Origin of the sequence: Bradyrhizobium guangxiense (assembly GCF_004114915.1) — a bacterium.
Classification (GTDB): domain Bacteria; phylum Pseudomonadota; class Alphaproteobacteria; order Rhizobiales; family Xanthobacteraceae; genus Bradyrhizobium; species Bradyrhizobium guangxiense.
Genome location: NZ_CP022219.1, coordinates 6,364,176 through 6,420,474, shown reverse-complemented (window position 1 = coordinate 6,420,474; position 56,299 = coordinate 6,364,176). Strand labels below are relative to the sequence as shown.

53 protein-coding genes (2 of these 53 only partly in view) are annotated in these 56,299 nt (G+C 65.3%); 24 read left to right on the top strand and 29 right to left on the bottom strand.

Going from position 1 to position 56,299, the window contains the following annotated elements; all coding sequences use genetic code 11:
• Positions 1–1,214, top strand: the 3' portion of a protein-coding gene (locus X268_RS30835) for an MFS transporter (protein WP_128928428.1). The gene continues 25 nt to the left of window position 1, outside the view; only the last 1,214 of its 1,239 coding nucleotides appear in the window; its start codon lies beyond the left edge, outside the window; its stop codon occupies positions 1,212–1,214.
• A 79-nt stretch (positions 1,215–1,293) separates the two neighbouring features.
• Here the strand turns inward: X268_RS30835 and X268_RS30830 are convergent, their stop codons facing one another.
• Positions 1,294–1,785 carry a VOC family protein gene (locus X268_RS30830; protein ID WP_128928427.1) on the bottom strand — a complete coding sequence of 164 codons (492 nt, stop codon included), beginning with the start codon at positions 1,783–1,785 and terminating at the stop codon, positions 1,294–1,296.
• An 89-nt stretch (positions 1,786–1,874) separates the two neighbouring features.
• Positions 1,875–2,420 carry a carboxymuconolactone decarboxylase family protein gene (locus tag X268_RS30825; RefSeq protein WP_128928426.1) on the bottom strand — a complete coding sequence of 182 codons (546 nt, stop codon included), beginning with the start codon at positions 2,418–2,420 and terminating at the stop codon, positions 1,875–1,877.
• A 139-nt stretch (positions 2,421–2,559) separates the two neighbouring features.
• Between X268_RS30825 and X268_RS30820 the strand changes: the two genes are divergently transcribed.
• Both X268_RS30820 and X268_RS30815 read left to right on the top strand, forming a co-directional pair.
• Positions 2,560–3,759: an acyl-CoA dehydrogenase family protein gene (locus tag X268_RS30820; RefSeq protein ID WP_164938018.1), complete on the top strand. Its 1,200-nt coding sequence runs from the start codon at positions 2,560–2,562 to the stop codon at positions 3,757–3,759.
• Between the two features lie 140 nt (positions 3,760–3,899).
• Positions 3,900–5,039: an acyl-CoA dehydrogenase family protein gene (locus X268_RS30815; protein ID WP_128928424.1), complete on the top strand. Its 1,140-nt coding sequence runs from the start codon at positions 3,900–3,902 to the stop codon at positions 5,037–5,039.
• Between the two features lie 165 nt (positions 5,040–5,204).
• On the opposite strand, the gene X268_RS30805 is transcribed toward X268_RS30815, so the two are convergent.
• The 10 genes from X268_RS30805 to X268_RS30760 form a co-directional block, all read right to left on the bottom strand.
• Positions 5,205–6,242, bottom strand: a complete 1,038-nt coding sequence (locus tag X268_RS30805) for an amino acid ABC transporter substrate-binding protein (RefSeq protein ID WP_128929444.1) — start codon at positions 6,240–6,242, stop codon at positions 5,205–5,207.
• 86 nt (positions 6,243–6,328) lie between these two features.
• On the bottom strand, positions 6,329–6,922 hold the full coding sequence (locus X268_RS30800) for a L,D-transpeptidase (protein ID WP_128928422.1): 594 nt from the start codon (positions 6,920–6,922) through the stop codon (positions 6,329–6,331).
• A gap of 398 nt (positions 6,923–7,320) precedes the next feature.
• Positions 7,321–8,295, bottom strand: a complete 975-nt coding sequence (locus tag X268_RS30795) for a hypothetical protein (RefSeq protein ID WP_164938017.1) — start codon at positions 8,293–8,295, stop codon at positions 7,321–7,323.
• An 89-nt stretch (positions 8,296–8,384) separates the two neighbouring features.
• The gene (locus X268_RS30790; RefSeq protein WP_128928420.1) at positions 8,385–8,948 is read right to left on the bottom strand and encodes a thioredoxin family protein; all 564 of its coding nucleotides are present in this window, start codon (positions 8,946–8,948) and stop codon (positions 8,385–8,387) included.
• Positions 8,949–8,979: 31 nt separating this feature from the next.
• The gene (locus tag X268_RS30785; RefSeq protein ID WP_128928419.1) at positions 8,980–9,678 is read right to left on the bottom strand and encodes a cytochrome c biogenesis CcdA family protein; all 699 of its coding nucleotides are present in this window, start codon (positions 9,676–9,678) and stop codon (positions 8,980–8,982) included.
• 354 nt (positions 9,679–10,032) lie between these two features.
• Complete coding sequence (locus X268_RS30780; protein WP_128928418.1) at positions 10,033–10,644, bottom strand: sigma-70 family RNA polymerase sigma factor; 612 nt, start codon at positions 10,642–10,644, stop codon at positions 10,033–10,035.
• Positions 10,645–10,962: 318 nt separating this feature from the next.
• Positions 10,963–11,700, bottom strand: coding sequence for a response regulator (locus X268_RS30775; protein ID WP_024337038.1), 738 nt, complete (start codon positions 11,698–11,700; stop codon positions 10,963–10,965).
• A gap of 10 nt (positions 11,701–11,710) precedes the next feature.
• Entirely contained in the window at positions 11,711–13,456 is a 1,746-nt protein-coding gene (locus X268_RS30770) for an ATP-binding response regulator (protein ID WP_128928417.1), read from the bottom strand.
• Positions 13,426–15,447 (bottom strand): sensor histidine kinase, encoded by a 2,022-nt coding sequence (locus X268_RS30765; protein ID WP_164938205.1) that lies wholly within the window; start codon positions 15,445–15,447, stop codon positions 13,426–13,428. Before X268_RS30765 ends, X268_RS30770 begins: the two co-directional genes overlap by 31 nt.
• A 63-nt stretch (positions 15,448–15,510) precedes the next feature.
• The gene (locus X268_RS30760) at positions 15,511–16,521 is read right to left on the bottom strand and encodes a TRAP transporter substrate-binding protein (protein WP_128928416.1); all 1,011 of its coding nucleotides are present in this window, start codon (positions 16,519–16,521) and stop codon (positions 15,511–15,513) included.
• Positions 16,522–16,712: 191 nt separating this feature from the next.
• Here X268_RS30760 and ugpB point away from each other — a divergent pair, with 191 nt between their 5' ends.
• The 10 genes from ugpB to X268_RS30705 all read left to right on the top strand — a co-directional run bounded on the left by ugpB (position 16,713) and on the right by X268_RS30705 (position 28,009).
• Positions 16,713–18,038 carry a sn-glycerol-3-phosphate ABC transporter substrate-binding protein UgpB gene (gene ugpB / locus X268_RS30755; protein ID WP_164938016.1) on the top strand — a complete coding sequence of 442 codons (1,326 nt, stop codon included), beginning with the start codon at positions 16,713–16,715 and terminating at the stop codon, positions 18,036–18,038.
• A gap of 82 nt (positions 18,039–18,120) precedes the next feature.
• A complete protein-coding gene (locus X268_RS30750; RefSeq protein WP_128928414.1) occupies positions 18,121–19,068 on the top strand; it encodes an aminoglycoside phosphotransferase family protein in 948 nt (315 codons plus the stop codon).
• A gap of 364 nt (positions 19,069–19,432) precedes the next feature.
• Positions 19,433–21,055 carry an ABC transporter substrate-binding protein gene (locus tag X268_RS30745; RefSeq protein ID WP_128928413.1) on the top strand — a complete coding sequence of 541 codons (1,623 nt, stop codon included), beginning with the start codon at positions 19,433–19,435 and terminating at the stop codon, positions 21,053–21,055.
• Between the two features lie 227 nt (positions 21,056–21,282).
• Positions 21,283–22,296 carry an ABC transporter permease gene (locus X268_RS30740; protein ID WP_128928412.1) on the top strand — a complete coding sequence of 338 codons (1,014 nt, stop codon included), beginning with the start codon at positions 21,283–21,285 and terminating at the stop codon, positions 22,294–22,296.
• Positions 22,297–22,299: 3 nt separating this feature from the next.
• The gene (locus tag X268_RS30735; RefSeq protein WP_128928411.1) at positions 22,300–23,199 is read left to right on the top strand and encodes an ABC transporter permease; all 900 of its coding nucleotides are present in this window, start codon (positions 22,300–22,302) and stop codon (positions 23,197–23,199) included.
• 250 nt (positions 23,200–23,449) lie between these two features.
• Positions 23,450–25,258, top strand: a complete 1,809-nt coding sequence (locus X268_RS30725; protein WP_128928410.1) for a dipeptide ABC transporter ATP-binding protein — start codon at positions 23,450–23,452, stop codon at positions 25,256–25,258.
• A gap of 26 nt (positions 25,259–25,284) precedes the next feature.
• Positions 25,285–25,464, top strand: coding sequence for a DUF4089 domain-containing protein (locus tag X268_RS30720; RefSeq protein WP_164938015.1), 180 nt, complete (start codon positions 25,285–25,287; stop codon positions 25,462–25,464).
• Positions 25,465–25,471: 7 nt separating this feature from the next.
• A complete protein-coding gene (locus tag X268_RS30715) occupies positions 25,472–26,866 on the top strand; it encodes an AtzE family amidohydrolase (RefSeq protein ID WP_164938014.1) in 1,395 nt (464 codons plus the stop codon).
• 23 nt (positions 26,867–26,889) lie between these two features.
• Entirely contained in the window at positions 26,890–27,282 is a 393-nt protein-coding gene (hpxZ, locus tag X268_RS30710; RefSeq protein ID WP_128928409.1) for an oxalurate catabolism protein HpxZ, read from the top strand.
• A gap of 4 nt (positions 27,283–27,286) precedes the next feature.
• Positions 27,287–28,009 (top strand): GntR family transcriptional regulator, encoded by a 723-nt coding sequence (locus tag X268_RS30705; protein ID WP_164938013.1) that lies wholly within the window; start codon positions 27,287–27,289, stop codon positions 28,007–28,009.
• Positions 28,010–28,118: 109 nt separating this feature from the next.
• Here the strand turns inward: X268_RS30705 and atzF are convergent, their stop codons facing one another.
• Complete coding sequence (gene atzF, locus X268_RS30700; protein ID WP_128928407.1) at positions 28,119–29,924, bottom strand: allophanate hydrolase; 1,806 nt, start codon at positions 29,922–29,924, stop codon at positions 28,119–28,121.
• Positions 29,925–30,117: 193 nt separating this feature from the next.
• Entirely contained in the window at positions 30,118–30,618 is a 501-nt protein-coding gene (locus X268_RS30695; protein ID WP_128928406.1) for a MarR family winged helix-turn-helix transcriptional regulator, read from the bottom strand.
• A gap of 150 nt (positions 30,619–30,768) precedes the next feature.
• On the opposite strand from X268_RS30695, the gene X268_RS30690 reads away from it, so the two are divergent.
• Entirely contained in the window at positions 30,769–32,619 is a 1,851-nt protein-coding gene (locus tag X268_RS30690) for a feruloyl-CoA synthase (RefSeq protein ID WP_128928405.1), read from the top strand.
• 44 nt (positions 32,620–32,663) lie between these two features.
• Here the strand turns inward: X268_RS30690 and X268_RS30685 are convergent, their stop codons facing one another.
• Positions 32,664–33,926, bottom strand: coding sequence for an NAD(P)/FAD-dependent oxidoreductase (locus tag X268_RS30685; RefSeq protein ID WP_164938012.1), 1,263 nt, complete (start codon positions 33,924–33,926; stop codon positions 32,664–32,666).
• 298 nt (positions 33,927–34,224) lie between these two features.
• Between X268_RS30685 and X268_RS30680 the strand changes: the two genes are divergently transcribed.
• Positions 34,225–35,397 carry an ABC transporter substrate-binding protein gene (locus tag X268_RS30680; protein ID WP_128928403.1) on the top strand — a complete coding sequence of 391 codons (1,173 nt, stop codon included), beginning with the start codon at positions 34,225–34,227 and terminating at the stop codon, positions 35,395–35,397.
• A 43-nt stretch (positions 35,398–35,440) separates the two neighbouring features.
• On the opposite strand, the gene X268_RS30675 is transcribed toward X268_RS30680, so the two are convergent.
• The 10 genes from X268_RS30675 to X268_RS30630 all read right to left on the bottom strand — a co-directional run bounded on the left by X268_RS30675 (position 35,441) and on the right by X268_RS30630 (position 45,424).
• Positions 35,441–37,312 (bottom strand): bifunctional sugar phosphate isomerase/epimerase/4-hydroxyphenylpyruvate dioxygenase family protein, encoded by a 1,872-nt coding sequence (locus X268_RS30675; RefSeq protein WP_128928402.1) that lies wholly within the window; start codon positions 37,310–37,312, stop codon positions 35,441–35,443.
• Entirely contained in the window at positions 37,309–38,367 is a 1,059-nt protein-coding gene (locus X268_RS30670) for a Gfo/Idh/MocA family protein (protein ID WP_128928401.1), read from the bottom strand. Before X268_RS30670 ends, X268_RS30675 begins: the two co-directional genes overlap by 4 nt.
• Positions 38,364–39,101, bottom strand: a complete 738-nt coding sequence (locus X268_RS30665) for an ABC transporter ATP-binding protein (RefSeq protein WP_128928400.1) — start codon at positions 39,099–39,101, stop codon at positions 38,364–38,366. The genes X268_RS30670 and X268_RS30665 overlap by 4 nt, the downstream gene beginning before the upstream one ends.
• Positions 39,102–39,113: 12 nt before the next feature.
• A complete protein-coding gene (locus tag X268_RS30660) occupies positions 39,114–39,857 on the bottom strand; it encodes an ABC transporter ATP-binding protein (RefSeq protein ID WP_128928399.1) in 744 nt (247 codons plus the stop codon).
• Positions 39,854–40,852 carry a branched-chain amino acid ABC transporter permease gene (locus X268_RS30655; protein WP_128928398.1) on the bottom strand — a complete coding sequence of 333 codons (999 nt, stop codon included), beginning with the start codon at positions 40,850–40,852 and terminating at the stop codon, positions 39,854–39,856. Before X268_RS30655 ends, X268_RS30660 begins: the two co-directional genes overlap by 4 nt.
• A complete protein-coding gene (locus tag X268_RS30650) occupies positions 40,849–41,724 on the bottom strand; it encodes a branched-chain amino acid ABC transporter permease (RefSeq protein ID WP_128928397.1) in 876 nt (291 codons plus the stop codon). The genes X268_RS30655 and X268_RS30650 overlap by 4 nt, the downstream gene beginning before the upstream one ends.
• A gap of 88 nt (positions 41,725–41,812) precedes the next feature.
• A complete protein-coding gene (locus X268_RS30645) occupies positions 41,813–42,943 on the bottom strand; it encodes an ABC transporter substrate-binding protein (RefSeq protein ID WP_128928396.1) in 1,131 nt (376 codons plus the stop codon).
• A 57-nt stretch (positions 42,944–43,000) separates the two neighbouring features.
• Positions 43,001–43,879, bottom strand: coding sequence for a shikimate dehydrogenase (locus X268_RS30640; protein ID WP_128928395.1), 879 nt, complete (start codon positions 43,877–43,879; stop codon positions 43,001–43,003).
• Positions 43,880–44,011: 132 nt separating this feature from the next.
• Positions 44,012–44,950 carry a LysR family transcriptional regulator gene (locus tag X268_RS30635; protein WP_128928394.1) on the bottom strand — a complete coding sequence of 313 codons (939 nt, stop codon included), beginning with the start codon at positions 44,948–44,950 and terminating at the stop codon, positions 44,012–44,014.
• A 297-nt stretch (positions 44,951–45,247) separates the two neighbouring features.
• A complete protein-coding gene (locus X268_RS30630) occupies positions 45,248–45,424 on the bottom strand; it encodes a hypothetical protein (protein WP_128928393.1) in 177 nt (58 codons plus the stop codon).
• Between the two features lie 168 nt (positions 45,425–45,592).
• Here X268_RS30630 and X268_RS30625 point away from each other — a divergent pair, with 168 nt between their 5' ends.
• From X268_RS30625 to X268_RS30595, 7 genes are all read left to right on the top strand, one after another.
• A complete protein-coding gene (locus tag X268_RS30625) occupies positions 45,593–46,321 on the top strand; it encodes a helix-turn-helix transcriptional regulator (protein WP_128928392.1) in 729 nt (242 codons plus the stop codon).
• 82 nt (positions 46,322–46,403) lie between these two features.
• Positions 46,404–47,063 carry an acyl-homoserine-lactone synthase gene (locus X268_RS30620; RefSeq protein ID WP_164938011.1) on the top strand — a complete coding sequence of 220 codons (660 nt, stop codon included), beginning with the start codon at positions 46,404–46,406 and terminating at the stop codon, positions 47,061–47,063.
• Between the two features lies 1 nt (position 47,064).
• Positions 47,065–47,283 carry a hypothetical protein gene (locus X268_RS30615; RefSeq protein ID WP_128928390.1) on the top strand — a complete coding sequence of 73 codons (219 nt, stop codon included), beginning with the start codon at positions 47,065–47,067 and terminating at the stop codon, positions 47,281–47,283.
• A 291-nt stretch (positions 47,284–47,574) separates the two neighbouring features.
• Complete coding sequence (locus tag X268_RS30610) at positions 47,575–48,492, top strand: branched-chain amino acid ABC transporter permease (RefSeq protein WP_128928389.1); 918 nt, start codon at positions 47,575–47,577, stop codon at positions 48,490–48,492.
• Positions 48,489–49,433, top strand: a complete 945-nt coding sequence (locus X268_RS30605; RefSeq protein ID WP_128928388.1) for a branched-chain amino acid ABC transporter permease — start codon at positions 48,489–48,491, stop codon at positions 49,431–49,433. Before X268_RS30610 ends, X268_RS30605 begins: the two co-directional genes overlap by 4 nt.
• Complete coding sequence (locus X268_RS30600) at positions 49,426–50,193, top strand: ABC transporter ATP-binding protein (RefSeq protein ID WP_128928387.1); 768 nt, start codon at positions 49,426–49,428, stop codon at positions 50,191–50,193. Before X268_RS30605 ends, X268_RS30600 begins: the two co-directional genes overlap by 8 nt.
• Entirely contained in the window at positions 50,186–50,899 is a 714-nt protein-coding gene (locus tag X268_RS30595) for an ABC transporter ATP-binding protein (RefSeq protein ID WP_128928386.1), read from the top strand. The genes X268_RS30600 and X268_RS30595 overlap by 8 nt, the downstream gene beginning before the upstream one ends.
• Before the next feature lie 146 nt (positions 50,900–51,045).
• Here X268_RS30595 and X268_RS30590 read toward each other — a convergent pair whose 3' ends face one another.
• A complete protein-coding gene (locus X268_RS30590) occupies positions 51,046–52,494 on the bottom strand; it encodes a glutamine synthetase family protein (RefSeq protein WP_128928385.1) in 1,449 nt (482 codons plus the stop codon).
• Between the two features lie 114 nt (positions 52,495–52,608).
• Complete coding sequence (locus X268_RS30585; protein WP_128928384.1) at positions 52,609–53,967, bottom strand: aromatic ring-hydroxylating dioxygenase subunit alpha; 1,359 nt, start codon at positions 53,965–53,967, stop codon at positions 52,609–52,611.
• 111 nt (positions 53,968–54,078) lie between these two features.
• On the opposite strand from X268_RS30585, the gene X268_RS30580 reads away from it, so the two are divergent.
• Together X268_RS30580 and X268_RS30575 are read left to right on the top strand one after the other, a co-directional pair.
• Positions 54,079–54,864 carry an IclR family transcriptional regulator domain-containing protein gene (locus X268_RS30580; protein ID WP_128928383.1) on the top strand — a complete coding sequence of 262 codons (786 nt, stop codon included), beginning with the start codon at positions 54,079–54,081 and terminating at the stop codon, positions 54,862–54,864.
• Positions 54,865–54,978: 114 nt separating this feature from the next.
• A complete protein-coding gene (locus tag X268_RS30575; RefSeq protein WP_164938010.1) occupies positions 54,979–55,311 on the top strand; it encodes a PRC-barrel domain-containing protein in 333 nt (110 codons plus the stop codon).
• Between the two features lie 104 nt (positions 55,312–55,415).
• Here the strand turns inward: X268_RS30575 and X268_RS30570 are convergent, their stop codons facing one another.
• A complete protein-coding gene (locus tag X268_RS30570) occupies positions 55,416–55,811 on the bottom strand; it encodes a group II truncated hemoglobin (protein WP_164938009.1) in 396 nt (131 codons plus the stop codon).
• A gap of 261 nt (positions 55,812–56,072) precedes the next feature.
• Positions 56,073–56,299, bottom strand: the 3' end of a protein-coding gene (locus X268_RS30565; RefSeq protein WP_128928381.1) for a helix-turn-helix transcriptional regulator. 682 nt of this gene lie beyond the right edge of the window; 227 of the gene's 909 nt are visible here — the last part of the coding sequence; its start codon lies off the right edge, out of view; the stop codon is at positions 56,073–56,075.

The following is a 56,299-nucleotide window of genomic DNA, read 5'->3' as shown; positions in this document are numbered from 1 at the left end:
CCCCGATCGACGAATCCTCCTTCCGCTATGAAGGCTGGCGCATCGTTGCGGTCTGTTTCCTGCTTGCGACCTTCGGCTGGGGGCTCGGCTTCTACGGCCAAAGCGTCTATGTCGCCGAGCTTCAGCGTGCCCGCGGCTGGCCGACCACGCTGATCTCATCAGGCACGACGTTCTTCTATCTGTTCGGCGCGCTGCTCGTCGTCTTCGTCGGCGAAGCCGTGCGGAAATACGGCCCCCGCCTCAGCCTGATCGCCGGAACGCTGGCGATGGCGGCAGCTGGCGTTGCGATCGGCACGGTGCGCGAGCCCTGGCAGCTCTATCTCGCCGATGCCGTGCTCGCCTTCGGCTGGGCCGGCACCAGTCTCGCCATGATCACCAACACGATCAGCCTGTGGTTCGACCACAAGCGCGGCATGGCGATCAGCCTCGCGCTCAACGGCGCCAGCTTTGGCGGCATCGCCGGCGTGCCGCTGCTGGTGACGCTGATCGGCCATGTCGGCTTTGCCAGCGCGATGTACATCGCCGCCGGCGCCATGCTGGTGCTGCTGCTGCCGGTGATCCTTCTCGTTGTCGGCCGGCCGCCCGAACACCATGGCTGGCACGCGGCGGCGAAGGCGAAGCCGCAATCATCGACGGAGATCCGCAGCCATGCGCTGCGCGATGTCGGCTTCCTCACGGTGACCATTGCTTTTGCCTTGGTGCTGTTCGCGCAGGTCGGCTTCATCGTGCACCTGATCTCGTTCCTCGATCCCGTGATCGGCCGCGAACGCGCCGCGGTCGCCGTCGCGGTGCTGACCGCCATGGCGGTTGTCGGCCGCGTGCTGTTCTCGCTGGTGATCGACCGTCTCAATCAGCGGCTGGCCTCCGCGCTGTCGTTCCTCAGCCAGGCCGCGGCGCTGCTGGTCGTCGTCAACCTGCACAATGATTACGTGCTGATCGCGGCCTGCGCGGGGTTCGGCTTCTCGGTCGGCAACCTCATCACACTGCCGTCGCTGATCGTGCAGCAGGAATTCGACAGTGCCGCGTTCGGCGTGCTGATCAGCCTCAACACCGCGATCAACCAGGTCACCTACGCCTTCGGCCCCGGTGTGGTCGGGGCCTTGCGCGATTGGTCCGGCGGCTATTCGCTGCCGTTCTATCTCTGCATCGCGCTGGAGGTGGCGGCGGCTGCGTTGATCATGGTGCGTGGGAAAAGGCTTCGTAGGGCGGATTAGCGAAGCGTAATCCGCCAACTTCGCCCCGTTCTTGCGGAGACATGGTGGGTTACGGCTTCGCCTAACTCACCCTACGGCCTTACGTTTCCCGATCCCTCAGCAGCGCCTCGACATCCAGTCGCTTCGTCATCATCGCAAGCTTGCCATCCGGCCCGAACGGCCATTGCTCCCTGGGCTTATCCCAATACAGCTCCACGCCGTTCTGGTCGGGATCGCGCAAATACAGCGCCTCGCTGACGCCGTGATCGCTGGCGCCATCCAGCGCAATGCCGGCCGTGAGCACGCGATGCAGCGCATCGGCCAGCGCGGCCCGCGTCGGATAGAGAATGGCGGTGTGATAGAGCCCCGTGGTGCCCGGCGGGGGCGGCGAGCCGCCCTTGCTCTCCCAGGTGTTGAGCCCGATGTGATGGTGATAGCCGCCGGCCGAGATGAAGGCCGCGCCCGAGCCCATCTTCTGCATCAGCTCGAAGCCGAGCACGCCACAATAGAAGCCGAGCGCGCGATCGAGATCGGCGACCTTGAGGTGAACGTGGCCGATCCGGGTGCCGGCATGAACGGGGCTCTGCGACATGTGAATGCTCCTGCGAAACCACGCACATAAGGCGGGCCCCGGGGCGGCGCTACCGCCGATCCCGAAACCCAGCGTTTCCGGATGGGAAACTAAGCCAGCTCCGACACCTCGCCCTCGGGCAGGCCGAACTCGAACGTGTTCAGCGTCATCGACACCAGCGTGTAATAGCCGCACAGGCCGATCACCTCGACCACGCCGCGCTCGCCGAGCAGCTTCACGGCCTCGTCGTAGAGGCCCTTCTCGACGCCGTGGCCCTCGTGCAGCGACTTCGCGAGGTCGTAGATCATCCGGCCCCTGGGATCGTCGAACTCGGGCGTGCGGCGGTCGCGGATGGCGTCGATCACTTTCGGGTCCATGCCGCCGGCGAGCGCGAGGCGCTTATGCGCGTACCATTCGTAATGCGCGGTCCAGTGCCGTGCCGTCACCAGGATCGCGATCTCCGACAGCTTTGCCGGGAAGATCGTGTCATAGCGCAGCACCTCGCCGAGCCGCGTGGCGTGACGGGCCATGTCGGGGCTGTTGAGCCAGGCCATCATCGGCGCCGGCGGCTTGCCGCGCTTGCCGGCAATCGACTCGTCATAGGTCTGCCGCTGGCTCTCGTTCATTTCGCCAGGCGAAAGAAGCTTCAGGCGCATTGTCGTTTCCTCTTTGTTTTCAAGCACCGCCACGAGGGCGACTATAGCCGAATGCGGCCCCGCGGAAGTGGTTGAATTCCGCGGAAGCTTGGCCCAGAGTCGCCGCCAACAAGTCGATTTTTGTTTGATGGAAACGACCATGAGTGAAACCGAAAGCGCCGAGCTCGAAACATTCCGCAGCGAGACGCGCGCCTGGCTGGAAGCCAATTGCCCGCCGGAGATGCGCAAGCCCGCGACGTCCGATGGCGACGTGTTCTGGGGCGGGCGCAACGCCAAATTCTCCTCCGAGCCGCAACGCATCTGGTTCGAGCGCATGCGCGACAAGGGCTGGACCGTGCCGGATTGGCCGAGGGAATATGGCGGTGGGGGCCTCAGCGCGGCCGAGCACAAGGTGCTGCGCGCCGAGATGGCCAGGATGGGCGCGCGCCCGCCGCTGTCGAGCTTCGGCATCTGGATGCTCGGGCCGGCACTGCTGAAATACGGCAACGACGCGCAGAAGAAGGAGCATCTGCCGAAGATCGCCGCGGGCGAGATCCGCTGGTGCCAGGGTTATTCCGAACCGAACGCCGGCTCCGATCTCGCCTCGCTCCAGACCCGCGCCGAGAGTGATGGCGACGACTTCATCATCAACGGCCAGAAGATCTGGACGTCCTACGCCAACTACGCCGACTGGATCTTCTGCCTGGTGCGCACCGATCCCACTGCCAAGAAGCACGACGGCATCAGCTTCATCCTGTTCGACATGACCTCGAAGGGCGTCTCGACCAAGCCGATCCTCCTGATCTCGGGCTATTCTCCGTTCTGCGAGACCTTCTTCGACAACGTCCGGGTGCCGAAGTCGCATGTGGTCGGCACCATCAACCGCGGCTGGGACGTCGCAAAATACCTGCTCCAGCACGAGCGCGCGATGATCTCGGGCATGGGTGAGCGCGGCGTCGGCCGTCCGCTCGGCCAGATCGCGGCGGACTCCGTCGGCACCGATGCGCTGGGGCGGCTCGACGATGCCATGCTGCGCGGCAAGATCGCGAACTTCGACGTCGACGAGGCCGCGCTCGCGGCCTGCGCCGAGCGTGCGGTCGATCTCGCCAAGGCCGGACAGGCGCATCCGGCGTTCTCCTCGGCGATGAAATATTACGGCACCGAGCTCAACAAGCGCCGCTACGAGATCCTGATGTCGGCCGGCGGCGTCGATGCGCTGGAATGGGAGAGCGAGCGCTCCAAACAGGGCGCCCGTCCGCGCGCCTGGCTGCGCACCAAGGCCAACTCGATCGAAGGCGGCACGTCCGAGGTCATGCTCGGCATCGTCGCCAAGCGCATCCTGGATCTGCCGGGGGCTTAGCTGTCATTCCGGGGCGCGCGTAGCGCGAACCCGGAATCCATCAGGCCGCATTCTCTGCTGTGAAATGGATTCCGGGCCTGCGCCTGCGGCGCATCCCGGAATGACGAACCAAACAGACTTTGACATTCGGAAACACCACCATGGCCCTCGTCCTCACCGAAGAACAATCGATGCTCCGCGACAGCGCGCGCGGGCTGATCAGCGACAAGGCGCCGGTGTCGCACCTGCGGCACTTGCGCGACAGCAAGGATCCCACCGGCTTCTCCAAGGAGCTTTGGCACGCCTTCGCGGAGATGGGCTTTGCCGGCTTGCTCGTGCCGGAAGAGTTCGGCGGCAGCGGGCTCGGCTATGTCGAGGCCGGTGTCGTGATGGAGGAGATCGGCCGCACCCTGATGCCGTCGCCCTTTCTTGCCACCTCGGTGGTCGCGGCTTCGGCGCTGAGCCGCGGTGGCAATGCCGCGCAGAAGTCGGAATATCTGCCGAAAGTGTCCAATGGCTCGCTGCTCGCGACGCTGGCGATCGACGAAGGCGCCAAGCATCGCCCGCTGCAGACCAGCCTGCAGGCCGTGCGCGCCGGCAATGGCTTCAAGCTCTCCGGTGCCAAGGCGCTAGTGGTCGATGGCCACGTTGCCGATCTCCTGATCGTCGCCGCCCGCACCGCAGGCTCACCCGGCGAGCGCGAGGGCCTGACGCTGTTCCTGGTCAGCCCCAGGGCCAAGGGCGTCGCGATCGAGCGCACCATCATGGTCGACGCCCACAATGCGGCCCGGATCGAGTTCGCCAATGTCGAGGTCAATGCCGACAGCGTGCTTGGTGAGGTCGATCAGGGCGGCGCGCTGCTCGACGGCGTGCTCGACATCGGCCGCGGCGCGGTCGCCGCCGAGATGGTCGGCCTCAGCGACGAGGTCTTCAATCGCACGGTCGAGTACCTCAAGAGCCGCAAGCAGTTCGGCAAGCTGATCGGCGAATTCCAGGCGCTGCAGCACCGCGCCGCCGAGCTCTATGTCGACATCGAGATCACCCGCGCCGCCACCATGAAGGCGCTGCAGGCGCTGGACGCCGACGTCGCCAAGGCCGCGCTGGGCGTCGCGGTCGCCAAGGCGCGCGCCGGCACCACCGCCACGCGCGCGGTGCAGGAAGGCGTGCAGATGCATGGCGGCATGGGCATGACCGATCAGTTCGACATTGGCTTCTTCATGAAGCGCGCGCGGGTCTGCGAGGAGCTGTTCGGCGATGCGAACTACCACACCGAGCAGCTGGCGCGCGCACGGGAGTATTGAGACGGCGGTTGGGGCGCGAGGGCGCACCTCCCCCTCGGTGTCGTCGCCCGGCTTGACCGGGCGACCCAGTACGCCGCGGCCTCTCCGCAAACGTTTGACGTCTCTGGAATACTGGATCGCCCGGGCAAGCCGGGCGATGACAGTTGAGAGGGTGGCGAGACCGCCTTACCTCATCGGCGGTGCGTACTGCACGCCGCCGGCGTTCCACAGCTGGTTCATGCCGCGCGGAATCTTCAGCTTCGACTTCTCGCCGATGTTGCGGTCATACATCTCGCCGTAATTGCCGACATGGCGGATGATGCGGACGACCCAGTCCTTGGTCAGGCCGAGCTGCTCGCCGTAATTGCCTTCGGTGCCGACGAGGCGCATCACTTCCGGCTTCTTCGACTTCAGCGCTTCGTCGATGTTCTCCGAGGTGACGCCGAGCTCCTCGGCGTTGATCATGGCATACAGCGTCCACTTCACGATCATCATCCAGTCGTCGTCGCGCTGGCGCACGACGGGGGCGAGCGGCTCCTTGGAGATCATGTCCGGCAGGATCATGTGGTCGCCGGGCTTGGCGAGGTTCAGCCTGAGCGCATAGAGCTGGGAGACGTCGGCCGAGAGCGTGTCGCACTTGCCGGTGTCGTAGGCCTTCACCACGTCATCCAGCTTGTCGAACTTCACCTCGTCATACTTCATGTTGTTGGCTTTGAAGTAATCGGCGACGTTGAGTGCCGTGGTGGTGCCGGCCTGCACGCAGACCTTGCTGCCGGTCAGGTCCAGCGAGGTCTCCTTGTTGCGCGAACGCGGCAGCATGAAGCCGGCGCCGTCGTAATAGGCGACCGCGGGGAAATAGAGGTCGTAGTCCAGCTCGCGCGCCATGCTCCAGGTCGAGTTGCGCGAGAGGATGTCCACCTTGCGGCTCTGCAATTCCTTGAAGCGTTCGCTGGCATCGAGCGGGACGAATTTGGCCTTGCTCGGGTCGTTGAAGATGGCGGCTGCCACCGCGCGGCAGAAGTCGACATCGAAGCCGGTCCAGTTGCCCTTGTCGTCGGGAATCGAGAAGCCCGGCAGACCCCGGTTGACACCACACAGCACCTCGCCGCGGCGCACGGTGCGCTTCAGCGTGCGGGTGTCGTAGAATTCATAGATGATGGCCAGGACGGCGACCAGCACGGCGACCGCGAGCCCGATCAGCAGGCCGCCACGAAAACTGCGCATCATGTTGCTCTCTCGAAAAATCGGGAAAAGGAATCGGAGGGGAAGGCGACGAGCATGATCCGGAGGACCATGCTCGCATCAAAGCCTCAGAGCTCGGGCTTCTGCCGGATCACCACCTTGGTGCCGACAGGGACGCGATCGTAGAGATCGGCGACGTCGTTGTTGACGAGACGGAAGCAGCCCGAGGAGACCTTGGTGCCGATCGTGTCGGGCCGGTTGGTGCCGTGGATGCGGTAGACGGTGGTGCCGAGATACATCGCGCGGGCCCCGAGCGGATTGCCGGGGCCGCCGGCCATGAAGCGCGGCAGATAGGGCTGGCGCTGGATCATCTCCGGCGGCGGCGTCCAGTCCGGCCATTCCTTCTTGTTGGTGATGGTCACGAGGCCCTGCCACTGGAAGCCGTCACGGCCGACGCCGATGCCGTAGCGGATCGCGCGCCCGCCGGGCTGCACCAGATAGAGGTGCCGCTCCGCGGTCGAGACGATGATGGTGCCCGGCGCTTCGGTGGTGCGGAAGTACACCACCTGCTTCTGCCATTCCGGCTCGAGCTCGTAGCCGTCGTCGGCGATCAGGCCCGGTTCGTCGCCGCGGTCAGGCTGCTGGGCGAAGGCTTGCGGCGCGGACAGGATAAGCCCCACCGCAGCCATGAACATGCCGGTCAGGCGACGAAAATTGGTCATGTGATGCTCTCCCCGCTGCCACAGCGCAAATCATTCAAAGCCATCAAATCTCAGGGGCAGGTTCATGGCAAGTTGATGGCCGGCCGCCCTGATATGTCACGAGAATGCTTTGGTTTTTTGACGCGCTCCACGCAATGCCACAAACAGGGGATGGCGCGAAAAGCAGTGATTGTCGCGGCTGGGCTCGCTGCGCTCCCTGCTCGCCCGCAGGCAGGGCTACTTGGCGGGGGTCTGAGCGCGCCTCGTCCTTCGAGACGATCGCTGCGCGGTCTCCTCAGGATGAGGCTGAGAAACAGCGGTGCTCATCGAAATTGTCCCGCACACTCTGCCCTCATCCTGAGGGCCCGCCGCAGGCGGGCGTCTCGAAGGATGGCCGCAGGCAAGCTGCCGGCTCACAGTCAGATCTTGTTGCTCTCCGCCGCGATCCCCAGCCGCCGCACGATCTCCGTTCCGACGGCGCGGGCCTCGACCCGGGAGCCGATCCGCGGGCTGCGAAACCGTCGTCCCGAGCGCAGGCGGATCGTCACGATGCAATGTTCGTCCTCGGATCGCCCGCGGCGGTCCAGGGTGATCGTCTTCACCTCATGCCCCTCGATATGGTCCGCACGCGGCGTGCCGTCACCCCACAGGCGTTCGACGCGGATGTCGCCCTCGCGGATGATCCAGAATGCGCCAGTCACGAGGTTGGCGTAGCGATGCACGGCGAACGCCGCAATCACGCCGAGCGGCAGCAGCAGGATGTCGACATGGGTGGGCGGCCATCCGCGCCAGAGCTTGTAGGCGTAGGGCACGGCGGATAGAGCGACGGCGACCAACGACACGATCCTGATGTCGCGTGCGGAAAACGCCTCCGGCGGCTCGCCGAGATGCATCTCGGGATTGCTGGCATCGAGCGGATTGACGGGCTCCTCGACATTGGGAACTTCGAACTGCGCGGCGATCCGGGCGACGGTGTCGCGAACATGGGTGACGTCGGCGATCGGTGGCGACGTCAGGCGTTCTCCCGAGGCCAGCGTGAAGACGAGTTGAAAGCGGGCCTTCACCCGCTTGCTGCCGGGGACCTGCAACCCCGTGATGTCGTCTTTGGCCACGATGCGCGTGCGCAGCTTTCCAAACGGACTTTGCCGCCCGATCAGGATCTCGTTCGGCGTGATGATCCATACCACCGCCGGCGCCAGCATGATGCCGACGACGAATCCCGCGCCGACCAGCAGCGCGACCACTGAAATGACGATCTCCAGAATGTCCTGGGTGAACAGGCCCGGCGTGAAGCACAGCGCGACGGCGGCGGCAAAGCCGGACATCACCAGCCGCTGCGCGATCGAAGAGCCTTCACGAAGGCGAATATCGGTGCTGGTGGTCGCGTCGGCCATTGCGGGCGGCTGGTTCCGTTGCGCGCGAAACTCCACGGACGGGTCCGTGGAGTCAAGCAACAACGCCGTCACCGGGCGCCCGCGCGGGCTCAGCTGCTGGCGTTCAGCAGCTTTGCCACCGTGCGGTCGATCTCGTCATAGCGGCCTTCGCCGGCGTGCTGGAACACGATCTTGCCGTTCTGGTCGATGATGTATTGCGCCGGCCAATATTGGTTGCGGTAGGCGTTCCAGGTCTTGGAATCATTGTCCTGCGCGACCGGATAGGTGATGCCGTGGCGCTTCAGCGCGGCCTGCACGTTGGAGGCCGAGCGCTCGAACGGGAATTCCGGCGTGTGCACGCCCACCACGACGAGACCCCGGTCCTTGTACTTGGCATAGAGGTCGGTGACGTGCGGCAGCGTGTTGACGCAGTTGACGCAGCCATAGGTCCAGAAGTCGACCAGCACGACCTTGCCGCGCAGATCGGCCAGGCTGAGCGGCTTGGAGTTGAACCAGGTGTTGATGCCGGTGAAGTCGGGCGCGGCCTGCTGGCTTGCTGCCGCGACGCGGACGGGTGCCGTTTGGGACACCTCGTCGCAGACGCCTGGAATGACGGCACCGGTCACGGCGAAGCCGATCAGAGCGGCGGAAACGGCGAGCAGTTTGAAAGCCATGGAAGCGTCCTCCGGGTGAAATCTTCGATGGTTACAGGCCGATCTGGCCGGCGGGGTAGAAGCCGGTGAGCCACGCCACGATCAGCGTGTCGTATTGGAAATAGGCGGCAACCGCGAAGGCGATCACGACGATTCCGAAGCCCTGCTGCAGGCGCGGGCTGATCCGCGCGAGGCTGCGCACGCGCGTGGTCGCGGCCTGTCCGCCATAGGCTATCCCCAGCATCGGGAGCGCCGCGCCGATCGCGTATACGATCAGCAGCGTGCCGGCCCAGGCAGCGTTCTTCTGGGTCGCAACCAGCGTCAGGATCGAGCCGAGCACCGGGCCTGCGCAGGGCGTCCAGACCAGGCCCAGCGTGGTGCCGAGCACGAGCCCGCCGAGCGCGCCGTCGCGCTGCGTGGCGCCGGTGTTGCCGAGATCGAGCCAGCCGTTGAGCCGGATCGACAGCCATTCGAACGGCGCCGGCCATAGCATCAAGAGGCCGAAGCCGAGCAGCAGGATCGCGGCCGCCTCGCGCAGCACGTTCGGATCGAAATCGAACAGCCGCGTCAGCGCGCCCAGCAGCAGCGCGACGGCGGAGAAGGAGACGACGAAGCCGAGCGCGATCATCGCCGGCCGCCAATGCCCCGCGCGCCCGACCGAGGCGCCGAGCAGGATCGGCAGCATCGGCAGCGTGCAGGGCGCGGCGATGGTGAGGAGGCCGGCGAGGAGAGCGAGGAGAAGTTCGAGCATGGGCCACTCGTGGCGGAGGTCACGAGGGCAGTTCGGCTCGGGCGTGGCAGTCGTTACGCGACGTCACGCCTTCGTGACGGGGCCGTCGGGGTGTGAGGAGAGAGCCGGCCCGTCTTACTTGCGGGAAGGAGACGAAAAGTCCGTTCCACCCCAAATACAAAACGACCCGGACGGGGGCATCGTCCGGGTCGCTGGAGGTCTTGGGAGGTTTAACGAAACCGTATGGGAGCCTTATAGGGGGGAAGTTTTTCCGCCTGATGTTGTCGTTTGTTTCAATTGTTTCGTCGGCGGTAACGCTTCTGTGTCCAGGGATAGGGCCTGATTGCGGGACCTATCTCCTTGAAATTCTTCATCTTACGCCGCGAAACGGTCGACGCCGGCGCCCTTAAGCAAATCGGCCAATTGCTTGCGGGCGTAGAACATCCGCGTCTTCACGGTGCTCTGGGGGATGCCGATGATCCGCCCGACCTCCTCTACCGACTTCTCGTGGTAGTAGACGAGGTTGATGATCTCGCGGTGCGCCGGCGACAGCTTCTCCACGCAGGCGCGCAGGATGGCACTGGTGTCGCTGCGGTCGAGCGAGGTCTCTGGCGTGTCGGAATCATCGGGAATCTGACGCACGTCCTCCTGGTCGATGTCCTCGAAGCGGCGCTGGCGCATCGCGGTCAGGGCCTTGAAACGGGCGATCGAGAGCAGCCAGGTCGAAACCTGGGAGCGGCCCTGGAATTGGCCGGCGGTCCGCCACACGTCCAGAAACACCTGGCTGACGAGGTCTTCCGCCGCCGTGGCGTCGCGCACGATGCGCAGGATGAAGCGATAGACCCGCACATTGTGCCGGCAATAGAGGATGTGCATGGCCGTCCGGTTGCCGTCGGCAATGCTCTCGAGGAGCATGTCGTCCGAAGTCGCCTGAGCGGCGATGATGCTCTGGCTGGCCTGGGCGTTGATGGCGATGACGTTCGGCATGGACTTGGCTCCCCGTAGCGCCGCAACCGAGCGGCGTTTCCTTGGACCAAAGTGTTAATGAGCCAACGTTTCGGGACGTCTGCACGAAAAGCGGAAAATGGTTTCGTGCGCCGTCAAATTGTTTCGTCGGGAGGCCCGCGACGAAACATTCGGGGCAAAAAGTCGTGGAATTTCAATGTACGGAAAATACGGGGGTGGGTGTTTTGTGGCGGATCGCAGCGCCGAGGAACGAATCCCCGCGATTTGCGTTTGGCCGCGCCTGGCTCACCACCGTCGTCCCCTGCGCCGGCGCGCGCCCGAGGGCGCGCTTGCCGCGCTCTACGCCTTCTCGCCCTGCGGCGAGAACAGATAGCCGCCGCCGCGGATGGTGCGGATCACGGCCGGCTTGGCCGGGTCGGGCTCGATCTTGCGGCGGATGCGCATGATGCGCAGGTCCACGGCGCGGTCGAAGGCTTCGGCATCGCGGGCGTTCGCAAGCTCGAGCAGGCGCTCGCGCGACAGCACGCGCTTCGGATTGGCCGCGAACACCTTGAGTAGTCCGAACTCGGATGCCGTCAGCGGATGCTCGTTGCCCTCGTCGTCGCGCAAGGCCTGCGCTTCGAGATCGAGCCATTTGGTGCCGAAGCGCACCAGCTGCTCCTTGTCGGACTTTGCCGCGGCGGCGTCCGGCGCGGCAGCCTTGGCCGGCACGCTTCTGCGTAGCACCGAGCGGATGCGCGCCATCAGCTCGCGCAGCTCGCAAGGCTTGGCGACGTAGTCGTCGGCGCCGAGCTCGAGACCGACGACGCGGTCGATCGGGCTCGCGGTCGCCGTCAGCATGATGACCGGCACGTTGATGCGGCTCTTGAGATCGCGGATGATCGAGAGGCCGTCTTCCTCGGGCATGTTGAGGTCGAGCACGACGAGATCGGGCATGCTGCCCTGGATCGCGGCGCGCAAGGACTTGCCGCCGTCGCACAGCGTCACGGTGAAGCCGTGCATCTTGAGATAATCGCCGACCATCTCCCGGGCCGGGGCCTCGTCGTCGACGATCATGATGTGCTGGCTTTGGGTCATGGTCTCTGCATCACGGCATTTCGGTCGCGGGGAGGGTGATGGTGAAGGTCGAGCCCTTGCCGGGTCCGTCGCTGTCGGCGGTCACATCGCCGCCATGCATGTCGACGATCCGCTTGACGATGGACAGCCCAAGCCCCGTCGAGCTCTCGCCGGCGGTGGGTTTGGCTGACAGCCGCTGGAAGCGGCCGAACAGGCGGCCGAGATCCTCCGGCGACAGGCCGGCGCCCTCGTCGCTGACGCGGACGATGGTGTCGCTGCCCTCGTGGCTGACCGCCACATCGATCTTGCCGCCGATCGGCGAGTATTTGATGGCGTTGCTGATGAGATTGTCGATCGCCTCGCGGATGCGGTCGGTGTCGCACATGGTGACGATGTTGGGCGGCGCGGTGACGCTGATCGTCTGCTGCTTGTTGACGGCGAGCGGCTGGTTGGCATCGGCGACCTCCTTGACCAGGCCCGCGACGTCGACCGGCTCGCGGCGGATGGTAATGTCGAAGGCATCGGCCATCGCGTCCGAGATCAGATGGTCGACCATCGTGGTCAGGCGCTTGGTAGCGTCGCGGATATGGTCGACCTGGGCGACCACGCCGCCTTCCGAGGCGCCGGTCGAGATCAGCTCCTTCAGCATCTCGGTGCGGCCGAGGATGACGCCGAGCGGGTTCTTCAGATCGTGCGCGACGGTGCCCAGAATCTCGTTCTTGAAGCCGTTGGCGCGCTGCAGCCGCAGCCATTGCGCGGAGAGGCGGCGGTTGGCCTGCATCAGGGCCCGGGTGCGCTGGGCGACGCGGTCCTCCAGCTGGGTGTTGGCGTCCTGGAGCTGCTGGTAGAGGATGACGTTGTCGAAGGCGATCGAGAGTCTGGAAGAGAATATCTCGACCAGCGAGCGGTCGGTCTCGGACAGCTCGCGCTCGGCCTGCAGCAGCACCACGACCTCGCGGCCGGATCCGGTGCGCAAATAGATCACGCTGCGATGGTCGGCGAATTCGTTCTTGCGGCGCTGGAACGCGGCCTCGACCATCTCGCGCAATTCGGGGTCGAGCGCCTTCGAGGAGGTGGTGCCGATGAAGCGGCTGTAGCAGCCGCTGCCGGCGAGCACCGAAAGCTCGGGATCGACGCCGCCATTGTCGCGCAGGACCAGGATGCCGGCGCAATCGACGTTGAGCAGCGAGGCGAGCTGGGTCAAACCGCCCTCGGCGAGCCGCTGCATCGACTTGAAGTCGTACAGCGTCGAGGCGGCGTCGATGATGATCTCGAGCCCGCGCCGCGTCTGCACCATGCGTTCGAGCTGCTGATAGGAGCGCAGCGCTGCGGTCAGCGAGGTGAACAGCTTGTCCGCGGTGAGCTCGGTCTTGGCCTTGTAGTCGTTGATGTCGTACTGCACGATCACGCGCCGTTCCGGCGCCTGGCCGGGCTGGCCGGTACGCAGGATGATGCGCACGGTCTCGTTCCGGATCTCGTTGCGGATGAACTCGACCAGCTCGAGGCCGGCGACGTCGGTCTCCATGATGACGTCGAGCAGCACGGCGGCGATGTCGCTGTGCTCGGCCATCAGCTTGCGGCCCTCCGCCGCGGAATAGGCCGACAGGATCTCGAGGCTCTGGCCGTTGAGACTGTAATCCGAGAGCGCAAAACGCGTGCCGTCATGCACGGCCGGATCGTCGTCGATGACGGCGATCTTCCACTTCCGGGCGTTGCTATCCTCCGACGCGGCACCGGTATCGTCGATCAGGTGGAGGACATCGTCCTGTTCGGCCATTGAGAAGTCCCGTCACTTTCTGTGCTTTGCGCGCCGCCCTTGGCGACCCGGGGCATGATAATGCGAAAAGTAGTGCCTTGTCCCAGCTTGGATTCCAGCATCATGCGGCCGCCGAGCTGCTGGGTGACGAGGTTATAGACGATATGCAGGCCGAGGCCCGTACCGCCTTCATTGCGCCGGGTGGTAAAGAAAGGGTCAAAGGCCTGGCGCTGCACGTCGGGGGTCATGCCGGCCCCGTCGTCGGTGAAGATCAGCTCGATGTCGTCGGTCCCGCGCGGTCGGGCCGAGATCGTGATGGTGCCGGCGCGCCCGTCGGCGAAGGCGTGGTTGGCGGCGTTGAGGAAGAGATTGGTCAGGATCTGGCCATAGGAGCCGGGATAGCCGTCGAGCAGCAGCCCCTCGGGCACGTCGACGCCGAGCGTGATCGGCGAGCGCTTCAAGACCGGGCGCAGGCTTGCAATGATCTGGTCGGTGGCCTCGCTCAAGCTGAATTGCCGCCGCTCGGCATGGGAACGGTCGACCGCGACCTGCTTGAACGACTGGATCAATTCGCCGGCGCGCTGGAGATTGGCGACGAGCTGCTGCGAGGCGTCGCGCGAGGATTGCACGAACTCTTCCAGCTGCGAGCGGCGCAAGCCGCCGTCGCCCTTGAGCTGGGCCTCGAAGATTTCCGTACGCCGGGCAAAGCTCGAGGCAACCGTCAGGCTGATGCCGATCGGGTTGTTGACCTCGTGCGCGACGCCGGCAACGAGGCCGCCGAGCGCCGCCAGCCGCTCGGCGTCGATCAGGTTCTGTTGCGCGGTGTTGAGCTCGAGCAGCGCGCTCTCGGCCTTCTCCTTGGAAGCGCGCAGCTCGTCCTCGGTCTCGCGCTTGGCGATCGCGTTCTCGCGGAACACCTCCACCGCGCGCGCCATGGCACCGACCTCGTCGCGCGCTTTCGTGCCCTGCACCTCGCGGTCGAGATCGCCGAGCGTGATCGCGCGCATCGCGGTCATGATCTGCTGCAGCGGCAGGCGGATCGACAATGCGATCATCACGCCGGCGGTCAGGATGATGCCGAGGAAGATCACCGCGATCGACAGCACGCGCCTGGAAATGTCGGCCAGGGTGCGGTCAAACGTCTCCTGCGCCTTCTGCTCGCGCTGGCGCATCTTGGTGGAGAGGTCGTCGATGGCGCCGATCGCCTCGGCCTGGCTGGCGTCGATGGTGTTGCGCAGGAGCTCGGTGCGGCTCGCAAGCTGCTCGGAAAGCTTTGCAAAGCCCTCGCGCAGCGCGGCGGTGCGGGCGCCGAGCCGTTGCAGCGCCATCTTCTGCAGGTCGTTGTCGGCGAGATCGATCATCACGGGGATGGTCTTCTCGATCGTCTCGGTGTTGCGGCGGGCGTCGTCGGCCGCGCCCGGCGATAGCGACAGATAGTAGGAATTGGCCGCCACCAGCATCGCAGTGAAGGCCTCGCGGGATTTTCCCAGCGAGGGCCAGATCAGCGCGTCGCGATGGCCGGTGGCGCCCTCGATGATGGAATAAAGGCCGGCCATGTCCTTGGCCGGGCCCTGCACCTGCTCCTCATAGGTCTTGGCGATGGTGGCCTGCACGCTGCGCAGCTCGCCGAAACCGTTGAGGAAGCGGTCGGTGGTGCGCTCGAGCTCCTCGACCGAGCCCGACAGCATCGGATCCTTGGCGGCGCGGTTGGTCAGCGTGCCCAGCACCGCCTCGCGCAGCAGCAGGATCTCGGCGAACAGGTCCGGGCTCGGCTGATTGATGTAGCGGTGGATCAGGTTCTGCAGCCGCCCGGTCTCGCTTTCGAGCAGCGCCAGGATCCGGTCGGATTCGCGCACCTGGCGGACGTCGTCCCAGGCCGAGCCCAGCACCTGCGCGCCGTTCCAGATCATGGCCACCAGCACCACCACCACGGCGGAGTTGAGCGCGGCGATCGACAGGATGCGCCAGCGGATCGGCACCGCCCGCAGCACGCCGACCAGCCGCGCCCGCATCCGCCCGAGCGGGCCGGGCGGCCGGTCTGCGTGATCGTGATGTCCAAGTGCAGCCAACGCGGCTCACTCCACCTTGCGAATGCGTTCGATCAGCGCGGCCGCGGCGGGATCGCGCCCGGCCTTGGCGTAGATGGCGGCCATTGCGTCCTCGAACGGCTTGCGGTCGATATCCCTGACGATCGTGACGCCGGCTTCCTGCGCCTTGCGCTGCGACTGCTCCTCGAGGTCGCGCCACTTCTCGCGCATGAAGCGGCTGGAGCGCTGCGCGGCCTCCCGGAAGATCGCCTGGTCGTCCGGCGACAGGCTCTGCCAGGCCTTCAGCGAGATCACCAGCACTTCGGGGCTCATCGTGTGCTCGGTGAGGGTGTAGTGGCCGGCATGTTTGTAATGGTCCGTCGTCACGAAAGATGGCCAGTTGTTTTCGGCGCCGTCGATCAGATGGTTGGTGAGCCCGGTGAGCACCTGCCCATAAGGCAGCTCGACCGGCTCCGCGCCGAGCGAGCGGATCATCTGGCTCATCAACTCCGACTGCTGCACCCGGATCCGCAAGCCCTTGAGGTCGGCGATGCTCCTCACCGGGCGGACACCGTTGTAGATCGAGCGCGCGCCGGAATCGTAAAAGGCGAGCCCGACGAAGCCGTAGGGCTCGAAGCTGCTCAGGATCTCGCTGCCGATCGGCCCGTCCAGCACCTTTTGCATGTGCTCGATGGACCGGAACAGGAACGGCATGGCGAGCACGTTCATCGCCGGAACGAAGTTGCCGATCAGTGCCACATTGGTCCGGTTGAGGTCGATCGCCCCGGCCCGGGTCTGCTCGATGGTCTCCTTTTCCTCGCCGAGTTGACGGGAGTGGAACACCTTGATCTCGTGGCGGCCCTTGGTGCGCTCGGCGATCAGCTCGCCCATGTAGCGCAGCGCCTGGACCGTCGGGTAATCCTCGGTCTGGGTGTCGGCGGCGCGAAATTCGCGCGCAACGGCGCCCGTCGCCTGCATGCTCAACGAGACTGCGGCAAGCACAAGCGCGACGACAACCACCCCGGTCCGCGAGAGTTCGGCACGGTTCAACACTGGCACACTCAACCCCTCAGTGGTGGAGTCTATGGCGGGAGCAAAAGGTTCAATGCAATCTAGCAGATGGTTAAGGGAAGGCCATCCCGGGGGCTGATTGTGCGGCGCGGCTGGCGTTCATTCACGGTTGAAACTGGGTATGCCGCGCCTTAAGCAGGACAGCCGCCTCGTCGACCGCGGCCTGGGAAGAAGCCATCGTGAGGTCAGCATTGCGCCTTTTGCAGCTCGTCGCCGTCTTTGCGGCCCTCTCATTGGCTGCCCCTGCGCGGGCCGCCACCGATATCGCGTTGTGGCATGCCATGTCTGGCGAGCTCGGCCGGCAACTGGACAAGCTCGCCGCCGACTTCAACGGCTCGCAGTCCGATTACCGCATCGTGCCGGCTTACAAGGGCAATTACACGGAGACCGTGACGGCCGCGATCTTCGCCTTCCGCTCGCGCAGCCAGCCCGCCATCGTCCAGGTCAACGAGGTCGCCACCGCCACCATGACCGCGGCCAGGGGCGCGATCTATCCGGTGTTCAACCTGATGCGCGACCAGGGCGAGCCGTTCTCGCTCGCCGATTACCTGCCCGCGGTCTCCGGCTATTACAGCGATGCGGCCGGCAATCTGCTGTCGTTCCCGTTCAATTCCTCGACGCCGATCCTGTACTACAACAAGACCATGTTCCGCGACGCGGGCCTCGATCCGGAAGCGCCGCCCAGGACGTGGCCGGAGCTCGGCGCCGCTGCTAAGCGCCTGCGCGACCGCGGCGCGTTGTGCGGCTTCACCACATCCTGGCCGTCCTGGATCCATGTCGAGAATTTCTCGGCCTTCCACAATCTGCCGGTGGCGAGCCGGGCCAACGGCTTTGCCGGGCTGGATGCGGAATTGACCATCAACAATCCGCTTCTCGTCAAGCACGTCGCTCAGCTCGCCGAATGGCAGAAAACCAAGGTGTTCGACTATAGCGGCCGCGGACAAGCGGCCGAGCCGCGCTTCCAGAACGGCGAGTGCGGCATCTTCATCGGCTCCTCGGCGACGCGTGCCGACATCAAGGCGAACACGAAATTCGAGATCGGCTACGGCATGATGCCGTATTGGCCCGACGTAAAGGACGCGCCGCAGAACTCGATCATCGGGGGCGCCACGCTGTGGGTGCTGCGCGACCGGCCGCGCGCGGAATACAAGGGCGTGGCGCGGTTCTTCGCCTATCTGTCGCAGCCGGGCGTGCAGGCCGCCTGGCACCAGAACACCGGGTATTTGCCGATCACCCGTGCCGCGTTCGAGCTGACGCGGTCGCAGGGTTTCTACGAGCGCAATCCGGGTTCGGCAATCTCGTTCGAGGAGACCACGCTGCATCCGCCGACGGAGAATTCGAAGGGCGTCCGGCTCGGCTCCTTCGTCCTGATCCGCGGCGCGATCGAGGACGAGCTGGAGCAGGCCTTTGCCGGTCACAAAAGCGCAAAGGCCGCACTTGATTCCGCCGTCGAGCGCGGCAACAAGCTGCTCCGCCAGTTCGAGCGCGCCAGCCCGGACCGCTAGGAAGGGAAGAGGTGCTTGGCGTTGGGACCTTTCCACGTCGTCATGGCCGCGCGGGCAAGACGAACTCAAACAGCAGCGCGCGATGTCCATGAAACTCCCTGACTTCGCCGACGCCGAGAGCTTTCGCGCCTTTCGCTCCGATCCGTCGCAATGGCTGCCCATCGCCCTCGACATCGCGCGCAGCCACGGTCTCGATGCCAGCTCGCCGCATGTGTTTGCGACCGGGACCAACCTCGTGGTCGGGCTGGGTGAAACGCTGATCCTGAAAATCTTCTCGCCGCTCTTGCGCGCGCAGTTCGTGTCCGAGCGGGGCTCGCTGACGCAGCTCGCCGGCCATCTCGATCTGCCGATCCCCGAGATCGTCGCCGAGGGCGTGCGCGACGGCTGGCCCTATCTCGTCCTCACGCGCCTTGCCGGCACGCTCGGCTCGGAGGTGTGGCCGCACCTAGCGGAAGACCAGAAGGAGCGCCTGCTGCGCCAGATCGGCGAGACCATCGCCAGCGTCCAGCGCGCACCGCTCGGTCCGCTCGCGGCCATCGAGCCGCGCTGGGACGATTTCATGCGCAGGCAGATGCAGGGCTGCAGAGCGCGGCACACCCGTCTCGGCCTTGCGCCAAAATTCCTGGCTGGGCTCGACGATCTCCTGTGCGATGCGGGCAAGCTCATCCCGATGGATGCGCCGCCGGTGATGCTGATCGGCGAATACATTCCCGAGAACTTCCTGCTCGCCTGCCGGGACGACCAATGGTCGCTCGCCGGCCTGTTCGACTTCGGCGATGTCCTCGCCGGATGGCGCGATTACGATCTGCTCGGCCCCAGCGCCTTCATGGCGGCGGGGCGGCCGGGACGGGTGAAGAGCCTGCTCGAAGGTTTTGGCTATGCCAAGCCGGACGATGCGCTCAAGCGGCGCCTGATGGCCCTGATGCTGCTGCACCGTGCCAGCGATCTCAACGCGCACATCTGCATCGCGGGCTGGCAGGGCAAGGCGAATGACCTGGTTGAGCTGCAGGAGCTGATCTGGCCCGGCTGAGTCCGCCACGCCTCGTCGTCATTCCGGGGCGCCGCGGAGCGGCGAGCCCGGAATCCCTTGTCCCGCGCGTGTTGCCGCCCGATGGAGTCCGGGCTCGATGCTGCGCATCGCCCCGGAATGACGGGGCCGCCCCGGCCCGGCGCAGGGATTTCGTCCGCCTCCTCGATGGGCTCCGAGATTTTGCAGCCTAATTTCTATGCGATTGCCTCTCTTTGTATGCAATTCGATCTGCCGTACAAAACGGAGAAATGCAGTAATCTTCTGTAATATCAGCTCTTTACTGCAAATTTAGTACCTCGTTAAGCTCTGGCACAAACCTTGCGAATCCAGTTCCAACCAGAAGCTTTTGTGTTGGAGCGATTTCATGAAGCGCCGCGATTTCCTCAAGTCCGTTTCCGGGTTGGCCGCAGGCGCGGCGCTTCCGGCCGTGCCGTCCGTGATCTCCTCGGCCTATGCCGACGCGCGCGCGGAGACGCTGCTGATCGTTTCGGAGGGCGGCCCCAACAATCTCGACATCCACGGCGTCGGCACCAACGTGCCCGGTTATGAGGTGTCCTGGAATTGCTACGACCGCCTGATCAGCCACGAGATGAAGAGCGGACCCGGCGGCATTCCCTATTACGACCGCGACAAGTTCAAGGGCGAACTGGCGGAAGACTTCAAGATCGACGACATGTCGGTCACCTTCAAGCTGCGCAAGAACGCCAAATTCCACGACGGTACGCCTGTCACCGCCAAGGACGTGAAATGGTCGCTCGATCGTGCGGTCAGTGTCGGCGGCTTCCCGACCTTCCAGATGAGCGCGGGCTCGCTCACCAAGCCCGAGCAGTTCGTGGTGATCGACGACCATACCGTGCGCGTCGACTTCCTGAAGAAGGACAGGCTGACGGTCCCCGATCTCGCCGTGATCGTGCCCTGCATCGTCAACTCGGAACTGGTGAAGAAGAACGCCAGCGAGAAGGACCCCTGGGGTCTCGAGTTCACCAAGCAGCAGACCGCGGGCTCCGGCGCCTACAAGGTGACGAAGTGGACGGCCGGCACCGAGGTCATCATGGAGCGCAATGACGATTGGGTCTGCGGTCCGCTGCCGAAGATCAAGCGCGTGATCTGGCGCATGGTGCCGCAGGCCGGCAATCGCCGTGCACTGCTGGAGCGCGGCGATGCCGACATCTCCTACGAGCTGCCGAACAAGGACTTTCAGGAGATGAAGGCGAACGGCAAGCTCAACGTCGTGTCGCTGCCGTTCTCCAACGGCATCCAGTATATCGGCATGAACGTCACCAAGCCGCCGTTCGACAATCCCAAGGTCCGTCAGGCGGTGGCCTACGCGCTGCCCTATCAGAAGATCATCGACGCGGTGATGTTCGGCCTCGCCAACCCCATGTTCGGCGCGGCGAAGGACAAGCCGACCGAGGTCGCCTGGCCGCAGCCGCACAAATACAATACCGACATGGACAAGGCGAAGGCGCTGCTGGCGGAGGCCGGTTACGCCAGCGGCTTCGAGACCACGATCTCGTTCGATCTCAACTTCGCCGGCGTCAAGGAGCCGCTCTGCGTGCTGGTGCAGGAGAGCCTCGCGCAGATCGGCATCAAGGCCACCATCAACAAGGTGCCGGGCGCCAACTGGCGCACCGAATTGAACAAGAAGGAGATGCCGCTCTTCACCAACGTGTTCTCGGGCTGGCTCGATTACCCCGAGTACTTCTTCTACTGGTGCTATCACGGCAACAATTCCGTCTTCAACACCATGAGCTACAAGTCGGCGGAGATGGACAAGCTGATCGACGGCGCGCGCACCGCCGCCGCGACCGGCGACAAGGCAACCTACGACGCCGACGTGAAGGGCTTTGTCGATCTCGCCTTCACCGACATCCCGCGCATCCCGCTGTACCAGCCCTTCGTCAACGTCGCGATGCAGAAGAACGTCAGCGGCTATCAGTATTGGTTCCACCGCAGGCTCGACTATCGCGCGCTGGCGAAGGGGTGAGGCGTGATGGGTGAGGTGAGCACGCTCTTCAGGCTCCCTCCCCCCTTGTGGGGGAGGGTTGGGGAGAGGGGTGGCCCAGGAAACGGTGTTCATTGTCGCGCGTGGCGTATGCGTCGCTACACCGCGAGTCCCCGTGTAGCACCCCTCTCCCTAGCCCTCCCCCACAAGGGGGGAGGGAACATAGCTGCGCGTGCCGAGAGAGCCTTGTCGAACACGGGGCCCGTCCCATGCTGACTATGATCGGCAAGCGCCTGATGTTTGCGATTCCTTCGCTGATCGGCGTCGTCATCGTCACCTTCCTGCTGACGCGTGCGTTGCCCGGCGATCCCGCCGCCTACTTTGCCGGCCCGGCCGCAACCAAGGAGGCCGTCGAGCAGATCCGCAAGAAGCTCGGGCTCGACAGGCCGCTGATCGAGCAGTTCTTCCGCTACACCAACGATCTCGCCCATGGCGATTTCGGCAACTCGCTCACGACAGGTCAGCCGGTCGCGACCGAGATCCGCAATCGCCTGCCGGCTTCCGCTGAGCTGACGCTGCTCGGACTCTTCGTGTCCATTGCGATCGCCATTCCGCTCGGCGTGCTGGCGGCGACACGGCCGGGATCATGGATCGACCATCTCTGTCGTGTCACGACCACGGCCGGCGTGTCGCTGCCGGTGTTCTTCACCGGCCTCGTGCTGGTCTATGTGTTCTATTTCCGGCTCGGCTGGGCGCCGGCGCCGCTCGGCCGTCTCGACGTGTTCTACAGCGCGCCGCCGACAGTGACCGGCTTCTATCTGATCGACACCTTGATCGCGCGTGACTTCGAGGCGTTTCGTTCGGCGCTGAGCCAGCTCATCCTGCCCGCAACGACGCTTGCGATCTTCTCGCTGGCGCCGATCGCGCGCATGACGCGTGCCTCGATGCTGGCGGTGCTCGCATCCGAATTCGTCCGCACTGCGCGCGCCAGCGGCCTGTCACCGTCGACCGTGATCGTCACCTACGCCTTCCGCAACGCGATGCTGCCTGTGATCACCACGCTCAGCATGGTGTTCTCGTTCCTGCTGGGCGCCAACGTGCTGGTCGAGAAAGTGTTCGCCTGGCCCGGCATCGGATCCTACGCGGTGGAAGCGCTGATCTCGTCGGATTTCGCGCCGGTGCAGGGCTTCGTGCTGACCATGGCCGTCATGTACGTGCTGCTCAATCTCGTGATCGACATCTTGTACGGCGTGATCGATCCGCGCGTCAGGTTGGAGGGCTAGATCATGAGCTCGGTTGCGCCTGCTGTAGAACCCGTCGGTCCGGCGCGGACCTCCGGACTGACCGCGATCCTCGAACAGACCCGCTATATCCTCAGCGAGAACAAGGTCACCGGCTTTGCCTTCGCATTGCTGGTCCTGATCCTCGCCGCCGCCATCTTCGGCCCCTATGTCGTGCCCTACGACCCGCTCGCCTCCGACACCGTCGCGGCGTTGAAGCCACCGTCGGCGGCGCACTGGTTCGGCACCGACCAGCTCGGCCGCGACATCTTCAGCCGCGTCGTCGTGGCGACGCGGCTCGACACGTTCATCGCGGTCGCCTCCGTCGCGCTGGTGTTCCTGATGGGCGGCCTCGCCGGCATCGCGGCCGGCTATTTCGGCGGCTGGACCGACCGCATCGTCGGCCGCATCGCCGACACCATCATGGCTTTCCCGCTGTTCGTGCTCGCCATGGGCATCGTCGCCGCCCTCGGCAACACCGTGCAGAACATCATCCTCGCCACGGCGATCGTGAACTTCCCGCTCTACGCCCGCGTCGCGCGCGCCGAGGCCAATGTCCGCCGCAATGCCGGCTTCGTTCAGGCCGCGCGGCTATCGGGCAACGGCGAATTCCGCATCCTGCTGGTGCACATCCTGCCGAACATCATGCCGATCATGATCGTGCAGATGTCGCTGACCATGGGCTACGCCATCCTCAACGCCGCGGGCCTGTCCTTCATCGGCCTCGGAGTCCGTCCGCCCACGGCCGAATGGGGCATCATGGTCGCGGAAGGCGCCGGCTTCATGGTGTCCGGCGAATGGTGGATCGCGCTCTTCCCCGGCCTTGCGCTGATGATCGCCGTGTTCTGCTTCAACCTCCTCGGCGACGGCCTCCGTGACATCGTCGATCCCCAGCGGAGGACGTGATGGTTCTCTCCACGCTCGCAGCTGCGCTCCCTCCCCCCTTGTGGGGGAGGGTTGGGGAGGGGGGTGGCCCCAGGCGAGGTCTGAGTTCGTGGCTACCCCCCTCCCTGCCCCTCCCCCACAAGGGGGGAGGGAATGAGAGAGCAGTGCCCGCCTCACGCGCAAGTTTAGCGCAAAAATTCCTCAATGATTCCAGGTCCACCTCTACTGTGCATGGGGTTGTTTTCGATATTTTGAGTCACGGGAGGCCCGCATGACCGCCCAGCCCCTGCTCGACGTCCAGGACCTCACCGTCGAATTCTCCACCCGCCGCGGCATCGTCAAGGCGGTGCAGCACGTCAACATCTCCGTCGCCAAGGGCGAGACGCTTGCCATCGTCGGCGAGTCCGGCTCCGGCAAGTCGGTGACGTCCTACGCGGTGATGCGCATCCTCGACCGCGCCGGCAAGATCGCCGAGGGCTCGGTGATGTTCTCGGGCATCGACGTCAAGGCCGCCACCGAAGACCAGATGCGCGATCTGCGCGGCCGCGAAGTCTCGATGATCTTCCAGAACCCGCGCGCCGCGCTGAACCCGATCCGCAAAGTCGGCGACCAGATCGAGGATGTGCTGCGCACCCATGTGCAGCAGGCCCAAGTTGCCGATCACGGCGAGAAGGCGATCGAGGCGCTCGAGCAGGTCAAGATCGCCCGCCCTCGCGAGCGCTATCACGCCTATCCGTTCGAGCTGTCGGGCGGCATGTGCCAGCGTGTCGTCATCGCGCTCGCGCTCGCCTGCAATCCGCAGCTCCTGATCGCGGACGAGCCGACCACCGGCCTCGACGTCACCACGCAGAAGGCGGTGATGGACCTGATCGTCGAGCTGACGAAGCGGCGCGCGATGTCGACCATCCTGATCACCCACGATCTCGGCCTTGCGGCGGCCTATTGCGACCGGGTCGTGGTGATGGAGAAGGGCCGCGTGGTCGAGACCGCCAAGGCCGCCGACATCTTCGCCAACCCGCAGCACCCCTACACCAAGAAGCTGATGCGCGCGACGCCGCGGCTCGGTGTGTCCTTGCGGGATCTGCTGCCGGAGGAGGAGGGCGCAGCCGTCATGGCCGGGCTTGATCCGCCTGCGGGGCCGAAGCCCCTTCGGCGCGGCGAAGGCCCGGCCATCCATCAAGCGTCGCAAGACCTCTCTCCGTCGATGGACCCCCGGGTCAAGCCCGGGGGTGACGAGGATACAAAACTCCTCCTCCTCGTCGACAAGCTCGTCAAGGAATCCCCCCGCCAGGGCGCGACCGCCGTGCTTGGAAAGCTGTTCGGCCGCAAGCCTCCGGTCGAGCCGGACGTGTTCCGCGCCGTCGATGGCATCAGCTTTTCGATCGGCCATGGCGAGAGCGTCGGCCTCGTCGGCGAATCCGGCTGCGGCAAATCGACCACGTCGATGATGGTGATGCGACTGCTCGACCAGACCTCCGGCCTGATCCGGTTCGACGGCGAGGACATCTCGGGCATCGCACCATCGGCCTTCGCCCGGATGCCGCAGCGCAGCCGCATCCAGATGGTGTTTCAGGATCCGACCGACAGCCTCAACCCGCGCTTCACCGCCGCCCGCGCCATCGCCGACCCGGTCATGCAATTGGGCGATATCAAGGGCCGCGATGCGCTGCGCGCCCGCTGCGAGGAGCTGGCGACCATGGTCGGGCTGCCGCACAATCTGCTCGACCGCTTCCCGCACCAATTGTCCGGCGGTCAGAAGGCCCGCGTCGGCATCGCCCGCGCCATCGCGCTGCATCCGAAGCTTGTCATTCTCGACGAGCCTACGGCAGCGCTGGACGTGTCGGTGCAGGCGGTCGTCCTGAACCTGCTTCAGGACCTCAAGGCGCGGCTAGGCATGAGCTATCTGTTCGTCTCGCATGATTTGAATGTGGTGCGCTTGTTGTGCGATCGTGTCATTGTGATGCGGACCGGTCGAATCGTCGAGGAAGGCTCTTCCGAGCAGGTCCTCAGCGATCCCCAGGACGACTACACCAAGGAACTGCTGACGGCGATCCCGCATCCGCCGTCGCCGACACACTGAGCGTGCACTGATTGTTTGGGAGCGTGATGGCGGAGCCGCTGGACGACTATATCGACGCATTATCGAAAGCGCTGGCGCTGCCGGTGGAAGAGGCCTGGCGGCCCGGGGTGCGCGCCAACCTCGAAGTCTCGCTGCGGCTCGGCCGCATGGTCGACGAATTCGCGCTGCCGGACGAGACCGAGCCGGCGCCGATCTTCACCGCGTGATGCTGCCATGACCACCAAGCCAGAGATGACGGCCGCCGACATCGCGAGCGCGGTCGCCGGCCGCAAAATGCCCGCGCTCGATGCCATTGAGGCTGCGCTCGCTCGGATCAAGCAGCACGACGGCGTCCTCAATTCCTTCACCGACGTCACCGCCGACCGTGCCCGTGCCAGGGCACGTGCCGTCGATGCCGACATCGCCGCCGGCAAGACCGTCGGCCCGCTCGCCGGCGTCCCCTTCGCGGTCAAGAACCTCTTCGACGTGGAGGGGCTGCCGACGCGCGCTGGCTCGAAGATCAATCGTGACCTCGCCCCCGCCAAACGCGATGCGACCTTGATCGAGCGGATGGAGGCGGCCGGCGCCGTGCTGGTTGGTGCGCTCAACATGGGCGAATACGCCTACGACTTCACCGGCGAGAACGTCCATGACGGCCCCTCGCGCAATCCGCATGATACGACGCGGATGACCGGCGGTTCTTCAGGCGGCTCCGGCAGCGCCGTCGGCGGCGCGCTGGTGCCGATCGCGCTCGGCTCGGACACCAACGGTTCGATCCGTGTGCCGTCCTCGTTCTGCGGCATCTTCGGTCTGAAGCCGACCTATGGCCGGCTGTCGCGCGCGCGCTCGTTCCCGTTCGTGGCGAGCCTCGATCATCTCGGTCCGTTCGCGCGCACGGCCGCCGATCTCGCGCTCGCCTACGATGTGATGCAGGGTCCGGACGCGGAGGACAGCGCCTGCACGACGCGCGGGCTAGAGCCGACGCTGCCGCTGATTGCCAATCCAATCTCGGATTTGCGTATCGCTATCGCCGGCGGCCATTTCCAGAAGAACGTGTTTCCGGAAGCCGTCGAAGCCGTCAGCCGCGTCGCCAAGGCGCTTGGCGCAACGCAGGTTGTCGACGTGCCGGAGGCCTCGCGCGCCCGCGCGGCGGCTTATGTCATCACCACCACCGAAGGCGCTTCCCTCCACCTCGATCGCCTGCGCAAACGTCCGAACGATTTCGATCCCGCCGTGCGCGACCGGCTGATCGCAGGCGCGATGGTGCCGGCGCCGCTGGTCGATCGCGCCCAGAAATTCCGCCGCTGGTATCGTGCGCAGCTCGCCGAGATCTTTAGGTCGGTCGATGTGCTGCTGGCGCCGGCGACGCCCTGTACGGCGCCGAAGCTCGGCCAGGTCAATTTCAATCTCGATGGCGTCGAGCTGCCGGTGCGCGCCAATATCGGCATCCACCCCCAGCCGATCTCCTTCATCGGCCTACCCGTCGTTGCGGTGCCGGTTCCGCTCCAGCCGCTGCCGATCGGCGTGCAGATCATCGCCGCGCCCTGGCGCGAGGACATCGCGCTCCGCGTCGCTCACACGTTGGAGAAGATGGGCGTGGCCGCCGCACCCGCGCCAAGAGGACTTTGAGCGGGCTTTAAGAGGAATTTGGGATGGAGATCGATCTCCCTGAGGTGATCGCGGAAGTCAAAGCCGCGTTCGATCGTTATGAGCAGGCCCTCGTCAGCAACGACGTCGCCATGCTCGGCGAGCTCTTCCGCAACGATCCCCGCACGCTGCGCTATGGCATCGGCGAGAACCTCTACGGCTATCAGGCGATCAGCGGCTTCCGTGCCGCGCGCTCGCCGGTCGGCCTCAACCGTCGCACCGCCAGGACGGTGATCTCGAGCTATGGCCGCGACACGGCCGTGGCCTCCACCCTGTTCTATCGCGACACGGCGCCCGGCAAGGTCGGCCGGCAGATGCAGACGTGGATTCGTTTCCCCGAGGGCTGGCGCGTCGTCGCCGCCCATGTCAGCATCATCGACGAGCCGAAAGAGACCTGATCGCATGACGCTTGACGATCTTCCGCCCGGGACGCTGCCGGCCGAGCCGGTGGTGCCACGGGTCGACCGGGCGCAGCCCAGCCTGCACAAGGTCACGCGCGCCGAGGAGCTGCGGCTTCAGCTCGCCGACGAGATCGTGCGTGGGACTCTCGCCCCCGGTGCGCCGCTGGACGAGACCGACATTGCGCGGCGCTTCAGCGTGTCGCGGACCCCGGTGCGCGAAGCGCTGCGGCAATTGGTGGCGAGCGGTCTGGTCGAGGCGCGGCCCCATCGCGGTGCCGTGGTGGCGCGGCCATCGGTCGAGCGGCTCAAGAGCATGTTCGAGGCGATGGCCGAGCTCGAGGCGCTGTGCGCCGGGCTCGCCGCCGAGCGCATGGCAGCTAGCGAGCGGCACGGCCTCGAAGCGATCCACGAAGAGCTGCGGGTGCTGAGCTACGCCGGCAACCCCGAGCGCTTCCACGAGGTCAACGAGCGCTTTCACAACGCGATCTATGCCGGTTCGCAGAACGGCTATATCGCCGAGATCACGCTGGCGACGCGCGTGCGCGTGCAGCCGTTCCGCCGCGCCCAGTTCCGCAACCTCGGCCGTCTCGCCAAGTCGCAAGCCGAGCACGACCGCGTCGTCGTCGCCATTATGCGCGGCGACAAGCAGGGCGCAGCGGCGGCGATGCGCGCGCATATCGAGCTGGTGCGCGGGGAGTACGAGATCTACGCGGTGTCGGTCTAGCCGCACTCGCGGTGCCGCAGGGTGGGCAGAGGCGCAAAGCGCCGTGCCCACGATCTCTTCATGGTCGAAGGAATCGTGGGCACGCTGCGCTTTGCCCACCCTATGAGACCTACTTTGTTGCTGCTTCCTTCATATATGCGCGCCAGCCGCCATACGCCGTGATGTCGCGCGCCTCGCTCAGCACTTCCGGCTCGACGAGAAAGCCCTTGACGCTGCGGCCATCGGCAAGGCGCACCGTGCCGATCGCCATCGGCGCGGGAATGGCGTCGACGAACTTGCCGAAGGCGGACGGCGACAGTGACCAGATCTCCAGCTCGATCGACGCGCCCTTGCCGGCTGCGACGCGCAGCAGGCCCGGCTTCGGCGGTGTGGTCTGAAGCGCATAGAGCTTGTAGTCCGGCGCAGTTTTCGTCGCCTCGATCAGCTTTCCGCTCAGCGCCGTCAACTCACCGTTCAACGTCATGCCGGAGAGATGCGCGCCGACTACGGCGATCGGAATCTCGTCGCCGCTGCTGGCCGGCAGCGGCGCGAGCGGAGCCTCCACCACACCCTTCGCGCCGAGGCTCAGCTTGGTCTCCGCATGGAAGACGCGGCCGATGCTGGCGAGCATCTCATCGCGCCCCGCGGGCGCCAGCAGCGTGATGCCGAACGGAATGCCGTCGGCGCGCATCGACGCCGGCAGCGCCAGGCCGCAGAGGTCGAGCAGGTTGACGAAATTGGTGTAGGTGCCGAGGCGGCTGTTGAGCTCGATCGGATTGGCGAGCACCTGCGCGGTCGTATAGGCCGTCGGCGCGGTCGGCAGCACCAGCGCGTCGATATTGGCAAAGGTGCGCTCGGCGATCTTGCGCAGGCCTTGCAGCCGATAGAGTGCGGAGAAGGTGTCCGCCGCCGTGAGCCGCGCGCCGGCCGCGGTGATCTCGCGGGTCACGGGGTGGATCGTATCGGGTGCCGACGCCAGCAGGTCCTTGATCACGAGATAGCGCTCGGCGACCCACGGGCCCTCATAGAGCAGCCGCGCTGTCTCGTAGAATGGCTCGAGGTCGAACTCGACCAGCTTGGCGCCGAGCGCGGTCCAGCGCTTCAGTGCATCGGCGTAGGCAGCTTCCGCCTTCTTGTCGCCGAAGAAGATCAGCTGCCCGTTGCGCGGCACGCCGAGGCGCAAATTTGCGGGGAACTGTGTCAGTGGGCGCAGCCGCCGGTCGCGCGAGAACGGATCGGCCTGGTCCGGCCCCGCCATCACCGAGAGCGCCAGCGCGGCGTCGTCGACCGTCAGGGCGAAGATCGAGATGCAGTCGAGCGTGCGACAGGCCGGCACGAGCCCAGCGGTCGAGATCATGCCGAGGCTCGGCTTCAGCCCGACGATGTTGTTGAGCATCGCCGGCACGCGGCCTGAGCCGGCAGTATCAGTTCCCAGCGTCAGCGGCACGAGGCCCGCACCGACCGCGACCGCGGAGCCCGAGCTCGATCCACCGGGAATGAGATCCTCGCGGATCGAATTCCGGGGGATGCCGTAAGGCGAGCGCACGCCGACGAGGCCGGTTGCGAACTGGTCGAGATTGGTCTTGCCGATGATGATGGCGCCGGCCGCGCGCAGCCGCGCCACCGCAGTCGAGTCATGCGTCGGCATATAGGAGAAGGCCGGGCAGGCCGCCGTGGTCGGAAAGCCGAGCGTGTCGATATTGTCCTTCACCGCGACCGGCACGCCGTAGAGCGGCAGGCTGGCCGCATCCGCGCGCGCGGCAAGCTTTTCGGCCTCCGCGACCGCGTCCCTCTCGTCGCGCAGGCTGATGAAAATGGCGGGATCGTTGTGGTCGCGGATGCGCTGATAGGTCCGCGCGACCGTCTGCGCCGGCGTCAGCGTGCCCGCGCGATGCGCGGCCACAATCGCGGCGATCGTTTCAGGCTCAGCCCCCATGGCGACAAAACTCCGGCAATCGTCTTCGCCAGGAGTGAAGCAAGCGATGTGCCATTGTGTACATTATCCGGGCAGAACGATTTCTCCAGATATTATCGTGCAATCAGTGGCTTGGAAGGGATTTCGGCGAGCCGGCAGGCGGCTGCGCCGGCGCCCTGCGACGGGCATCTGCCCAAATCTTGGGCGGTCGAGATCAGGTGAAGCCAGCCAGGATCCGGAGCAGCTGCGCCCGGTTGTCCCTGCCGATCTTCGCCTCGACATGCCGCTCATGCTCGGCGGCGAGCCGCTTGAACTTCGTCAGCGCGGTGGCGCCCTGCGTGGTGAGGTGGAGCGCATGCGAGCGCCGGTCCGCCTTCGACTTGACCCGCTTGACGAGCCTGCGCTGCTCGAGGCTGTCGAGCAGATGCACCAGCCGGGCGCGCTCGATGCCGAGGCGCTTCGCCACCGCCATCTGCGACAGGCCTGGATTGGCGCCGATCACGGTCAGCACCGAATATTGCGTCGGCTTGATGTCGACCTCGCCGAGCGTCTTGATGAAGTCCTGGAAAATCCAGATCTGGAAGCGCCGCACCGCGTAGCCGGCATGCCCGACCAGGACGTCGAGGCCGATCTCGTCGGCGAGATCGCGAGGTACAGCGCCGTTGCCGGCACGCTTGCGTGGGCGAAGTTCGGCTCGAGCTGCGTTGGTTGTCACATCATGTCTCCTGTTACGGGACCTTAGCGGCTCCCAAACTTTTGCGAAAGATTGTTGTTGACGACAACAATTGCCATGCCCAACATTATTGCCAAAGCAGCCCGCAACGAGGTTGCGGCCGGTCCCGGATCCGGGCGGAGGAGGAACCACATGACAGTCGCCCCACGCGGTGACGTTGCAGACCTGTTCGCAACGCCCAGGACCGTCGCGGAGCATCGCGCCGACGGCAGCATCGTGCTGCGCTCGCCCGAACGCTTGCGCGATGGCGCGCGTTGCGTCGGCGACTGGCTGGAGCAATGGGCGCGGCAAACGCCGGACGCGATCTTCCTTGCCGAGCGCGGCCATGTCGACGCGCCGTGGACCACGGTCACCTATGCGCAGGCGCTGCGCCAGGTGCGTGCGGCGGCATCCTGGATCCTGGCGCAGGGGCTCAGTGGCGAGCGCCCGCTCGCGATCCTCTCCGACAACAGCATCGACCACGCGCTGCTCGCGCTCGCCGCCCAGCATGTCGGCGTGCCGTCGGCCGCGATCTCGCCGGCCTATTCGCTGATGTCCAGGGATTTCGAGAAGCTCAAGAGCATGATCACGCTGCTGGAGCCGGGCGCGATCTACGTCTCTGCGACTGGGCCGTTCGCCGCGGCGTTGGCCGCCATCGCGCCGCTGCACCGGGCGCAGATCATCAGCGGCAATGAGGATGACGCCGGCGCGCTCGCCTTCGGCACGATCGCGGCAACGCCGGAGAGCAGCGACGTCGCAAAAGCGTTCGCTTCGGTGACGCCGGACACGATCGCAAAATTGCTGTTCACCTCAGGTTCGACCGGCACGCCGAAAGCGGTCATCAACACCCAGCGCATGCTGACCTCGAGCCAGCAGGCCAAGGCACAGACCTGGACCTTCCTGCAGCCGGGCCGTGGCGATCTCGTCATTCTCGACTGGCTGCCCTGGAGTCACACTTTCGGCGCCAACCACAATTTCAACCTCGTGCTGCGCAACGGCGGCTCGCTCTATATCGACGGCGGCAAACCCGCGCCCGGCCTGTTTGCGACGTCACTCGCCAATCTGAAAAGCGTGCTGCCGACGGTCTATTTCAACGTGCCGCGCGGCTTCGACATGCTGATCGCGGCGCTGCGCGGCGACGAGGAGTTGTGCCGCCGCTTCTTCAGCGAGGTGAAATTCGCCTTCTATGCCGGCGCGGCATTGCCGCAGAATCTCTGGGACGCGCTCGAGGAGCTCTCGCTCAAGACCGTCGGCCGCGCGTTGCCGATGGTGTCGGCCTGGGGTTCGACGGAAACCTCGCCGCTGGCGACCGACTGCCATTTCCTCGCCGAACGCTCCGGCAATATCGGCGTGCCCATTCCCGGCACCGAATTGAAGCTCGTCACCTCCGGCGACAAGTTGGAGGTGCGCGTGCGGGGTCCGAACGTCACGCCGGGCTATTGGAAGGCGCCTGAGCTGACCAGACAGGCCTTCGACGAGGAGGGCTTCTATCGGATCGGCGATGCCGTCAAGCTTGCCGATCTCGCGCGGCCGGAGCGCGGCCTGTTCTTCGACGGCCGCGTTGCCGAGGACTTCAAGCTCAATTCCGGCACCTGGGTCAGCGTCGGCACGCTGCGCGTCGCCGGCATTGCCGCGCTCGCGCCGCTGGCGCAGGACATCGTCGTGTCAGGCCACGGCGGTGACGAGGTTCGTTTCCTGGTGTTTCCGAATATCGCGGCCTGCCGTGCCCTTGCCGGTCTGGGCGAGACGGCCGATGTGAATGAGGTGCTCGCGCATGACAAGGTCAGGACCGCGATCGCGCAGGGACTGGCGAAACTGAAGCAGCAGGCCGCCAATTCCTCCGGCCATGCCACGCGCGCGCTGCTGCTCGCAGAGCCGCCATCGGTCGACGGCGGCGAGATCACCGACAAGGGCTACGTCAACCAGCGCGCCGTGCTGACGCGTCGCGCGGAGGCGGTGGCGCGGTTGAATGATGATGCGTCGCGAGAGTGGATCGGGTTGTAGCCGATCATTGTGTTCCCGCTTCCACTAGGGAGAAGGGAAGAGGGCTACACCACCTTGCTGCTTCCCTGCGTGATCAACCGCGCCGCGCGCTGATCGCGCGCGTAGATCCAGAGCCAGCTAAGAGCGACGCTGAGGCGGTGGCGGAGGCCGATCAGGAAGTAGATGTGAGCGATGCCCCAGATCCACCATGCGATCGCGCCGCGCAGCTTGAAGCGGCCGAAGTCGATGACCGCGAGCCGCTTGCCGATCTGGGCGAGGCTGCCGGCGTGTCTATAGCGGAAGGGGCCTGTCGCGGCTCCGCGCAGGCGGGCCTTGATGGTTGCGGCGACGTATTTCCCCTGCTGCTTCGCGGCCGGCGCGATGCCCGGCACCGGCTTGCCGTCCCAGGCGTTGATGCTGATGGTGTCGCCGATCGCGAAGATCTCGGGATGGCCTGGAATGGTGAGGTCAGCCTCGACCTGCACGCGTCCGGCGCGGTCGCTCGGCGCACCCAGCCATTCGGCGGCAGGCGAGGCGCGGACGCCGGCGGCCCAGATTCGCGTCTTGGCTTCGAGCAGCTTGCCGCCGAACACCACGCCCTCGCGATTGATCTCGGTGACGGCCTGTCCCAGCACAACCTCCACGCCGATCTTTTCCAGCGAGGCCTGGGCATAGGCCGAGAGATCGTCCGGGAAGCCTGCGAGCACGCGCGGTCCCGCTTCGATCAACACGACGCGTGCCTTGTGAGTGTCGATGTTGCGGAAGTCGCCGGGCAAAGTGTGATGCGCCATCTCGGCGATGGTGCCGGCGAGCTCGACGCCGGTCGGACCGGCGCCGACGATGACGAAGGTCAGCCGCGCTGCGCGCCTTGCCGGGTCGGTCTCGCGCTCGGCGCGCTCGAATGCCACCAGGATGTGCCGGCGCAAAGTGGTCGCATCCTCAAGCGTCTTCAGGCCCGGCGCCCATGCCTCCCATTCATCGTGACCGAAATAGGCGTGACGCGCGCCGGTCGCGAGCACCAGCGTGTCGTAGGGCACCTCGCTGCCGTCGTCGATCAGCACGCAGCGACGCGCCGCGTCGACCCCGTTGATAGTGGCAAACAGCGTCGTCACCTCGGGCCGGTCTCGCATGAGGTGGCGGATCGGCCAGGCGATCTCGCTGGTGGCGAGCGAGGCGGTCGCGACCTGGTAGAGCAGCGGCTGAAACAGATGGTGGTTGCGGCGGTCGATCAGCGTGATCTCGCCCGGGGCGCCCGCGAGCCGGTAGGTCGTCTCCAGCCCGCCGAAGCCGGCGCCGACAATGACGACGCGATGGGGATTTGCGGCCATGATACGTCCTCGAATTCGCTGCTGCTTCTTCCTCATTTAAGTGCGGATTGGGCGTCGCGGTCCAATAGAGGTCATCAATCGCGGCATAGAGCGGATGTATCAATTGGCGCGAAAAAGCGCCGCAGCCTCGGCCGAAGTGAGTAGAACTATATTTCTTGCCAATCCCGATGAGGGCGAAATATGGTGCAGCGGCAGGCGCTGAGCCATTGGCGGCTCGACAGATTTTGCGTTCAATAGTGACTGGCCTGGAGCGGCGATCACCCCGTTTCCGGGACCGATAATAAGGAGGGGAGTGGTTATGAGGACGGCATTCTGGCTGGCGGGCGCAGCGGCGCTGGTGCTGGCGGGCCCGGCATCCGCCGGCGACACCATCAAGATCGGTTTCGTTTCGACCTTCAGCGGCCCGACCGCCGTGATCGGCAACGACATGCGCAACTCCTTTGAGCTCGCGCTGGATCACATGGGTCGGAAGATGGAGGGCAAGCCGGTAGAGGTCATCTACGAGGATGACGGGCAGAAGCCCGATGTCGGCAAGCAGAAGACCGAGAAGCTGGTGCAATCGGACAAAGTCGATTTCATCGTCGGCTACATCTGGTCGAACGTGCTCCTGGCCTCGCTGAAGACGGCGGTGGACTCGCAGACCTTCCTGATCTCGGCCAATGCCGGTCCGTCGCAGCTCGCCGGCGAGCTCTGCTCACCTTACGTGTTCTCGACCTCCTGGCAGAACGACCAGACGCCCGCGGCGATGGGCCTCTACATGAACCAGAAGGGCGTCAAGAGCGTGTTCCTGATCGGCCCGAACTATGCTGCCGGCAAGGACATGCTCGCGGGCCTCAAGAGCACGTTCAAGGGCGAGATCAAGGGCGAGGAATACACGGTCTGGCCGAGCCAGCTCGACTTTTCCGCCGAACTCTCCAAGGCGCGCGCCTCGGGCGCGGAGTCGATCTTCGTGTTCTATCCCGGCGCTGCCGGCGTGCAGTTCCTCAATCAATATGCGCAGGCGGGTTTGAAGAGCACGATGCCGCTCTACACCGCCTTCACCGTCGACGAGCTGTCGCTGCCGCTGCAGAAGGAGAATGCGCTCGGCGTTCCCGGCGCGCAGGAGTGGGTCAACGACCTCCCCAACGAGCAGAACAAGCGCTTCGTTGCCGACTACCGCAAGAAATATCCCGGCCTGCGCCCGACTTACTACGGTGCGCAATCCTATGACGCGGCCCAGCTCATCAGCAGCGCGGTGGCCGCGGTGAAGGGTGATACCAGCAAGAAGGACGCGATGAAGGCCGAGATGGAGAAGGCCAACTTCAAGTCGCTGCGCGGCGCGTTCAAATACGGCAACAACCACATCCCGGTGCAGAGCTTCTATCTCCAGGACGTGGTCAAGGACGCCGAGGGTCAACTCGCGCTGAAGACGGTCGCGACCATCGTGGAGAACGACCAGGATCGTTTCCACGACAAGTGCAAGATGAAGTGAGCTCTCGTTCTTACCCTTTCCCCGCTTTCCGGGGAGAGGGTAATTACATCCTTGGCATGCTCGGGGGCCGCACTTCGCGCGCCTGTGCGGCCAGCCTGATGCCGGCATTGGCCGCGCCAAATCCCTGATAATCCCTGCGCTCGACGATCTCGAAGAAGAAGCGCTCGTCGAAGATGTGGGTGTAGACCTGGAAGAACTCGCCGCCGCCCTCGCGGTCGTAGAGGATGTGGTTGGCGCGCAGCAGCGCCATCAGCTCGGGCGCGAGGTCGTATTTGGCTTCGATGTCGTCGTAATAGTTGGCGGGGATATCGAGGAAATCCGCGCCGCGCTCGCGCATCTCCGCGACCGTCGCGAAGATGTCGTGGCAAGAGAACGCGACGTGCTGTACGCCCGAGCCGAAAAACTCCGAGATGAAGCGCGCCGGCAGCGTGCGGTTGGCGGAGGAGCCGTTGAGCACGAAGCGGAGGCTCCGGTCGGCGTTGATGATGGCCTGGCTCTGCACGAGACCCCTGGGATCGGCGATCTCCATCTGCGGCAGGCGCGTCAGGTCGAGGATGCCGGTGTAGAACAACAGCCACGACAGCATCTCGTCATAAGGCATCGACTGCGCGATGTGGTCGACGGCGAGCAGCGCGTCTGCGCCCGAGCCGCTCGCAACAGGCTCGAAATCCGTGTCCCAGTTCTTGCCGGCCTGATCCAGGAAATAGAGCAGGCTGCCGCCGACGCCGTGAATCGCCGGGATTTCAAGCTCGCCCGGCCCGACCGGCTGGTAGAAGGTGCGCGCCTTGAGCGCCTCGGCGCGCTGCATCGCAAGACCTGCATTGTCGACATCGAGCGCAATGGCGCAAACGCCGGGGCCATGCGTGACATAGTGGGAATGGGCGAAGCCGTCGGTCTCGCTGTTGATGACGAGCTCGACCTTGCCCTGCGACCAGCGCTCCACCGCCTTGCTGCGATGGGCGCCGGTCTTGCGGAAGCCGAGCTGCGAAAACAGGCGGGCGAGGTCTCCGGCCTTGCTCTCGTTGACCGCAAACTCGACGAAGCCGGTGCCCCGGCTCCTCGCTTTCGGCGCCAGCGGCTCGGCCGCGAAGCGCGGCCAGTCCGGTGCGAGCTGGTCCTCCAGCAGGATCAGCGAGCGAAGGCCGTCGACCGCGGTTTGCGTGGCCGAGCCGGCGCGAAACTGGTCGTTGAAGATCTCCAGCGACAGCGGCCCGGCATAGCCGGTCGCCGCGATCGCCGTCATGAATTCACCGACCGGCAGATCGCCCTGTCCGGGGAAGGAACGGAAGTGCCGGCTCCAGGACAGGATGTCGAGCTCGAGCTTCGGCGCGTCCGCGAGCTGCACCAGAAAGATCTTGTCGCCGGGGATCGAGGCCATGGGGCGGGTCGGAAAGCCCGGCGCCAGCGCGTGAAAGCTGTCGAGGATGACGCCGATCGCAGGGTGATCGGCGCGGCGCACGATCTCCCACGCGTCGCGGTAGTCGTTGACGTGGCGGCCCCAGGCCAGCGCCTCGTAGCCGACGCGAAAGCCGCGCCCGGCTGCGCGCTCGCCGAGCTCACGAAAATCGTCTGCGGCGCGATCGATGCCGCCGAGCGAGGCCGGCGAGACGTTGGAGCAGATCAGCAGCAGGTCCGTGCCGAGCTCCTGCATCAGGTCGAATTTGCGCATCGCACGGGCAAAATTGCGCGCGCGCTGCGGCTCCGGCATGCCCTCGAAATCGCGGAACGGCTGGAACGCGCAGATCTTCAGGTTGAGATCGCCGCAGAGCTTGGCGATGTCGCGCGGGCCTGCGCCGAACGATAGCAGGTCGTTCTCGAAGATCTCGACCTCGTCAAAGCCGGCGGCCGCGATGGCACGGAGCTTTTCGTCCAGTGCCCCCGAGAGTGAGACGGTCGCGATCGAGCGCTTGTTCATGCGGCTTGCTCCACGATCTGCCCGGGCGAGATCCTTTGCCCCGTCCGCGCGGCTTCGCTGACGGCCTCGACGACCGCGAGCGTGCCCATCGCGTCCTCGACCGAGATCAGCGGCTGCTCGCGGCGCGCGATCACTGCGCAGAAATGCCGGAGCTGCTCGACCAGCGGATCGAATGTCGCGAGTGCGATGGGCTCACGCGCCAGCGGCGCATGCCAGCCCGGGTCTTGCGGATACGACCATAGCTCCATGGTCGGCACCGACAGCGAGCCGTCGGTGCCGGCGAAGACGTAGCAGGGTTGGTCCTGCCTCGGATAGACCGCGTTCTCGCCCGCGGTCAGCTCCCAGCTCCACGGCGCCGGCGTCGCGTCCGACACCGTCACGGTTCCGATTGCGCCATTGGCGAAACGCAACAGAAGGGCGGCGGTGTCCTCGACCGCGAAACCGCGCGCCTTGTTGGAGGTGAGCGCCTGCACGTCGGCGATCTCGCCGCAGACGAAGCGGAGATTGTCGATGTCGTGGATGAGATTGATCAGCAGCGGTCCGCCTCCCGCTTCACGCCGCCAGGCGACCTCGAAATAGTCGTCGGGCTTCCTGAGCAGCCAGAGCCCGACCACGGCGGTGAGCTGGCCGAGCTTGCCGCCCGCCACCGTCTCGCGGGCCGACTTGATGATCGGATTGTGCCGACGATGGTGGCCGACCAGCATCGGCACGCCGGTGCGCTTCACCGCGGTGCAAAGGCGCTGCGCGGCGGCAACCGTTTCGGTGACCGGTTTCTCGATCAAAGCCGGCACGCCCGCTTCGGCGCAATCGAGCGCCATCGGCAGGTGCAGCGTGTTGGGCGAAGCGATGACGAGGCCGTCGGGCTTCACTTGCGCCAGCAGCGCACGATGATCGGAATAGCAGGGCACGTTGTGCGCCAAGGCAAAACTCGTCGCGGCGGGCGAGGGGTCGGCAATGCCGGCGAGCTCGCAGTCCCTTGATGCCGAAATCAACTCGATATGGCGGCGGCCGATCAGGCCGGCGCCAGCCACGGCGATCCGCATCTTCGCGCTCATGCCGCGGTCTCCTCCATCGCACCGCCGAGGAAGAGCTGGCCGATCCGGGGATCGCCCAGGATGCGATTCGCGTCGTCGACCATGCGGGTCTGGCCGAGCTCGAGCACAATGCCGATGTCGGAGATTTCCAGCGCCGAGCGCGCGTTCTGCTCGATCATCAGGATGGTGACGCCGCGGTCGCGCAAGGATTTGAGGATGTCGAAGGTCTGCTGCACCATCATTGGCGACAGGCCGATCGAGGGCTCGTCGATCAGAACCAGCTTTGGTTCGAGCAGCAATGAGCGGGCGATCTCGAGCTGCTTCTGCTCGCCGCCCGAGAGCGTGGAGGCCTGCTGCGCCGACTTGCGCCGCAGCGCCGGAAACAGGTCGAGCGCCGCCTCGATCCGCTTGGGCAGGTCGAGGCCCTTGTCTGCGGCGACGCCGCCGAGCTCGATGTTGTGGCGCACCGACAGCTCCGGAAAGATGTTGCGGCCCTGCGGCACGTAGCAGACGCCGGCATTGAGCAGCGCGCGTTGGCTCAAATTGGTGACGTCGCGGCCGGCAAAGCTGATCTTGCCCTCGCGCAGCCTAAGCAGGCCGAAGATCGCCTTGAACACGGTCGACTTGCCGGCCCCGTTGGGGCCGATGATCGTCGTGATCGTGGCTTGAGGAACGGCAAAGGGGGTGCCGTTCAGGATCGTCATCTTGCCGTAGCCGCCGACGAGGTTGTGAACCGAGAGGATCGGGTCGCTCATGGCTCGCGCTCCCTAATGTCCGAGATAGGCTTCGATCACGGCGGGATTCTTGCGAACCTCGTCGGGGCGTCCCATCGCCAGCACCTTGCCCTCCGCCATCACCATCACGCGCGAGCACAGCGACATCACGAACTCCATGTTGTGCTCGATCACGACGAAGGTGGCATTCTTCTCGCGGTTGATCGCGACCAGGCGATCCTTGAGGTCCGCCAGCATCGACGGATTGACGCCGCCGGCGGGCTCGTCGAGCAGCACGAGGCGCGGGCCGCCCATGAAGGCCATGGCGGCATCGAGCAGCTTCTGCTGGCCATAGGAGAGGCCGCCGGCGGGCTCGTCGGCGAGGGGGTCGAGCTTGAAGAAGCCGATCATCTGGTTGGCGGCGTCGGTCAGTCCGGCGTCGGAGCGGCCGACCAGGCGCGAGGCCATGTTGCCCTGGTGCTCCTGACCGGCGAGGATCAGGTTCTCCCGCACCGAAAGCTTCGGGAACACCTGCAGCAGCTGGAAGGTGCGGCTGACCCCGAGCTTGTTGAGCTCGGACGGACGTAGCCCCGTGACCACCTGCCCGTCGAGCTTGACCTCGCCGCCCGACGGCGTGAGCTGGCCGAGGATGCAGTTGAACAGGGTCGACTTGCCGCAGCCGTTCGGGCCGATCAGGCCGAGGATCTCGCCCTCGCGCACGTCGAAAGAGACGCCGTCGACGGCGCTGATGCCGCCGAAGTTCTTCTTGATATTGGTGACTTCGAGGACCGCGCTCATTGCACCGTCTCCAGACGCGACTTGGCGACGGCGCGCAGGGCGGAGGCCGCCTTGGTCCGCCGTGCGGCCATGTAACGATCGAGGATCCCGAGAATGCCGGTCGGCGACCAGATCAGCAGCAGCATCACCGCCACTGCGTACAGCATCAGATAATAGCCTTCAGTGAAGCGCAGCCATTCCGGCAGCAGCACCGCGATCATGGCCCCCAGGAAGGGGCCGAAATAGAACCCGGCGCCACCGACGATCACCATCATCAGGAGGTCGAGCGAGAGCGACAGGTTGAAGGGAACGGGATCGATGTATTGCGTCAGCGGCGCGTAGAGCGCGCCGGCGATGCCGCCGAGCGCGGAGCCGATCGCGAACGCCATCAGCGTGTAGCGGCGGGTGTCGATGCCGAGCGATTGCGCGCGCAAGGGATTCTCACGCAGCGCCATGAAGGCGCGGCCCCAGGGCGAGCGGATCAGCCACCACACCGCCAACGACACGATCGCGAGCGAGCCGAGGCAGACATAGTAGAACGGCAGCGGCTTGTTGGTCGCGAAGCCGAAGATGTGCGGACGCGGGATGTTGGAGATGCCGTAGATGCCGCCGGTGAGCCAGCTCTCGTTGCGGAACACTAGGAAGGCGAGGGTGGAGAAGGCCAGCGTGACGAAGGCGAGGTAATGGTGCTGCACGCGCAGCGCGGGATAGCCGAGCACCCAGCCGACCGCGAAGCTGAGCACGATCGCAACGAGAATCGCCGCCGGCAGCGGCCAGCCATGGGTGGTCATGATCGCCGCGGCATAGGCGCCGATGCCGACGAAGGCGCCTTGCGCCAGCGAGACCTGGCCGGCATAACCCAGCGTGAGATTGAGGCCCATCGCGGCGATGCTCATCACGGCCCATTGGCTGAGGATGAAGAGGCCGTAGCGGTTGAAGTTCATGGGAACAATGATCAGCGCGGCGATGATTGCGAGGCCGAGCGCGATCTTCAATGGTTTGGCGAGGCCACTCATACCGTGCGCTCCTCGGCGCGGCCGAGCAGTCCTTGCGGCCGGAACAGGATGACGGCGATCAGGAAGAGCATCGGCACGGCGGCGCGATATTGCGTCGAGACATAGGCGGCCGCGAGATTGTCGAGCACGCCGATCAGGAGGCCGCCGGCGATCGCGCCGCGCACCTGGTTGAAGCCGCCGACGATCGCGGCGATGAAGGCGGCCTGACCCAGCACCTCGCCGGACGAGAACTTTGCAAGGTAGATCGGCGTGATCAGCAGCGAAGCCAGCCCGACCAGGAAGGCGTTGATCACGAAGGTCAGGAGGATCATGCGCTCGACCGGCACGCCGATGATGCGCGCCACCGTCGGGTTCTGCGCCGCGGCCTGCATCTGGTGGCCGAGCGAGGTGCGATTGAGCAGCGTCGTCAGTCCAAGCACGGCGAGGACGGCGACGACGAGCACGCCGATGCTCTGCAGCGAGACGGCGTGGCCGAGGATGGAGACGTCGCCGGTCGGCACGATCGAGGGGAAGGGCGAGGCCTCGGCGCTGAAGAACTGCTTCACGGCTTCCTTGATGCCGATCGCGAGCGCCATCGTCGCGATCGCCAGCGGCAGCACGCCATGGCGCATCATCGGGTCGACCAGCAGCATCTTGAAGGCGAGACCGAGCAGGATCATCGAGAGCAGGATGCCGACAATGATCGCGAGCCAGAACGGCGCGCCCGCATGCATTGCCGCCAGCATCAGGAACGCCGGCAGCATCACGAACTCGCCTTGCGCGAAATTGATGGTCTGCGAGGTCTGCCACAGCAGCGTGAAGCCGACTGCGACCAGCGCGTAGATCGCGCCGGTGGCGAGCCCCGCAACCAGAAGATCGAACAGGTTGGACATGTTCCTCTCTCGTGTCTCTCGCCCCGCTCTCTCCCCGCATCCGCGGTCGCTGACGCTTCGGCGCGACAGGCGCGGGGAGAGGCGAAGATCACTTCACCTTGGGCAGCACCTGCTTCACCACCTGCTTGCCTTCGACGACCTCGACCAGAAAGCTCTGGCGGTCGATGTCGCCGGTGTCGCTGAAGGTGACGTCCATCAAAATGCCCGGCTCGTCCGCGGCCTTGATGGTGGAGCCGTGCAGCGTGTCGGCAAACTTCTTCGGGTCGACCTTGCCCATCTTCTCGGTGGTGGCCTTCACCATGTAGACGGCGAGATAGCCCTTCAGGCCGTTATGATCAGGGACGTAATTGTACTTCTTGGAAAATCTTTCGCGGAAGGCCTTGATCAGGTCGACCGGCGCATCCGTGGTGAGGCCGACATGGCCGCGCGCGCCGTTGGCGGCATCGCCGGCGAGCTCGATCACCTTCTGGCCGATCAGCGTGGTCTCGCCCATCAGCGGCGCGGTGACGCCCTGGCGCGTCAGCTCTTTCAGGATGCGCGCGCTCTCTTCCTCGTTCAGGTAGACGAACACGGCGTCGGGATTGGCAGCCTTGATCTTGCCGACGTCGGCGGCGAAATCGGCCTGGCCGGCTTCGGTGGAGAGATCGGCGACGACCTTGGAGCCGAGCCGGTCAAGCTCCTTGATCACGACGTCGCGTCCGCCGCGGCCGAAATCGTTGTTGACCCAGACCACCGCGACCGTCTTCGCCTTCATCTCATCGTGGATGTATTTTGCGACCTTCGGCATCGAGGACTGCTGGCCGAAGGAGGTACGGAACAGGAATTTGTTTCCTGCCTGTGTCAGCTCGGCAGCTTCGCCGCCCATGATCTGCGCGATGCCGGCTTCGGCGGCGAGCGGGGCGGTGACCTTCACCGAGCCGGAATAGCCGGGCCCGAGCAGCACATAGGGCTCGGCATCGAGCGCCTTCTGCACCTGGGCGCGGGCAACGCCGGGGTTGGACTGCGAGTCCGCGTGAGTCACTTCCAGCTTGCGGCCGAGCACGCCGCCCTTGGCGTTGATCTCCTCGATCGCGAGGTCGATGCCGTTCTTCCAGTTGGTGCCGACGGTGGCGCCGCCGCCCGAGAGCTCGGCGACGTCGGCGAGCTTGATCGCCTGGGCGTGGGCACTTGTTGCAGTCGCGAAGGCAAGCAGGGCGCCTGCCAGCAAGGTCGATTTCATGGTTCTCCTCCCTTTTGTCGTCGATGTTGTCCGCGGCCTTGTGTGCGGCCGCTTCGGTTAGGCTGCGTGATAGGCTGAGCTTCGTGCCACCATCACTTCGTCAAATGCCTCTCCCATGACCTCGGTCGATGGGGCAAGGCCCGTGAATAGCGCGAAAGCGTCGGCGGCCTGGTAGATCGCGAGCTCCCGCCCGGTCATGATCTTCGCGCCGCGCTCCCGTGCCGCCGCCAGCAACGGTGTGATCAGCGGCGAGTAGACCGCATCCGCAACCCACAGCCTCTCATGCAGCAGCGTGGCGGGCACGGGCATGCCGCGGTTCGGCAGCATGCCGACCGGCGTGCCGTTGACGAGGCCGGTTGCGCCAGCAAGCGCGTCCTCGACGGTTGCTGCCACTCTGGCGCCGCCCTGCCTGGAAAGCAGCCCAGCAAGCGTCTCGGCGCGCGCCGGCTCGCGGTCGAAAATGCGGATGTCGGTGACATCAAGGCTGGCCAGTGCAAACGCGATCGCCTTGCCGACGCCGCCGGCGCCGATCAAGGCAATCGCGTTGCCTGTTGGCGCCAGCAGCGGCGCGACCGCGCGCGCAAATCCCGTGGTGTCGGTGTTGTGGCCGGTCAGGCGGCCATCCTTGACCACGACGGTGTTGACCGCGCCCATGGCGGCGGCGCCCGGCGCCAGTGCGTCAAGCAGCGGGACGACTGCTTCCTTGTAGGGATAGGTGACGTTGACGCCGGCAAAGCCGAGCCGCCGCACGCCCTCGAGCATCATGCTGAGCCCGGTCGCATCGGCGCCGGCGACCTCGATCAGCTGGTAATGGCCGCGCAGGCCGAGCGCCTCGGCGGCGCGTTCGTGCATGGCAGGGGACGCGGAATGCGCGATCGGCGCGCCGATCAGGCCGGTGAGAAGCTTCTTGCTGGCGGCGTATCCGCGCGTGGACATGGTTTGCTGTCGTCTCGTTGGGAGCCTTCGGTCCCGGTCATTAGCGGAGAAACCTTCGCAATTCCAAGCGCGACGATAGCCTTTCCCTAGCCTAACACAATTACCCTCTTATCCGACAAACCTAACATGATGTTATTTCTTCCGGCCGCGTGCCGAAGCGGCCCTGCCGTTACCGCGGGACGGCTCGACCGCGCGCATCTCGGCCCGCAGGGCCTCGATGAAATATTCGACATGGAGCGACAGCGGCGCGCCGCGCTTGACCGCGATATAGGTGTCGAACCGCGTCGGCTCGGCGATTTTCAAGAGCTCGATGCCGGGATAGCCGCCATGGGCCACGGTGAACTGGTCGATGATTGCGATGCCGAGGCCCGCCTTCACCAGCGCGCAGACCGTGGTGCCGAAGCGTGCGCGGATGGTGATGTTGTAGTCGAGCCGGTTGCGGGCGAAAATCTCGGCCATGATCCGGCCGTAGGGATCGTTGGGGTCGATGCCGATCAGCGGATAGCGGGTGATCTCGGCGGCGGAGACCTGCTTGCGGCCGGAGAGCTCGTGGCCCGGCGGCACGATGCAATACAGCTCGCCCGAGGCGAGCGGCATGAAATCGAGCCCGGAATGCCCCAGCCGATAGCTCATCGCCACGCACTCGCCGCGGCCGAGCATCAGGTAGTCGATGGCCTCCTCGAGCTTGAGGATGTTGATGTCGATGCCGAGGTCGGGATAGCGGCGGCGGACGCGTTCGATCGCGCGCGGCACCATCCCCTGCGAGATGCTCGGCACCGAGCCGATGCGCAATTCCGAGAGGCCGCCGCGGCCGATCTTGGAGATGATCTCAGAGAGGTCGTCGACCTTCTTGTAGACGCCGTTGATCTGCTCGAAAATGTTCTCGGCTTCCGGCGTCGGGAAATAGCGCCCGTTCTGGCGCTGGAAGAAGCGGATGCCGAGCGAGCGTTCGGTGTACTTGACGAGGCGGCTGATTCCCGGCGCCGAGACGTTGAGCAGCTTCGCCGCGCCGCCGATGGTGCCCGTCACCATCACGGCGCGGATCACTTCAACCTGGCGCAGCGTCATCATGGCCTTGGCACCCGAAAGACGATCATGCCGGCGATCATCTCACGAGAGCTGTGCTGTCATCCAGCGGCAAGTGCGTGCTGGCGTGGACGGAGGCGGCAAGTGGTTGTCGTGTCCCGGCTGGAGCGCATCGCCGAAGAGACGCTGCACTGCGTCCGGGGCACGTGAGCGTTGCCGGCCGTCGGCTTCTCCAATGAGAGCAGAGTAATTCGCTTTCAGATTGTTTCGACTAAAATCGGCGCATTCAAGTGGAGGGGCTGCGTCGTTGCGCGACCTGTCGCGTTGTTTACCGCCCGCGCTCTAGCTGGCGGGGCCCTCGGGCGAGATGCGGTCGGCCAGCTCCGCGCGCTCGTCTTGCAGCACCTCGCGCGCGAACTCGATGATCTTCTGCTTGTTTGCCGTTTCGCGGACGGCGAAAAACACGCGGTTCAATTCCAGGCCGAGCACGCTGTTGAGGGCGATGTCCTCGTCTTCCATCGTGGGTTTCCCGCTTCGGACGCGTTGAGGTGTATCGTGGCGCCAATTCTGCCACAAGTAGTTTAATTCTTCAGGCCAGATGCGCACCGGGAAACTACGGCCGCAGCGCGTTTGAGACAGCGCCCGAATACGTGCTATACGGGCCGGCGTGGGTCAGGAAATGCACCGATGTCCGCCGTAGATTATGGCCGGGAGGCGCTCGACTTCATCGAAGGGCTCGGAGCCTATACCAAGGTTCCGGACGCCATGGACGCACTCGAAACGGCGTTCGGTCGCTTCGGCTTCGAAACCATCATCGTGACGGGATTGCCGAACCCCGAGCAGCGGTTCGCACAGATGGTGCTCGCCAAGCGCTGGCCGGCCGGATGGTTCAGCCTCTACACCCAGAACAATTACGACCGCGTCGATCCCGTGGTGCGGTTGTGCCGGCAATCGGTCAATCCGTTCGAATGGTCGGAAGCGCCCTACGACGCCGAGCTCGAGCCGAACGCGGCCGAGGTGATGAATCGTGCCAGCGAGTTCCGCATGTCGCGCGGCTTCATCGTGCCGATCCACGGGCTCACCGGCTATGAAGCTGCGGTATCACTCGGCGGCGTCCATCTCGACCTCAATGCCCGCAGCAAGCCGGCGCTGCATCTGATGGCGATGTATGGCTTCGACCACATTCGCCGTCTGCTCGAGCCGGCGCCTTGTCCCTCGACCCGCCTCACCCCGCGCGAGCGCGAGGTGATCTCCTGGGCCTCGCAGGGCAAGTCGGCCTGGGAAATCGGCGAGATCCTGCACATCACGCAGCGCACGGCCGAAGAGCATCTTGCAACTGCCGCGCGTAAGCTCGGTGCCGTCAACCGCACGCATGCAGTGGCGCTGGCGATTCGGAACAAGATCATCGCTCCCTAAGCATCGTACTGGGAAATTTCCCAATATCGAACCTGCGTCTTTTCGCAGATTCTTCTCCCATTGAGGATGAATGGGGGATTTCATGATTCACGCAATTTCCGCGGCAAATCGCCACCTTTATGAAGACGTGATCGAGCAGCATTTCCGGCTGCGTCACGACATCTTCGTCGAGGAGCGTCGCTGGGAAACGTTACGCAGGTCCGACGGCCGCGAGATCGATTCCTATGACGACGAGGACACCGTCTATCTGCTGGCGCTGGAGGGGCGGCGCGTTGTCGGCGGCCACAGGCTCTACCCGACTACCAAGTCCACGATGATGAGCGAGGTGTTCCCGCATCTGGCGTCGGTGCGCGGGTATCCTGCGGATCCGCTGATTTGGGAATGGTCGCGCTACTTCGTCGTGCGTGATCGCCGCGACGGCGCGCTCAACCTGCAACTGATGGCGGCGGTGCAGGAGTTCTGCCTCAATCAGGGAATCGCGCGGGTCAGCGCGATCATGGAAACCTGGTGGCTGCCGCGTTTCCACGAGGCCGGCTTCGTCGTGACGCCGCTCGGCCTGCCGGCGCTGGTGGAGAATGCGTGGACCATGGCGGCGACCATCGACATTCGACGCGAGACGCTCGATGTCCTGCATGACCGCATCGGCATGACTTCGGTCGTGCGCCAGGACGGCCCGCATCTGGATGCCGTCGCCCGTGCCAACCTCTGCGGCGCTGCCGCCGCGCAACGAAAGAGTGCCTGAGATGTCGAACATGATGCGGGATAGCCAGATCATGGCGCAGACCAGGGACGAGAATCTCGGCTACATGTCCGACATGGCGCTCGAACTGGCGCAGATGGCGGAAGACACCGGATTGGCGACGCTCGCCTATCTGTTCCGGATGGCGGCCCTGGAGGCCTCGACGGTCAACAGCGTGCTCGCCGAACCTGAAGACCTTCCCCAGCAGATGACGTCGCACTAGACGCATCCCCTCGACCCCATGAATGTCACCCCCTCTCCCCGGCAACGGGGGGAGGGCGATCGTTTGGGTGCGGCAGGTTGCCCCAGCCGGTACGGCAGCTTTCTTGCAGGGCCATTTGATCGCATGCACCGGCATGCAACAAAGTGCATGTCTGGCGTCGAATCGCTCTTGCCTCGGAACGATACTGCCATTACCCATTTTTCGGCCTTGAAGAGGCAGGGGGAGCTCTTTCACTGATGGCGACATTGTTCGAACATCGGCGCGACGCTACGTGCGCCTGAAAGAGTCTTGATGCTGCTCGTCGTCGAACAGTTCTTGAACGGATTGCAGTTCGGCCTGCTGCTATTCCTGCTCGCCGCCGGCCTGACGCTGGTGTTCGGGATCATGGATCTCGTCAACCTCGCGCACGGCTCGCTCTACATGATGGGCGCCTATTTCGCCGCGACCTTCGCGGCCTGGACCGGCAGCTTCTTAGCTGGCGCGCTGATGGCGCTCGGGGCCACGCTGGTGCTCGGTATCGCGCTGGAAGTGACGGCGCTCCGGCATCTCTACGGCCGCGACCATCTCGACCATGTGCTCGCGACCTTCGGCCTGATCCTGTTCTTCAACGAGGCCGTGCGGCTGATCTGGGGCCCGGCGGGCCTGGCGCTGCCGTTGCCGGCTTGGCTCACGGTGCCGGTGCCGATCCTGCCCGGCATTCACTATCCCGCCTATCGCCTCGCCATCATCATCGTGGCGTTGCTGGTCGCGCTCCTGCTCTATCTCGGCGTGATGCGGACCCGCATCGGCATGCTGATCCGCGCTGGTGCCTCCAACCGCGAGATGATCGGCGCGCTCGGCATCAACATCAAGCTGCTCTACACGCTGGTGTTCGGCCTTGGCGCGGCGCTCGCCGGCCTTGCCGGGCTGATGCAGGCGCCGATCCTCACCGTGCAGATCGGCATGGGCGAGAACATCCTGATCCTCGCCTTCGTTATCATCGTGATCGGTGGCATCGGCTCGATCCGCGGCGCGTTCCTCGCCGCGATCTTCGTCGGCATGATCGACACGCTCGGCCGCGCCTTCCTGCCCAATTTGCTCCGGCAGGTGCTCAGCGGCGCCGCCGCCTCCACCGCCGCGCCCGCGCTGTCCTCCATGCTGATCTACCTGCTGATGGCGATCGTGCTGGTGGTGCGGCCGGAGGGGCTGTTTCCGGCCAATCGTCGATGAAGGGTCTCACCGTGGGCAAGGCCGTCACGGCCCTGATGCTGGCCGGCCTCGTGCTGCTGCCGCTCTATTCGCAGCTGACCGGCAACGTCTTCATCCTGACGCTGTTCCCCCGCATCATCATCCTGGCGCTGGCCGCGGCGAGCCTCAACCTCATCATGGGCTTTGGCGGCATGATGAGCTTCGGCCATGCCGCCTATCTCGGCATCGGCGGCTATGCCGTGGGCATGCTGGCGCAGGAAGGCGTTGGCTCCGGCTTCGTCCAGTTTCCGATCGCGCTCGCCGCCTCCGCTGCCTACGCGCTGGTGATCGGCGCGCTCTCACTTCGCACCCGCGGCGTCTATTTCATCATGATCACGCTCGCCTTCGCCCAGATGGCCTATTACGTCGCCTCGGGACTGGCGCGCTACGGCGGCGATGATGGCCTCACCATCTACAAGCGTAGCGACTTCGCCGGGCTGATCGATCTCGGCAACCGCACGCAGTTCTATTATCTCTGCCTCGCCTGCCTGCTCGGCGTGGTCTTCCTGATCTGGCGCATCGTCAATTCGCGCTTCGGCCTCGTCGTGCAGGGCCTGCGCTCCAACGAGCAGCGCATGCAGGCGATCGGCTTTCCCGCAAAACGCTACCAGCTGGTCTGCTTCGTGATATCAGGCACCATGTGCGGCCTTGCCGGCGCGCTGCTCGCCAACAACACCGATTTCGTCAGCCCGGCCGTGATGTACTGGACGCGCTCCGGCGACCTCATGGTGATGGTGATCCTCGGGGGCATGGGCACGCTGTTCGGCCCGATCATAGGGGCCGTGGTGTTCCTGTTGCTCGAAGAGTTCCTGTCGCAGATCACCGAATATTGGGCGCTGATCATGGGCCCGTTGCTGCTGCTGATCGTGCTGTTCGGCCGCGGCGGCATCATGGGTTTGCTCGGGAGGGCCGGCCGTGGCTGAACCCTTGCTCCGCGTCGAAAAGCTGGTGCGCCGCTTCGGCGGCATCCTCGCCACCGACAACGTTTCGCTCGACGTTGCCAGCGGTGAGCTGCACGCCATCATCGGCCCGAACGGCGCCGGCAAGACCACGCTGATCAGCCAGCTCACCGGGCATCTCGAGCCGCATTCCGGCAGCGTCTCGCTGGCGGGGCGCGACATCACATACTTGCCGGCCTATCGCCGCTGCGCGCTCGGCCTTGCACGTTCGTTCCAGATCACCTCGCTGCTGCTTGATTTCACCGCCGCCGACAATGTCGCGCTAGCGGCACAGGCGCATGCCGGCACCTCGTTCCGCTTCTTCGCCAATGCGCGCAAGGAGAAGGGCCTACGCGATGCCGCACACGCCGCGCTCGACCGCGTCGGCCTGTCGCATCGGGCCGATGTCGTGGTGAACCGGCTCAGCCATGGCGAGCGACGTGAGCTGGAGCTTGCGGTTGCGCTCGCCAGCAAGCCGAAGCTTTTGCTGCTCGACGAGCCCATGGCAGGCCTTGGTGTGACTGAATCCCAGCGCATGGTGAAGCTGCTCCAGGAGCTGCGCAAAGAGGTCTCGATCGTGCTGGTCGAGCACGACATGCCCGCGGTGTTCGCGCTCGCCGACCGCATCTCGGTGCTGGTCTATGGCCGCGTCATCGCCTCCGGCGATCCGGCCGCGATCCGGGCCAACGAAGACGTCAAACGCGCCTATCTCGGCGACCAGCACGTGGTGACGCATCATGGCTGACACGCTGCTCGATATCGACGGCATCGAGACCTGCTACGGCCTCTCCCAGGTGCTGTTCGGCCTGTCGCTGTCGATCAAGCCGGGCGAGATGGTCTCGCTGATGGGCCGCAACGGCATGGGCAAGACCACGACGATCCGCTCCATCATGGGTCTGACGCCGGCCCGCGCAGGCGCGATCCGGTTTTCGGGCGCGGATGTGCGTCAGCTTCCATCCTACAGAATTGCAAAGCTTGGCATCGGCCTCGTTCCTGAGGGACGCCAGATCTTCCCGAACCTCACCGTGCGCGAAAACCTGGTCGCAGCGGCGGCCGATCGCTTCGGCAGCCCCAATCCCTGGACACTGGCGGCGATTTACGTGCTGTTCCCACGCCTCGCCGAGCGCGCCGCCAACATGGGCAACCAGCTCTCCGGCGGCGAGCAGCAGATGCTCGCGATCGGCCGCGCGCTGATGACCAATCCGAAGCTGCTGATTCTGGACGAAGCGACCGAGGGTCTCGCGCCGCTGATCCGCGAAGAAATCTGGAGCTGCCTGTCGCTGCTCAAGAGCCGGGGCCAGTCGATCCTGGTCGTCGACAAGAACGTCGACCACCTCGCTCGCATCTGCGCCCGCCACTACATCATCGAGCGCGGCAAGACGGTGTGGAGCGGCACGTCCAACGAGCTGATGGCCGAGCCGGATCTGCAGCATAAGTATCTGGGCATTTGACACGCGCTCTCCACGTCATTGCGAGGAGCCCTTGCGACGAAGCAATCCAGAATCTCTCCGTGGAAAGATTCTGGATTGCTTCACTGCGCTCGCAATGACGGAAGCGAGAGCCGTGCGCCTCACGAGCAAATCCTTGGCGACCCAGTTCAAAACACCTCGAAATATTCGCGGTGCTCCCAGTCAGTCACCTCCGACAGGAAGCGGTCGATCTCGGCGTTCTTGATGTGGGTGTAGTAGTCGACGAACTCCGCCCCGAGCTTCTCGCGGAAGAACGGATCGTCCTGGAGCGCTGAGACCGCATCGCGCAAGCTCTTCGGCAGCAGCGGCGCCTTGGTCTCGTAGGGCGTGTCGGCCGAGGGGCCGGGATCGAGCTTGCGGTCGACGCCGTCGAGGCCGGAGAGAATTTGCGAGGCCATGTAGAGATAGGGATTGGCGGCGGGCTCGCCGATGCGGTTCTCCAGGCGCGTGGCGGCATCACCCGCGCCGCCGAGCACGCGGATCATCACGCCGCGATTGTCGCGGCCCCAGATCGCGCGATCGGGCGCCAGCGAGTAGGAGCGATAGCGCTTGTAGCCGTTGATGGTCGGGGTGGTGAACAATGTGGAGGCGCGGGCGTGGTCGAGCAGGCCGGCGAGATACGCTTTGCCGAAGGCGCTGAGCGGCTCGCCGACGTCCTTCCCCGGTTCCTTGGCCATGAACAAATTCTCGCCGCTCGCGCGCGAGACGATCGACTGATGCAGATGCCAGCCGCTCGCGAACACGTTCGGCAGTTTCGGCCGGCACATGAAGGTGGCGTGATAGCCGTGGCGGCGTGCGATCTGCTTCACCGCGGAGCGGAACAGCACCATGTTGTCTGCAGCCTCGAGCCCCTTCCGCGGCGCAAAGGTGAATTCGCACTGGCTCGGCCCGAACTCGACCTCGACCGAGCGCAACGGCAGTCCGAGCGCGACGATGTCGCGGCGCAGGATCTCCAGCACCGGCTCCATCTGATCGAAGCGCTGCTCGGTGAGGTATTGATAGCCGTGGCTGAGGAGGCTGACGGACGGCGGCGTGCCGGGCTGGCCGGCGTCCTCCGCGCGCATATGCGGATCGTCGAGCCTGAAGATGTGGAATTCGACCTCGAGGCCGGCGACGAAATCCTGACCGCGGCCCGCGAGCTCGTCGAGCACCTTGCGATAGAGCGAGCGCGTCGCGAACGGCACCGGGCGGCCGTCATTGAAATAGAGGTCGCATAGCACCCAGCCAGTCGACGGCGCCCAAGGCAGCACGCGGAACGTGGTGGTATCAGGCACCATCAGCACATCGGCCGCGCCTTCCATCTCCTTCATGCGGAAGCCGCCGCCCGCGGTGAACACCGGAAACACCGTACGGTGGGAGGTGTCCTTGGCGAGCATGGTGGTGGTGATGGAGCAGCCGCTCTCCAGCGACGCGATCGCTTCAGTGGCGACGATGGTCTTGCCGCGCAGGATGCCGTGCTGGTCGGGGAAGGCGAGGCGGATGACCTCGAGATTCTTCTCCTCGACGATGCGGCGCATGCGCGTCGCCGCGTCCCTCTGCTCATCCGACCACAGCGCATGACGCGCGACGAAAGTCACTTGGCTACTCCCCGATAGCTGTCGTTCCGGGATGGTCCGAAGGACCGGACCCGGAACCTCGAGATTCCGGGCTCGATGCTATCGCATCGCCCCGGAATGACGATGCCCCAAAAATCACTCCGCCGCCGTCAGCCGGTGCACGTTGTCCGCGATCTCCTTCGGCACCGGCGCGGTCCACGGTGCGCCGCGGCGGCGCTTGACGTCGACTTCCATCCAGTAGGTCTCCCAGCCCCGGGTCGGGCCGATGCCGTCCATGGTCGCCGGTCCCTGGATCGAGCGCGCATTGGCTTCGTCCAAGAACAGCATCGGCTTTTCGCCGCCGGAGACCTTCTCGATCTCCTGCCGCAGCAGGCGGCGATATTGCACGATCGCCTTGTCGCTCGAGCCGAGATGCTCCTTGGTGCGGTCCTGGATCGCGCCCATCGATTCCACCGCCCACTGGTCGTGGACGTTGATGTCGTTGCCCATGCCGGTATAGGTCGCGGTCTGCTGCTCGTGCGGATCGAAACCGTAATCGTTGTTGCGGTTCTTGCGCGACTTGTAGTCGGGCAGCTCATAGAGCTCGAGCCGCTGGTCGCGCATCTTCTGCTTGTCGACCGGGCTCGTGTAGCTGGTGAAGATCGCGTACCAGTAGCAGTTCTCGTCGTCGACCGGCACGTGCCACTGCGTGATCGTCATCTCCGTGCTCATGGGGATGACGAAGCCGTGCGGGAAGAGCTGGTTGGTGACGCGCACATGGGTGCGCTCCTCGTCGATCTCGCGCAGCGCGATCAGGCGCAGGCCGTATTCGGTGTGCTCGACATTGATGATGGGGCGGTCGTACTCGCGCAGGATCTTCGTCATCGGCAGGGCGCTTCCCGCCGACGCGCCGCGAAACTGCTTGCCGTAAGCCGTGGACGTGTCCTCGTCCTCGAAGAAGCGGTGCAGATAGGATGCGTGCGCGGGATCGATGCCGACTTCGAGGGCCTGCAGCCAGTTGCAGGCCATGTGGCCTTTGAAGGCAAAGGTGTGGGTACCGGGCGCGACGAAGCAGTCGATCTCCGGGAATGCGGGCGGGGTGCCTTCGCCGAGATAAGCCCAGAGGATGCCGCTCTTCTCCACCACCGGATAGGAGCGCTGGCGGATGTTTTGGCAGAGCTTTGACTCCTTCGGCTCGGCCGGGGTCTCGATGCACTGGCCGGAGGCGTCGAACAGCCAGCCGTGGAAGGCGCAGCGCAGGCCGCCATGCTCCAGCCGGCCGAAGGCGAGGTCGGCGCCGCGATGGGCGCAGTGGCGGTCGATCAGGCCGTAGCGTCCGGTCTCATCGCGGAACAGCACCAGATTCTCGCCGAGCAGTTTGACGGGACGGATGGGGCGAGCGCCCTCCAGCTCATCCACCAGCGCCGCCGGCTGCCAGTAGCTCCGCATCAGCTTCCCGCACGGATCCTTCGGCCCGGTACGGGTGATCAGGTCGTTCTGCTCCTGGCTCATCATGGCATGTGCATCCTCGGGGAGTGGCTTTTGTTCGCCTATTGAACGAATGGGCGAATTATGACATGCCTTGGAGCGGCAGCAAGCACTATTTTTCAGGATTGGCCCGTCACCATGCCCAAGCGGAAGCGGAGCGAGAGCGAGGAGCGCGCGACGGATTTCGTCGAGGCGCTCGATCGTGGCCTGCGTTTGCTGCAATGCTTCGGCACCAATGCAGGCCCGATGACGCTGAGCGATCTCGCCCGCGCCGCCGATCTGCCGCGCGCCACCGCCCGCCGCATGCTGTTCACGCTGCAGCGCGGCGGCTACGTCTCGGGCGACGGCAAGCTGTTCTCGCTGACGCCGCACGTGCTGACGCTGGCAGCGTCTTACTTGCGCTCCAGCCAGCTCGTGGCGGTGCTTCAGCCCGTGCTGGATCGTGTCGCGACCGCGGCAAACGAAATCTCCTCTCTCGCGGTGCTCGATGGCGATGATGTCGTGTTCGTCGCACGCAGCAGCCCGGCGCGGATGTTCTCGGGCGGTCTCGAGATCGGCTACCGCCTCCCGGCCTTCTGCACCTCGGTCGGCCGCGCCATGCTTGGCCAGCTCGACGACACCGATCTCGCCGCGCGCCTGAAGACGATGAAGCGCGAGGCGCTGACGCCGCAGACGATGACCGATCCGAAGGCGCTGCTCGCACGCATCGCTGCCGACCGCGCGCAAGGCTATTCACTGGTCGATCGCGAGGCCGAGCCGCATTTCCGCTCGATCTCGGTTCCCGTGCGCCGCTATGACGGCGTCATCGCCGCTGCCATCAACATGGGCGCGCATGTCGACCGCGTGCCGACGCAGGAATTGATCGACCGCTTCCTGCCGCTGCTGCGGGACGGCGCGGAGGCGGTGCGATCGCAGCTGCTGTAGCCGGGGTGAGCGGAAGCGATACGCGCGGAAGCATCGCAAAACCCCGGATGTTGCTTCGCTCATCCGGGCTACGGGACTATAATGCGCGCAGCGAAAGAACCAAGGGAGCACGCCATGCAACACGCCATGGTTCCCAGTGATCGCGTGCAGCACGTCGCCGTCTACGGTTGTGACGGCACGAAGCTCGGCACGATCGAGCGGTTAATGCTCGACAAGGTGAGCGGAACGGTCGCCTACGCCGTGATCAAGACCGGCGGTCTGCTCGGCACTCATCACCATTATCCGGTGCAGTGGAGCGCACTGAAATATGATCCGGCTCGTCAGGCCTTTCAGGTCGAAATGACGCCGGAGCAATTGAGCAGCGGCCCCTGCGAGTTCGATGGCGAGGAGTTTGATTGGGGTGACCGCTCGCGGCCCTACCAGCATCCGAACTATTGGTCGATCTAGCCGGGTTGGAAGTATCGTAGCTCGGGTGAGCGAAGCGATCCCCGGGAAGCCAAAACCCCGGATGTGTTACTTCGCGCATCCGGGCTACGTTCCGGTGAGCAGCATCACTGCCGGTTGCGCATCCAGTCGGCAAGGTCGGATATTGCCTTGTCGAGATCCTGCCGCGCGGCGCTATCCGTGATCGTCTCCTCCATCGCGCCGCGCATGCACAGCATCCACGCATCGCGCTCGGCATCGCCGATGGCAAAGCCGATGTGTCGCTGGCGCAGCCGCGGATGACCCTTCTCGGGCGTATAGAGGCGCGGGCCGCCGGTCCATTCGGTGAGATAGCGCTTCAGCACGTCCCTGATCAGGCCGAGGTCGTCCGCATGCATCGCGCGGATGACCTTCGCCTCCGGCAGCCTGTCCATGCGATCGTAGAAGCTTTCGACCAGACGATCGATCGTGGCGCTGCCGCCGATCCGCTCGAACATGGAGGTGCTGACGTCGGTGGAGGTCATTATCGATCCCAAAGCTGTCTATTGGGCGCTGATATAGTGACATCATGGCGTGCCCACAAACACCGCTGCCGTCCCGGACAAGCGCGCCTCAAGCGCGCACAGATCCGGGACCCATAACCACAGGGAGAAGTTTTGCGGAGGCTAGTCGTTCGGGATCGGCGGCGCGCACAATCGATGGAGCACCCGGTATGGGTCCCGGATCTGCGCTTACGCTTGTCCGGGACGACAGCGGAATGTGTAGCTTTAGCGAGGTCCAACGACCTACAGCGCCACGCTCCGCAGCCCGAAGCTGCGGGCCTCGTTCTGCAGCACCGGGCGTACCGCATCGATCAACCGTGCTGCCGCCGCATCGACGGAAAGCCCGGCCGTGTCCACCACCGCGGTCGCGCGCGAATACAGCGGCTCGCGGCTCAGCAAAATGTTGCGCAGCTCGGCCATCGCGGAGCGATCGTCGGCCATTGGACGCAGATCGCCCTGGCGACGCACGC

Excerpts from the sequence above, each read along its gene's own strand:
- X268_RS30675 (WP_128928402.1), bottom strand. The coding sequence starts at position 37,312 with ATGAACAAGCGCTCGATCGCGACCGTCTCACTCTCGGGGGCACTGGAC.
- X268_RS30605 (WP_128928388.1), top strand. The coding sequence starts at position 48,489 with ATGAAGGGTCTCACCGTGGGCAAGGCCGTCACGGCCCTGATGCTGGCC.
- X268_RS30715 (WP_164938014.1), top strand. The coding sequence starts at position 25,472 with ATGACCACCAAGCCAGAGATGACGGCCGCCGACATCGCGAGCGCGGTC.
- X268_RS30575 (WP_164938010.1), top strand. The coding sequence starts at position 54,979 with ATGCAACACGCCATGGTTCCCAGTGATCGCGTGCAGCACGTCGCCGTC.
- X268_RS30610 (WP_128928389.1), top strand. The coding sequence starts at position 47,575 with ATGCTGCTCGTCGTCGAACAGTTCTTGAACGGATTGCAGTTCGGCCTG.
- X268_RS30670 (WP_128928401.1), bottom strand. The coding sequence starts at position 38,367 with ATGAGCGCGAAGATGCGGATCGCCGTGGCTGGCGCCGGCCTGATCGGC.
- X268_RS30665 (WP_128928400.1), bottom strand. The coding sequence starts at position 39,101 with ATGAGCGACCCGATCCTCTCGGTTCACAACCTCGTCGGCGGCTACGGC.
- X268_RS30780 (WP_128928418.1), bottom strand. The coding sequence starts at position 10,644 with ATGCCGAACGTCATCGCCATCAACGCCCAGGCCAGCCAGAGCATCATC.
- X268_RS30685 (WP_164938012.1), bottom strand. The coding sequence starts at position 33,926 with ATGGCCGCAAATCCCCATCGCGTCGTCATTGTCGGCGCCGGCTTCGGC.
- X268_RS30595 (WP_128928386.1), top strand. The coding sequence starts at position 50,186 with ATGGCTGACACGCTGCTCGATATCGACGGCATCGAGACCTGCTACGGC.
- X268_RS30750 (WP_128928414.1), top strand. The coding sequence starts at position 18,121 with ATGTCCATGAAACTCCCTGACTTCGCCGACGCCGAGAGCTTTCGCGCC.
- X268_RS30640 (WP_128928395.1), bottom strand. The coding sequence starts at position 43,879 with ATGTCCACGCGCGGATACGCCGCCAGCAAGAAGCTTCTCACCGGCCTG.
- X268_RS30615 (WP_128928390.1), top strand. The coding sequence starts at position 47,065 with ATGTCGAACATGATGCGGGATAGCCAGATCATGGCGCAGACCAGGGAC.
- X268_RS30820 (WP_164938018.1), top strand. The coding sequence starts at position 2,560 with ATGAGTGAAACCGAAAGCGCCGAGCTCGAAACATTCCGCAGCGAGACG.
- X268_RS30795 (WP_164938017.1), bottom strand. The coding sequence starts at position 8,295 with ATGGCCGACGCGACCACCAGCACCGATATTCGCCTTCGTGAAGGCTCT.
- X268_RS30740 (WP_128928412.1), top strand. The coding sequence starts at position 21,283 with ATGCTGACTATGATCGGCAAGCGCCTGATGTTTGCGATTCCTTCGCTG.
- atzF (WP_128928407.1), bottom strand. The coding sequence starts at position 29,924 with ATGGGGGCTGAGCCTGAAACGATCGCCGCGATTGTGGCCGCGCATCGC.
- X268_RS30655 (WP_128928398.1), bottom strand. The coding sequence starts at position 40,852 with ATGAGTGGCCTCGCCAAACCATTGAAGATCGCGCTCGGCCTCGCAATC.
- X268_RS30830 (WP_128928427.1), bottom strand. The coding sequence starts at position 1,785 with ATGTCGCAGAGCCCCGTTCATGCCGGCACCCGGATCGGCCACGTTCAC.
- X268_RS30745 (WP_128928413.1), top strand. The coding sequence starts at position 19,433 with ATGAAGCGCCGCGATTTCCTCAAGTCCGTTTCCGGGTTGGCCGCAGGC.
- X268_RS30645 (WP_128928396.1), bottom strand. The coding sequence starts at position 42,943 with ATGAAATCGACCTTGCTGGCAGGCGCCCTGCTTGCCTTCGCGACTGCA.
- X268_RS30815 (WP_128928424.1), top strand. The coding sequence starts at position 3,900 with ATGGCCCTCGTCCTCACCGAAGAACAATCGATGCTCCGCGACAGCGCG.
- X268_RS30680 (WP_128928403.1), top strand. The coding sequence starts at position 34,225 with ATGAGGACGGCATTCTGGCTGGCGGGCGCAGCGGCGCTGGTGCTGGCG.
- X268_RS30635 (WP_128928394.1), bottom strand. The coding sequence starts at position 44,950 with ATGATGACGCTGCGCCAGGTTGAAGTGATCCGCGCCGTGATGGTGACG.
- X268_RS30630 (WP_128928393.1), bottom strand. The coding sequence starts at position 45,424 with ATGGAAGACGAGGACATCGCCCTCAACAGCGTGCTCGGCCTGGAATTG.
- X268_RS30570 (WP_164938009.1), bottom strand. The coding sequence starts at position 55,811 with ATGACCTCCACCGACGTCAGCACCTCCATGTTCGAGCGGATCGGCGGC.
- X268_RS30725 (WP_128928410.1), top strand. The coding sequence starts at position 23,450 with ATGACCGCCCAGCCCCTGCTCGACGTCCAGGACCTCACCGTCGAATTC.
- X268_RS30775 (WP_024337038.1), bottom strand. The coding sequence starts at position 11,700 with ATGACCCAAAGCCAGCACATCATGATCGTCGACGACGAGGCCCCGGCC.
- X268_RS30800 (WP_128928422.1), bottom strand. The coding sequence starts at position 6,922 with ATGACCAATTTTCGTCGCCTGACCGGCATGTTCATGGCTGCGGTGGGG.
- X268_RS30805 (WP_128929444.1), bottom strand. The coding sequence starts at position 6,242 with ATGCGCAGTTTTCGTGGCGGCCTGCTGATCGGGCTCGCGGTCGCCGTG.
- X268_RS30790 (WP_128928420.1), bottom strand. The coding sequence starts at position 8,948 with ATGGCTTTCAAACTGCTCGCCGTTTCCGCCGCTCTGATCGGCTTCGCC.
- X268_RS30705 (WP_164938013.1), top strand. The coding sequence starts at position 27,287 with ATGACGCTTGACGATCTTCCGCCCGGGACGCTGCCGGCCGAGCCGGTG.
- X268_RS30770 (WP_128928417.1), bottom strand. The coding sequence starts at position 13,456 with ATGGCCGAACAGGACGATGTCCTCCACCTGATCGACGATACCGGTGCC.
- X268_RS30620 (WP_164938011.1), top strand. The coding sequence starts at position 46,404 with ATGATTCACGCAATTTCCGCGGCAAATCGCCACCTTTATGAAGACGTG.
- hpxZ (WP_128928409.1), top strand. The coding sequence starts at position 26,890 with ATGGAGATCGATCTCCCTGAGGTGATCGCGGAAGTCAAAGCCGCGTTC.
- X268_RS30735 (WP_128928411.1), top strand. The coding sequence starts at position 22,300 with ATGAGCTCGGTTGCGCCTGCTGTAGAACCCGTCGGTCCGGCGCGGACC.
- X268_RS30585 (WP_128928384.1), bottom strand. The coding sequence starts at position 53,967 with ATGATGAGCCAGGAGCAGAACGACCTGATCACCCGTACCGGGCCGAAG.
- X268_RS30720 (WP_164938015.1), top strand. The coding sequence starts at position 25,285 with ATGGCGGAGCCGCTGGACGACTATATCGACGCATTATCGAAAGCGCTG.
- X268_RS30690 (WP_128928405.1), top strand. The coding sequence starts at position 30,769 with ATGACAGTCGCCCCACGCGGTGACGTTGCAGACCTGTTCGCAACGCCC.
- X268_RS30625 (WP_128928392.1), top strand. The coding sequence starts at position 45,593 with ATGTCCGCCGTAGATTATGGCCGGGAGGCGCTCGACTTCATCGAAGGG.
- X268_RS30660 (WP_128928399.1), bottom strand. The coding sequence starts at position 39,857 with ATGAGCGCGGTCCTCGAAGTCACCAATATCAAGAAGAACTTCGGCGGC.
- X268_RS30825 (WP_128928426.1), bottom strand. The coding sequence starts at position 2,420 with ATGCGCCTGAAGCTTCTTTCGCCTGGCGAAATGAACGAGAGCCAGCGG.
- X268_RS30650 (WP_128928397.1), bottom strand. The coding sequence starts at position 41,724 with ATGTCCAACCTGTTCGATCTTCTGGTTGCGGGGCTCGCCACCGGCGCG.
- X268_RS30580 (WP_128928383.1), top strand. The coding sequence starts at position 54,079 with ATGCCCAAGCGGAAGCGGAGCGAGAGCGAGGAGCGCGCGACGGATTTC.
- X268_RS30785 (WP_128928419.1), bottom strand. The coding sequence starts at position 9,678 with ATGCTCGAACTTCTCCTCGCTCTCCTCGCCGGCCTCCTCACCATCGCC.
- X268_RS30765 (WP_164938205.1), bottom strand. The coding sequence starts at position 15,447 with ATGCGGGCGCGGCTGGTCGGCGTGCTGCGGGCGGTGCCGATCCGCTGG.